At 47.4% G+C, this 57,671-nt stretch carries 52 protein-coding genes and 1 tRNA gene (1 of these 53 running past the window's edge); 14 read left to right on the plus strand and 39 right to left on the minus strand.

Translation table 11 applies throughout. From position 1 onward, the window contains the following. The 15 genes from MHM89_RS17935 to deoC form a co-directional block, all read right to left on the minus strand. A partial coding sequence (locus MHM89_RS17935) for a GTP-binding protein (protein ID WP_228553369.1) occupies positions 1-127 on the minus strand: 127 nt, incomplete at its 3' end. Between the two features lie 57 nt (positions 128-184). Further along, a complete protein-coding gene (fusA, locus tag MHM89_RS17940) occupies positions 185-2,302 on the minus strand; it encodes an elongation factor G (RefSeq protein WP_239409394.1) in 2,118 nt (705 codons plus the stop codon). A 27-nt stretch (positions 2,303-2,329) separates the two neighbouring features. Beyond that, complete coding sequence (gene rpsG / locus MHM89_RS17945; RefSeq protein ID WP_022944284.1) at positions 2,330-2,800, minus strand: 30S ribosomal protein S7; 471 nt, start codon at positions 2,798-2,800, stop codon at positions 2,330-2,332. Between the two features lie 97 nt (positions 2,801-2,897). Further along, the gene (rpsL, locus tag MHM89_RS17950; protein ID WP_022944285.1) at positions 2,898-3,272 is read right to left on the minus strand and encodes a 30S ribosomal protein S12; all 375 of its coding nucleotides are present in this window, start codon (positions 3,270-3,272) and stop codon (positions 2,898-2,900) included. Positions 3,273-3,465: 193 nt separating this feature from the next. After that, positions 3,466-7,644, minus strand: a complete 4,179-nt coding sequence (gene rpoC, locus MHM89_RS17955) for a DNA-directed RNA polymerase subunit beta' (protein ID WP_239409395.1) — start codon at positions 7,642-7,644, stop codon at positions 3,466-3,468. Positions 7,645-7,732: 88 nt separating this feature from the next. Beyond that, on the minus strand, positions 7,733-11,758 hold the full coding sequence (gene rpoB / locus MHM89_RS17960) for a DNA-directed RNA polymerase subunit beta (RefSeq protein WP_053911724.1): 4,026 nt from the start codon (positions 11,756-11,758) through the stop codon (positions 7,733-7,735). Between the two features lie 274 nt (positions 11,759-12,032). Beyond that, the gene (gene rplL / locus MHM89_RS17965) at positions 12,033-12,395 is read right to left on the minus strand and encodes a 50S ribosomal protein L7/L12 (RefSeq protein ID WP_022944288.1); all 363 of its coding nucleotides are present in this window, start codon (positions 12,393-12,395) and stop codon (positions 12,033-12,035) included. 81 nt (positions 12,396-12,476) lie between these two features. Further along, entirely contained in the window at positions 12,477-12,971 is a 495-nt protein-coding gene (rplJ, locus tag MHM89_RS17970; protein WP_022944289.1) for a 50S ribosomal protein L10, read from the minus strand. 284 nt (positions 12,972-13,255) lie between these two features. Then, the gene (rplA, locus tag MHM89_RS17975; protein ID WP_022944290.1) at positions 13,256-13,960 is read right to left on the minus strand and encodes a 50S ribosomal protein L1; all 705 of its coding nucleotides are present in this window, start codon (positions 13,958-13,960) and stop codon (positions 13,256-13,258) included. 4 nt (positions 13,961-13,964) lie between these two features. Next, a complete protein-coding gene (gene rplK, locus MHM89_RS17980) occupies positions 13,965-14,393 on the minus strand; it encodes a 50S ribosomal protein L11 (protein ID WP_022944291.1) in 429 nt (142 codons plus the stop codon). 179 nt (positions 14,394-14,572) lie between these two features. Beyond that, positions 14,573-15,130 carry a transcription termination/antitermination protein NusG gene (nusG, locus tag MHM89_RS17985; RefSeq protein ID WP_022944292.1) on the minus strand — a complete coding sequence of 186 codons (558 nt, stop codon included), beginning with the start codon at positions 15,128-15,130 and terminating at the stop codon, positions 14,573-14,575. A 4-nt stretch (positions 15,131-15,134) separates the two neighbouring features. Then, positions 15,135-15,512, minus strand: coding sequence for a preprotein translocase subunit SecE (secE, locus tag MHM89_RS17990; protein ID WP_022944293.1), 378 nt, complete (start codon positions 15,510-15,512; stop codon positions 15,135-15,137). A gap of 122 nt (positions 15,513-15,634) precedes the next feature. Next, positions 15,635-15,711 (minus strand) — tRNA-Trp (locus tag MHM89_RS17995). 92 nt (positions 15,712-15,803) lie between these two features. Next, positions 15,804-16,313, minus strand: coding sequence for a hypothetical protein (locus MHM89_RS18000; protein ID WP_022944294.1), 510 nt, complete (start codon positions 16,311-16,313; stop codon positions 15,804-15,806). Continuing rightward, complete coding sequence (gene deoC, locus MHM89_RS18005; RefSeq protein WP_239409396.1) at positions 16,310-17,041, minus strand: deoxyribose-phosphate aldolase; 732 nt, start codon at positions 17,039-17,041, stop codon at positions 16,310-16,312. The genes MHM89_RS18000 and deoC overlap by 4 nt, the downstream gene beginning before the upstream one ends. Before the next feature lie 255 nt (positions 17,042-17,296). Between deoC and cysG the strand changes: the two genes are divergently transcribed. Genes cysG through cysQ form a run of 6 tightly spaced genes read left to right on the plus strand, consistent with a single transcriptional unit; the run spans position 17,297 to position 24,193 of the window. Beyond that, the gene (gene cysG / locus MHM89_RS18010) at positions 17,297-18,718 is read left to right on the plus strand and encodes a siroheme synthase CysG (RefSeq protein ID WP_239409397.1); all 1,422 of its coding nucleotides are present in this window, start codon (positions 17,297-17,299) and stop codon (positions 18,716-18,718) included. Positions 18,719-18,764: 46 nt separating this feature from the next. After that, the gene (gene cysD, locus MHM89_RS18015) at positions 18,765-19,664 is read left to right on the plus strand and encodes a sulfate adenylyltransferase subunit CysD (protein WP_045979801.1); all 900 of its coding nucleotides are present in this window, start codon (positions 18,765-18,767) and stop codon (positions 19,662-19,664) included. Beyond that, entirely contained in the window at positions 19,664-21,085 is a 1,422-nt protein-coding gene (gene cysN, locus MHM89_RS18020) for a sulfate adenylyltransferase subunit CysN (RefSeq protein WP_151173562.1), read from the plus strand. The genes cysD and cysN overlap by 1 nt, the downstream gene beginning before the upstream one ends. 3 nt (positions 21,086-21,088) lie before the next feature. Then, on the plus strand, positions 21,089-22,807 hold the full coding sequence (locus MHM89_RS18025) for an SLC13 family permease (protein ID WP_151173563.1): 1,719 nt from the start codon (positions 21,089-21,091) through the stop codon (positions 22,805-22,807). A gap of 15 nt (positions 22,808-22,822) precedes the next feature. Then, on the plus strand, positions 22,823-23,419 hold the full coding sequence (cysC, locus tag MHM89_RS18030; RefSeq protein WP_022944300.1) for an adenylyl-sulfate kinase: 597 nt from the start codon (positions 22,823-22,825) through the stop codon (positions 23,417-23,419). Positions 23,420-23,422: 3 nt separating this feature from the next. Then, complete coding sequence (gene cysQ, locus MHM89_RS18035; protein ID WP_239409398.1) at positions 23,423-24,193, plus strand: 3'(2'),5'-bisphosphate nucleotidase CysQ; 771 nt, start codon at positions 23,423-23,425, stop codon at positions 24,191-24,193. An 8-nt stretch (positions 24,194-24,201) separates the two neighbouring features. Here cysQ and MHM89_RS18040 read toward each other — a convergent pair whose 3' ends face one another. Beyond that, positions 24,202-24,849, minus strand: a complete 648-nt coding sequence (locus MHM89_RS18040; RefSeq protein ID WP_022944302.1) for a hypothetical protein — start codon at positions 24,847-24,849, stop codon at positions 24,202-24,204. Positions 24,850-24,945: 96 nt separating this feature from the next. Continuing rightward, on the minus strand, positions 24,946-25,248 hold the full coding sequence (locus tag MHM89_RS18045; protein ID WP_022944303.1) for a hypothetical protein: 303 nt from the start codon (positions 25,246-25,248) through the stop codon (positions 24,946-24,948). Between the two features lie 243 nt (positions 25,249-25,491). Between MHM89_RS18045 and MHM89_RS18050 the strand changes: the two genes are divergently transcribed. Together MHM89_RS18050 and acnA are read left to right on the plus strand one after the other, a co-directional pair. Next, on the plus strand, positions 25,492-25,842 hold the full coding sequence (locus tag MHM89_RS18050; RefSeq protein ID WP_045979796.1) for an RNA-binding S4 domain-containing protein: 351 nt from the start codon (positions 25,492-25,494) through the stop codon (positions 25,840-25,842). Between the two features lie 142 nt (positions 25,843-25,984). Next, positions 25,985-28,723, plus strand: a complete 2,739-nt coding sequence (gene acnA, locus MHM89_RS18055; RefSeq protein WP_239409399.1) for an aconitate hydratase AcnA — start codon at positions 25,985-25,987, stop codon at positions 28,721-28,723. A gap of 17 nt (positions 28,724-28,740) precedes the next feature. Here acnA and MHM89_RS18060 read toward each other — a convergent pair whose 3' ends face one another. The 14 genes from MHM89_RS18060 to rpsJ all read right to left on the minus strand — a co-directional run bounded on the left by MHM89_RS18060 (position 28,741) and on the right by rpsJ (position 36,316). After that, entirely contained in the window at positions 28,741-29,568 is an 828-nt protein-coding gene (locus MHM89_RS18060) for an arylamine N-acetyltransferase (RefSeq protein WP_239409400.1), read from the minus strand. A 69-nt stretch (positions 29,569-29,637) separates the two neighbouring features. Then, entirely contained in the window at positions 29,638-30,519 is an 882-nt protein-coding gene (locus MHM89_RS18065) for a hypothetical protein (RefSeq protein WP_239409401.1), read from the minus strand. A gap of 101 nt (positions 30,520-30,620) precedes the next feature. After that, positions 30,621-31,214: a hypothetical protein gene (locus tag MHM89_RS18070; protein WP_239409402.1), complete on the minus strand. Its 594-nt coding sequence runs from the start codon at positions 31,212-31,214 to the stop codon at positions 30,621-30,623. Between the two features lie 137 nt (positions 31,215-31,351). Beyond that, positions 31,352-31,609 (minus strand): 30S ribosomal protein S17, encoded by a 258-nt coding sequence (gene rpsQ / locus MHM89_RS18075; protein WP_022944309.1) that lies wholly within the window; start codon positions 31,607-31,609, stop codon positions 31,352-31,354. Beyond that, positions 31,609-31,800, minus strand: a complete 192-nt coding sequence (rpmC, locus tag MHM89_RS18080; protein WP_022944310.1) for a 50S ribosomal protein L29 — start codon at positions 31,798-31,800, stop codon at positions 31,609-31,611. The genes rpsQ and rpmC overlap by 1 nt, the downstream gene beginning before the upstream one ends. Further along, positions 31,800-32,213, minus strand: a complete 414-nt coding sequence (rplP, locus tag MHM89_RS18085) for a 50S ribosomal protein L16 (protein WP_022944311.1) — start codon at positions 32,211-32,213, stop codon at positions 31,800-31,802. The genes rpmC and rplP overlap by 1 nt, the downstream gene beginning before the upstream one ends. A 12-nt stretch (positions 32,214-32,225) precedes the next feature. Continuing rightward, the gene (rpsC, locus tag MHM89_RS18090) at positions 32,226-32,927 is read right to left on the minus strand and encodes a 30S ribosomal protein S3 (protein ID WP_022944312.1); all 702 of its coding nucleotides are present in this window, start codon (positions 32,925-32,927) and stop codon (positions 32,226-32,228) included. A 12-nt stretch (positions 32,928-32,939) separates the two neighbouring features. Further along, positions 32,940-33,272, minus strand: a complete 333-nt coding sequence (gene rplV / locus MHM89_RS18095) for a 50S ribosomal protein L22 (RefSeq protein ID WP_022944313.1) — start codon at positions 33,270-33,272, stop codon at positions 32,940-32,942. A gap of 10 nt (positions 33,273-33,282) precedes the next feature. After that, positions 33,283-33,561: a 30S ribosomal protein S19 gene (gene rpsS, locus MHM89_RS18100; RefSeq protein ID WP_010367084.1), complete on the minus strand. Its 279-nt coding sequence runs from the start codon at positions 33,559-33,561 to the stop codon at positions 33,283-33,285. Between the two features lie 16 nt (positions 33,562-33,577). Next, complete coding sequence (gene rplB / locus MHM89_RS18105) at positions 33,578-34,402, minus strand: 50S ribosomal protein L2 (protein ID WP_022944314.1); 825 nt, start codon at positions 34,400-34,402, stop codon at positions 33,578-33,580. A gap of 17 nt (positions 34,403-34,419) precedes the next feature. Beyond that, entirely contained in the window at positions 34,420-34,722 is a 303-nt protein-coding gene (gene rplW / locus MHM89_RS18110; RefSeq protein WP_022944315.1) for a 50S ribosomal protein L23, read from the minus strand. Continuing rightward, entirely contained in the window at positions 34,719-35,324 is a 606-nt protein-coding gene (rplD, locus tag MHM89_RS18115; protein ID WP_022944316.1) for a 50S ribosomal protein L4, read from the minus strand. Before rplD ends, rplW begins: the two co-directional genes overlap by 4 nt. A 17-nt stretch (positions 35,325-35,341) precedes the next feature. Next, positions 35,342-35,977, minus strand: a complete 636-nt coding sequence (rplC, locus tag MHM89_RS18120; RefSeq protein WP_022944317.1) for a 50S ribosomal protein L3 — start codon at positions 35,975-35,977, stop codon at positions 35,342-35,344. Between the two features lie 27 nt (positions 35,978-36,004). Then, a complete protein-coding gene (gene rpsJ / locus MHM89_RS18125; protein ID WP_010376390.1) occupies positions 36,005-36,316 on the minus strand; it encodes a 30S ribosomal protein S10 in 312 nt (103 codons plus the stop codon). Between the two features lie 633 nt (positions 36,317-36,949). Here rpsJ and plsB point away from each other — a divergent pair. Beyond that, positions 36,950-39,388 (plus strand): glycerol-3-phosphate 1-O-acyltransferase PlsB, encoded by a 2,439-nt coding sequence (plsB, locus tag MHM89_RS18130; protein ID WP_022944319.1) that lies wholly within the window; start codon positions 36,950-36,952, stop codon positions 39,386-39,388. A gap of 513 nt (positions 39,389-39,901) precedes the next feature. Then, positions 39,902-41,311, plus strand: a complete 1,410-nt coding sequence (locus MHM89_RS18135) for a S41 family peptidase (RefSeq protein ID WP_239409403.1) — start codon at positions 39,902-39,904, stop codon at positions 41,309-41,311. A gap of 262 nt (positions 41,312-41,573) precedes the next feature. Here the strand turns inward: MHM89_RS18135 and tesB are convergent, their stop codons facing one another. Then, a complete protein-coding gene (tesB, locus tag MHM89_RS18140) occupies positions 41,574-42,431 on the minus strand; it encodes an acyl-CoA thioesterase II (RefSeq protein WP_022944321.1) in 858 nt (285 codons plus the stop codon). A gap of 84 nt (positions 42,432-42,515) precedes the next feature. On the opposite strand from tesB, the gene MHM89_RS18145 reads away from it, so the two are divergent. After that, a complete protein-coding gene (locus MHM89_RS18145) occupies positions 42,516-42,977 on the plus strand; it encodes an EVE domain-containing protein (protein WP_239409404.1) in 462 nt (153 codons plus the stop codon). 13 nt (positions 42,978-42,990) lie between these two features. Here MHM89_RS18145 and MHM89_RS18150 read toward each other — a convergent pair whose 3' ends face one another. From MHM89_RS18150 to MHM89_RS18175, 6 genes are all read right to left on the minus strand, one after another. Further along, the gene (locus MHM89_RS18150; protein WP_045979791.1) at positions 42,991-43,779 is read right to left on the minus strand and encodes a TIGR00266 family protein; all 789 of its coding nucleotides are present in this window, start codon (positions 43,777-43,779) and stop codon (positions 42,991-42,993) included. 79 nt (positions 43,780-43,858) lie between these two features. Then, the gene (locus tag MHM89_RS18155) at positions 43,859-44,518 is read right to left on the minus strand and encodes a CoA transferase subunit B (protein ID WP_151173573.1); all 660 of its coding nucleotides are present in this window, start codon (positions 44,516-44,518) and stop codon (positions 43,859-43,861) included. Between the two features lie 4 nt (positions 44,519-44,522). Beyond that, the gene (locus tag MHM89_RS18160) at positions 44,523-45,221 is read right to left on the minus strand and encodes a CoA transferase subunit A (RefSeq protein ID WP_022944325.1); all 699 of its coding nucleotides are present in this window, start codon (positions 45,219-45,221) and stop codon (positions 44,523-44,525) included. Positions 45,222-45,229: 8 nt separating this feature from the next. After that, on the minus strand, positions 45,230-45,988 hold the full coding sequence (locus MHM89_RS18165; RefSeq protein ID WP_045979789.1) for a 3-hydroxybutyrate dehydrogenase: 759 nt from the start codon (positions 45,986-45,988) through the stop codon (positions 45,230-45,232). A 2-nt stretch (positions 45,989-45,990) separates the two neighbouring features. Continuing rightward, on the minus strand, positions 45,991-47,169 hold the full coding sequence (locus tag MHM89_RS18170; protein WP_239409405.1) for a homoserine O-acetyltransferase: 1,179 nt from the start codon (positions 47,167-47,169) through the stop codon (positions 45,991-45,993). 12 nt (positions 47,170-47,181) lie between these two features. Further along, positions 47,182-48,486 (minus strand): SLC13 family permease, encoded by a 1,305-nt coding sequence (locus MHM89_RS18175; protein WP_045979788.1) that lies wholly within the window; start codon positions 48,484-48,486, stop codon positions 47,182-47,184. A 285-nt stretch (positions 48,487-48,771) separates the two neighbouring features. Here MHM89_RS18175 and MHM89_RS18180 point away from each other — a divergent pair, with 285 nt between their 5' ends. Together MHM89_RS18180 and MHM89_RS18185 are read left to right on the plus strand one after the other, a co-directional pair. Further along, on the plus strand, positions 48,772-51,051 hold the full coding sequence (locus MHM89_RS18180; protein WP_239409406.1) for a TonB-dependent receptor: 2,280 nt from the start codon (positions 48,772-48,774) through the stop codon (positions 51,049-51,051). 130 nt (positions 51,052-51,181) lie between these two features. After that, positions 51,182-51,838: a response regulator transcription factor gene (locus MHM89_RS18185; protein WP_138508894.1), complete on the plus strand. Its 657-nt coding sequence runs from the start codon at positions 51,182-51,184 to the stop codon at positions 51,836-51,838. Between the two features lie 193 nt (positions 51,839-52,031). Here MHM89_RS18185 and MHM89_RS18190 read toward each other — a convergent pair whose 3' ends face one another. Then, positions 52,032-55,478 carry a PAS domain-containing hybrid sensor histidine kinase/response regulator gene (locus tag MHM89_RS18190; RefSeq protein WP_239409407.1) on the minus strand — a complete coding sequence of 1,149 codons (3,447 nt, stop codon included), beginning with the start codon at positions 55,476-55,478 and terminating at the stop codon, positions 52,032-52,034. Positions 55,479-55,605: 127 nt separating this feature from the next. On the opposite strand from MHM89_RS18190, the gene MHM89_RS18195 reads away from it, so the two are divergent. After that, on the plus strand, positions 55,606-57,671 hold the 5' portion of the coding sequence (locus MHM89_RS18195) for a DUF3857 domain-containing transglutaminase family protein (RefSeq protein ID WP_239409408.1). 898 nt of this gene lie beyond the right edge of the window; 2,066 of the gene's 2,964 nt are visible here — the first part of the coding sequence; its start codon is at positions 55,606-55,608; the stop codon falls past the right edge of the window.

Consider the following 57,671-nt stretch of genomic DNA (forward strand, 5'->3'; position numbering starts at 1 on the left):
CACCACCGTATACTTTTGCTAGTACGTTAGTGATCGCTGCAGTTAGAGTTGTTTTACCGTGGTCAACGTGGCCGATTGTACCTACGTTTACGTGCGGTTTCGAACGTTCAAACTTTTCTTTTGCCATTTTCAAAATTCCTATAAAGAAATTAAAGTCCGACCCGAAGATCGGACCGAACTCAAATTACTTAACAGCGCGAGCTGCAATAATTCCATCAGCTACATTTTTAGCCGCTTCTGCGTACTTGAGGAATTCCATCGAGTACGAGGCACGACCTTGTGTAGCTGATCGTAAGTCAGTTGCATAACCGAACATTTCTGAAAGTGGTACTTCGGCGTTCACTTGTTTTAAGCCGCCTGGTGCCTCTTCCATTCCTTCGATCATACCGCGACGACGGTTTAGGTCGCCTACAACATCACCCATGTTTGCTTCAGGAGTGATCACTTCTACCTTCATGATAGGCTCTAACAACACGGGGTTCGCTTCAAGCGCGCCGTTACGCATTGCCATTGCACCTGCGATCTTAAAGGCCATTTCGTTGGAGTCGACATCGTGGAACGAGCCATCGAATAACGTCGCTTTAACGCCCAGAAGCGGATAACCAGCAAGAACACCTTGCTCCATCTGCTCGTGGAGACCTTTTTCTACCGCTGGAATATATTCCTTCGGTACAGTACCACCAACGATTTCGTTAACGAACTCGAATGTTGGTGCTTCTTCATCGCTAATATCAAGCGGTTCAAGTTTGACCCAAACATGACCATATTGGCCACGACCACCCGATTGACGAACAAACTTACCCTCAACCTTAACGGCTGAACGAATCGCCTCACGGTAGGCAACCTGAGGTTTACCAACGTTACATTCAACTTTGAATTCACGCTTCATACGGTCGACGATAATATCGAGGTGTAATTCACCCATACCAGAGATAATAGTCTGGCCAGATTCTTCGTCTGTTTGTACGCGGAAAGAAGGATCTTCTGCCGCTAGTTTACCTAGCGCGATACCCATCTTTTCCTGGTCTGCCTTGGTTTTTGGCTCTACCGCAACAGAGATCACCGGCTCTGGGAATTCCATACGCTCTAGCGTAATGATTGCATTCCCGTCACACAGGGTATCACCTGTTGTTACGTCTTTGAGACCAATCGCAGCGGCGATATCGCCGGCACGAACTTCTTTGATCTCTTCACGTGAGTTTGAGTGCATCTGGACGATACGACCGAAGCGCTCACGCTTTGATTTAACTGGGTTATATACCGTGTCACCCTGGGCAACTGTGCCTGAGTACACACGGAAGAAGGTTAGCGTGCCTACGAACGGGTCGGTAGCAATTTTAAAGGCCAATGCTGAGAAAGGCGCTTTGTCATCTGCTGGACGCGTGTCTTCAGTCTCGCCATCATCAAGAACACCTTGAATCGGTTTAACTTCGGTAGGTGAAGGCATGTATTCAATCACGGCATCAAGCATCGCTTGTACGCCTTTGTTCTTGAACGCACTGCCGCAGCTCATCAGCACAATTTCATTGCTTAGAGTACGGGCACGAAGGCCTTGCTTGACCTCAGCTTCGCTGAGCTCACCTTCTTCTAAATATTTGTCCATTAGCTCTTCATTGGCCTCAGCCGCCGCTTCAACGAGTAGTGAGCGGTATTCTTCGGCTTGGTCTTGAAGCTCTGCCGGGATCTCCTCAAACGTGAATGACATCCCCTGGTCTGCTTCGTTCCAGTTGATGGCTTTCATCTTGATAAGATCGATTACACCTTTAAAGTCTTCTTCAGCGCCAATAGGCAGCTGAATCGGAACAGGAGTTGCACCCAGACGGGTTTTCACCTGATCTACAACCGACAAAAAGTCGGCGCCAATACGGTCCATTTTATTTACGAAGATCATGCGTGGAACTTCGTATTTATTGGCCTGACGCCAGACTGTTTCTGTCTGTGGCTGTACACCTGATGAAGCACAAAGCACGACAACAGCACCATCAAGTACTCGTAGTGAGCGCTCAACTTCAATAGTGAAGTCTACGTGCCCTGGAGTATCGATGATATTGATGCGATGGTCGTCAAATTGCGCGTCCATCCCTTTCCAGAAACAAGTGGTCGCAGCAGACGTGATAGTAATACCACGCTCCTGCTCTTGCTCCATCCAGTCCATAGTTGCAGCACCATCGTGTACCTCACCAATTTTGTGAGATAGGCCCGTGTAAAAAAGTACACGTTCCGTCGTGGTGGTTTTACCTGCATCTACGTGAGCACAAATACCGATATTGCGGTAGCGCTCAATTGGAGTTGTACGTGCCATATAATCCTCTTAAAGGTTAAGGACAGATTACCAACGGTAATGAGCGAATGCTTTGTTCGCTTCAGCCATACGGTGAACGTCTTCACGTTTCTTAACCGCAGTGCCTTTGTTATCAGCTGCGTCGATCATCTCTTGAGCCAGACGAAGGCCCATAGATTTTTCACCACGCTTACGTGCAGCTTCAACCAACCAACGCATACCTAGTGCGTTGCGGCGAACTGGACGAACTTCAACCGGTACTTGGTACGTTGAACCACCTACACGGCGAGATTTAACCTCTACCTGTGGGCGAACGTTTTCAAGTGCAGATTCAAAGATTTCTAGGTGCGGTTTGCCTGATTTCTCAGCAGCCACGTCTAGCGCACCATATACAATGTTTTCAGCAGTAGACTTTTTGCCGTCAAGCATTACTACGTTGACGAACTTTGCAAGTAATTCTGATCCGAACTTAGGATCTGGAAGAATTTTACGTTGACCTATTACGCGTCTTCTAGGCATTTTATCTCTCCGATTTCTTCAGGTCTGTTTTTTGAACAGATTCCCAAAACTAATATTTATTAAAACTTAAGTGCTTGGCCTTACTAACGGAGAACCATTAGCCCTTAGGACGTTTTGCACCGTACTTAGAACGACCTTGTTTACGGTCATTTACGCCGGCACAGTCAAGTGCACCGCGAACAGTGTGGAAACGTACACCTGGTAAGTCTTTAACACGACCACCACGGATAAGGATTACACTGTGCTCTTGAAGGTTGTGGCCTTCACCACCGATGTAAGATGTTACTTCGAAACCGTTCGTTAGACGAACACGGGCTACTTTACGTAGAGCCGAGTTTGGTTTCTTAGGAGTAGTGGTATATACACGAGTACATACACCACGCTTTTGTGGACATGCCTTAAGCGCGGCTGAGTTACTAGTTGTAACCTTGCTGCGACGTGGCTTGCGCACTAGCTGGTTAATAGTTGCCATCAAATAGCTCCTGATGAAAAATTAAAGTTACTACTGAAATTAAAAATTCCGCCCAATTTACACACTGCGATAACACCAGCGAGTAAAAGGGTGGCGGAATTTTAATGAGCAAAGTTTAGCCTGTCAACCAAAACAACGCCGAGAGCGGTATTATACCGCCCTCAGCGTGACTTAATTATGAAATTAAGTAACCTTAGTCTTGGTCACCAGACAAATCTGCATTAAGCGCATCAGTCAGTGCTTGGGTTGCTTCCTCGGCACTTACTGTTGGCTCAAGCAGTTCCTCTGCATTCTGTTTGCGACGATTTTGACGATCTTGGTGATACGCAAAGCCAGTACCGGCTGGGATCAAACGACCCACAATTACGTTCTCTTTCAGACCGCGAAGTTCATCGCTCTTACCATTTACAGCGGCTTCAGTTAGGACACGTGTGGTCTCCTGGAACGAGGCTGCTGAAATGAATGATTCGGTTGCCAATGACGCTTTGGTAATACCCATTAGCTGAATTTCATACTTCGCTGGGATCTTACCTTCGGCCTCAAGTTCACGGTTTGCGATGCTTACGCGTGCAACTTCAACCTGTTCACCGGCTAGGAATTCAGTGTCGCCACCGTCAAGGATGATACATTTACGTAGCATCTGACGAATAACAGTTTCGATGTGCTTATCGTTAATCTTTACACCTTGCAGACGGTAAACGTCTTGCACTTCATTAACGATGTAGTTAGCAACATCGGTCACACCACGTAGACGAAGGATATCATGTGGAGACTCTGGACCATCGGCGATTACTTCACCTTTGCTCACTGTCTCACCTTCGAACACGTTAAGCTGGCGCCACTTTGGAATCATCTCTTCGTATGCATCACCTTCCGCTGGGGTGATTACAAGACGCTTCTTACCTTTGGTTTCTTTACCAAAGCTTACCGTACCTGAGATCTCCGCTAGGATAGCTGGGTCTTTCGGCTTACGCGCTTCGAATAGGTCAGCAACACGTGGTAGACCACCGGTAATATCACGAGTTTTCGAACCTTCTTGCGGGATACGTGCAAGCACATCACCTGGGTTCACCGTAGCGCCATCGCTCACCTCAATGGTGGTGAATGACGGTAGGCGAATCTCTTGCAGGCCGCGCTCTTCATTCTCAATGATAAGCTTAGGCTCTTTCGCATTCACCTTAGCGAGGTCTTTAACAACCACACGCGTTAGACCAGTCAACTCGTCGGTCTGAGCTTCGGTGTTAGAGTCATCGATATCGCTGAACGATACTTTTGACTCGTGCTCGATGATGATTGGGTGACTGTGCGGGTCCCACATCGCTACGATGTCGTTGCCTTTCACTTCGGCACCATCTTGTACCGTTAACACTGCACCGTAAGGTACTTTATAACGCTCTTTCTCACGACCATGCTCATCAATGATGGTGATCTCGGTAGAACGTGAAGTGATAACGATCTTGCCTTCTGAATTCAACACATATTTCGCATTGTGAAGTTTCAGACGACCGTTGTTTTTAACTTGTACGCTGTTTTCTGCAGATGCCCGCGATGCTGCACCACCGATGTGGAAGGTACGCATGGTAAGCTGTGTACCTGGCTCACCGATTGACTGTGCTGCAATAACACCGACCGCTTCACCTGGGTTGATGATATGGCCACGAGCCAAGTCACGACCGTAACATTTAGCACATACACCAAAGTCATTGTCACAGGTGATAACAGAACGAACACGTACTTCATCCACTGAGTGCTCTTCAAGTAGGTCACACAGCTTCTCGTCAAGCATGATGTTACGCTCAACCAACACTTCCTCAGTGCCTGGCTTAAGTACGTCTTCAGCAACTACACGGCCTAGTACACGCTCGCGTAGCGGCTCCACCACGTCACCACCTTCAATGAGTGGCTTCATAGTTAGACCATCTTCCGTGCCACAGTCGCTCTCATTGATTACCAAGTCTTGCGCTACGTCTACGAGACGACGCGTTAGGTAACCCGAGTTCGCTGTCTTCAATGCGGTATCGGCAAGACCTTTACGCGCACCGTGCGTTGAGATGAAGTACTGAAGTACGTTTAGACCTTCACGGAAGTTCGCGGTAATTGGCGTTTCGATGATTGAACCATCTGGACGAGCCATTAGACCACGCATACCCGCTAGCTGACGAATCTGAGCGGCACTACCCCGTGCGCCCGAGTCGGCCATCATAAACACTGAGTTGAATGAGTCTTGCTCTTCTTCGTTACCTTCAGCATTGACGACAGTGTCTTTCGATAAGTTCGCCATCATTTCGCGTGATAAGTTTTCGTTCACACGTGACCAAATATCGATAACTTTGTTGTACTTCTCACCCGCTGTTACAAGACCAGACTGGAACTGTTGGTTGATTTCGGCAACCTCAGCTTCCGCTGCATCGATGATCTCGGTTTTAACTGGTGGGATTTCCATGTCGTTGATGCCGATTGATACACCCGATTTCATCGCATAGTGGAAACCGGTGTACATCACTTGGTCAGCAAACACTACGGTGTCTTTCAAGCCTAGACGACGGTAACACTCATTAAGCATACCGGAGATTTGCTTCTTACCTAACGCACGGTTAACCAGTGAGAAAGGTAAGCCTTTAGGCATGATCAACGAGAAAATAGCACGACCGACAGTGGTATCGATAACGCCGGTCACTTCTTCAGTGCTGCCGTCTTCTTCGATTACTGTTTCTGTCATCCGTACTTTTACTCGGGCATGTAGCTCGGCAGTACCAGTACGATAGGCTTTTTCAGCTTCTTTCGCGTCTTTAAATACCAGGCCTTCACCTTTGGCATTAATGCGGTCACGGGTCATGTAGTAAAGACCCAAAACAACGTCCTGTGAAGGTACGATGATTGGCTCACCGTTCGCAGGCGAAAGAATGTTGTTGGTTGACATCATCAACGCGCGTGCTTCTAGCTGCGCTTCTAGCGTTAATGGTACGTGAACTGCCATTTGGTCACCGTCGAAGTCAGCATTATACGCCGCACACACCAATGGGTGCAGGTGAATCGCTTTACCTTCGATAAGTACCGGCTCAAACGCCTGGATACCCAAACGGTGAAGGGTTGGTGCACGGTTAAGTAGCACTGGGTGTTCACGAATAACTTCGTCTAGTACGTCCCAAACCTCTGGTACTTCGCGCTCAACCATCTTCTTCGCAGCTTTGATGGTTGTCGCCATACCACGGCGCTCAAGTTTGCCGTAGATGAAAGGCTTGAATAGCTCAAGAGCCATTTTCTTAGGCAGACCACACTGGTGTAGTTTCAGTGTAGGACCTACGGTAATTACAGAACGGCCTGAGTAGTCAACACGCTTACCAAGAAGGTTTTGGCGGAAACGACCTTGCTTACCTTTGATCATGTCTGCAAGCGACTTAAGTGGACGCTTGTTAGAACCGGTAATAGCACGACCACGACGACCGTTATCAAGGAGCGCATCGACCGCTTCTTGCAGCATACGCTTTTCGTTGCGTACGATGATGTCTGGCGCGGCTAAATCGAGAAGACGCTTCAAACGGTTGTTACGGTTGATCACACGACGATAAAGGTCGTTTAGATCTGACGTCGCAAAACGACCGCCGTCTAGTGGTACAAGTGGACGTAGATCAGGTGGCAGCACTGGAAGAACGCTCATTACCATCCACTCAGGGTTGTTACCTGACTGGTGGAATGATTCCATCAACTTCAAACGCTTGGTAATTTTCTTACGCTTAGTTTCAGAGTTGATAGTTGGTAGCTCTTCGCGCATTTCTGCAATCAGCTGACCTAGGTCGAGTTCTTTAAGAAGATCAAGTACAGCTTCTGCACCCATCTTCGCTTCAAATTCATCACCGTGCTCTTCAAGAGCATCAAGGTACTCTTCTTCACCTAAAAGCTGACCACGCTCAAGCGTCGTCATACCAGGTTCGGTTACCACGAATGATTCGAAGTACAGCACACGCTCGATGTCACGAAGCGTCATATCAAGCATTAGGCCGATACGCGATGGCAGTGATTTTAGGAACCAAATGTGTGCCACTGGGCTTGCCAGCTCAATGTGACCCATACGGTCACGACGCACTTTGGTTAGCGTTACTTCAACGCCACACTTTTCACAAATAACACCACGGTGCTTCAAGCGCTTGTATTTACCACACAAACACTCGTAATCTTTCACTGGGCCGAAAATACGGGCACAGAATAAGCCGTCACGCTCAGGCTTGAAAGTACGGTAGTTAATGGTCTCAGGTTTCTTTACTTCACCATATGACCATGAACGCACCATGTCCGGCGAAGCAAGACCAATGCGAATTGCATCGAATTCTTCGGTCTTATTTTGTTGCTTCAGAAACTTAAGTAAGTCTTTCACCTTAGCTCTCCTGTCGGAGGTTAATCTCGAGGGCGGCAAGCCGCCCATTTATTTGTTCGCAGGTTTGGGCGCCTTGCGCCCGACCGGCTTATTCTTCTTCCAGCTCGATGTTGATACCGAGTGAACGGATTTCTTTCAACAATACGTTGAATGATTCTGGCATACCCGGTTCCATCTTGTGGTTACCGTCAACGATGTTCTTATACATCTTAGTACGACCATTCACATCATCCGACTTCACAGTCAACATCTCTTGCAGGGTATAAGCCGCGCCGTACGCTTCTAGTGCCCAGACTTCCATCTCACCGAAGCGCTGACCACCGAACTGTGCTTTACCACCTAGCGGCTGCTGCGTTACTAGGCTGTATGAGCCAGTAGAACGCGCGTGCATCTTGTCATCAACAAGGTGGTTCAGTTTCAGCATGTACATGTAACCAACCGTTACTTGACGCTCAAACTGATCGCCAGTACGACCATCATACAGCGTTACCTGACCGCTTGATGGGTAACCACCGAGCTCCAACATTTCCTTGATTTCGCTTTCGCGAGCACCGTCAAATGCAGGAGTAGCAATCGGTAGACCGCCTTTTAGATTCTCTGCTAGGCGACGAACTTCGTCATCAGAGAAGCTAGCGATGTCTACTTGCTGGCGACATTCCCCCAGTTCGTAAGCTTTCTTGATGAATTCACGCAGTTCGTGAAGCTCACGCTGCTCTTTCATCATTTCTTCAATACGCTCACCGATACCGCGTGCCGCAAGACCCATGTGAGTCTCTAGGATCTGACCGATGTTCATACGCGATGGTACGCCCAGCGGGTTCAATACGATATCAACGGTACGGCCTTTCTCATCGTAAGGCATGTCTTCTACAGGTACGATAGTCGAGATAACACCTTTGTTACCGTGACGACCCGCCATCTTATCACCTGGCTGGATGCGACGTTTAACCGCGAGGTAAACCTTCACAATCTTCAATACGCCTGGCGCTAAGTCATCACCTTGAGTGATCTTGCGACGTTTCGTTTCAAACTTCTTATCGTACTCAGCTTTAAGCTCATCGTACTGCGCTGCTAGTTGCTCAAGTTCTGCTTGCTTGCCTTCATCAGCTAGGCTTTGTGTTAATAGCTTATCAGCAGCGAGGCCTTCTAGGCTGGCTGCATCCATGCCTGCGCCGGTCAATAGACCACGAGCACGGCTTAACACACCTTCTTCAAGGATCTTGAACTCTTCGTTGAAGTCTTTCTTCGCTTCACGAAGCTGCATTTCTTCGATTTCAAGCGCACGTTTGTCTTTTTCTACACCGTCACGGGTGAAGACTTGTACGTCGATCACGGTACCTGACACTGAGTTTGGTACACGTAGCGAGCTGTCTTTAACGTCAGACGCTTTCTCACCAAAGATGGCACGCAGTAGCTTCTCTTCTGGCGTAAGCTGAGTTTCACCTTTAGGTGTTACTTTACCTACTAAAATGTCGCCGCCTTTCACTTCTGCACCGATGTAAACAACGCCAGACTCATCTAGCTTGCCCAGTGCAGACTCACCCACGTTCGGGATATCAGCGGTGATTTCTTCCGGCCCAAGCTTAGTATCACGAGCAATACACTGAAGCTCTTGGATGTGGATAGTCGTTAGACGATCTTCTTTTACAACATTCTCTGAAAGGAGGATTGAATCCTCGAAGTTGTAACCATTCCAAGGCATGAATGCCACGCGTAAGTTTTGACCTAACGCCAAGTCGCCAAGGTCTGTTGACGGACCATCAGCAAGTACGTCACCACGTACAATTGGCTCACCAACCATACAAGTTGGCTTTTGGTTAATACAGGTGTTCTGGTTAGAACGGGTGTACTTAGTTAGGTTGTAGATGTCGATACCCGCTTCGCCAGGTACACGCTCATCTTCATTTACGTTGATAACGATACGGCTCGCATCAGCGTAATCAACCACACCACCACGCTTAGCAACGATAGTTACACCTGAGTCTTTCGCAAGTGTAAGTTCGATACCTGTACCTACTAGTGGCTTATCAGCACGTAGTGTCGGTACAGCCTGACGTTGCATGTTCGATCCCATCAATGCACGGTTCGCATCATCGTGCTCTAGGAATGGGATAAGCGCAGCAGCGACTGAAATAACCTGTTGTGGCGAAACGTCCATATACTGGATGTCATCGCGCGGCATCAAGGTCGACTCACCTTTGTGACGGCAAGTAATCAGTTCTTCTACAAATCCGTTGTCATCGTTTAAGTCAGCATTTGCCTGAGCAATAACGAACTGACCTTCTTCGATAGCAGAAAGGTAATCAACCTCGTCGGTAACCGCACCATCAACCACTTTACGGTAAGGTGTTTCTAGGAAACCAAAGTCATTGGTACGTGCATACGTAGACAACGAGTTAATTAGACCGATGTTTGGACCTTCAGGCGTTTCGATTGGACATACGCGACCGTAGTGCGTTACGTGTACGTCACGTACCTCGAAGCCTGCACGCTCACGCGTAAGACCACCCGGACCTAATGCAGAAATACGACGCTTGTGCGTAACTTCTGATAGCGGGTTGTTTTGGTCCATAAATTGAGAAAGCTGTGATGAACCAAAGAACTCTTTCACCGCTGCCGAAATTGGCTTGGCGTTGATAAGGTCTTGCGGCATGATGGCATCAAGGTCACCAAGGCTTAGACGCTCACGTACAGCACGCTCAACACGAACTAGACCGACACGGAATTGGTTTTCTGCCATTTCGCCTACAGAGCGGATACGACGGTTACCAAGGTGGTCGATGTCATCAACATCGCCTTTACCGTTACGGATATCGATAAGCACTTTCATCACGGCAACGATGTCTTCTTTAGACAAAGTACCTGGGCCTTCGTCGGTGTCATAACCAACGCGGCTGTTGAACTTCATACGACCTACGGTTGATAGATCATAGCGCTCATCGGTAAAGAATAAGTTTTCAAATAGCGCTTCTGCAGCTTCTTTTGTCGGCGGCTCACCTGGGCGCATCATGCGGTAGATTTCTACTAAGGCCTCAAGGCGATTTGTAGTTGAGTCGATACGAACGGTATCTGACATGTAAGAGCCACTGTCTACTTCATTGATATATAAAGTAGCAATTTCGGTGTGACCTGCTTTAACAAGCTCAGCCATTAGCTCAAGCGATAGTTCATCGTTGGCATTGGCGATTACTTCACCTGTTGACTCATCAACATAGTTTTTCGCTAATACTCGACCGATGACATACTCATGCGGTACTTCTAGCTGCTTGATGCCTTTTTTCTCGATGCTCTTGATGTGACGCGCAGTAATACGACGGCCTTGTTCTACCAAGACTTCGCCATCTTCGCCTTTAATGTCAAAGGCTGCGGTTTCACCACGTAGACGCGCAGGCACAAGCTCCATAAGAACTTTACCGTCACTCACCTCAAAGGTAGTGGTTTCAAAGAAGATATTAAGAATTTCTTCTGTTGAGTAATCAAGTGCGCGCAAAATGATCGACGACGGCAACTTACGGCGACGGTCGATACGTACGTAGAGATTATCTTTAGCGTCGAATTCAAAGTCGAGCCATGAACCACGGTAAGGAATAACGCGAGCGTTATAAAGCACCTTACCAGAGGAGTGCGTTTTACCGCGGTCGTTATCAAAGAATACACCAGGTGAACGGTGTAGCTGAGAAACGATAACACGCTCAGTACCATTGATAACAAAGGTACCTGTGTCAGTCATGAGCGGAATTTCGCCCATGTAAACTTCTTGCTCTTTGATGTCTTTAACTGTGCCGGGTGCTTCTTTGTCCATAAGCACAAGACGAAGTTTTACGCGAAGTGGAGCAGAATAAGTCACACCGCGGATTTGACATTCTTTAACATCGAACACTGGCTCACCAATACGATAACTTACGTATTGAAGCTCAGAGTTGCCCGAATAGCTTTTAATCGGGAAAACGGAGCGGAAGGCAGCTTCCAAACCGAAATCGCCGTCAGCGTCCGGAGTTAAGAATTTTTTAAACGATTCTAACTGCATTTGCAGTAAGAAAGGTACGTCCAAAACCTGTGGACGTTTACCAAAATCCTTACGGATACGTTTCTTTTCAGAATAAGAGTAAGCCATGGGGTTCCTCAGCTTGCTGATCTTTGACCCTACCTGTTCTTGTAAGAACAGACATAACTGGCATCTATGCCAATATTTACAACATTTAGAATTGTTGTTCCTAAATGTCACTGCTATTGCCAATGAAGTTGCATAACCAATTGAAAATAAAAGTGAAATTTAGGTTTAGAGCACCCTGGAGCAAATTTTCGCTCTATAGCGCAAAAGGGCCGGTGATTAAATAATCACCAGCCCTTGCCTGATTACTCAGGCAGCGAACCTAGCATACGCTAGATTACTTGATCTCAACTTCAGCACCAGCTTCTTCAAGATCTTTCTTAAGTGCTTCAGCTTCTTCCTTAGAAACACCTTCTTTGATAGGTGCAGGAGCTGATTCAACAAGTGCTTTAGCTTCTTTAAGGCCAAGACCTGTTGCGCCACGTACCGCTTTGATAGCAGCAACTTTGTTACCGCCAGCGCCAGCTAGGATTACGTCGAACTCAGTCTTCTCTTCAGCAGCTTCAGCAGGACCCGCAGCAACAACAGCAGCAGCTGCAGTTACGCCGAATTTTTCTTCCATTGCTTCAACTAGTTCAACAACTTCCATTACTGACATTTCAGCAATAGCGTCAAGGATTTGGTCTTTAGTTACAGACATTATAAATTTCCTAATATTCTCGAACCCGAGGGTTCATTAAATTCATTACACCGATAAAGAACAATAGCTTATAAATAAAAATTAAGCAGCTTGTTCTTGTTTCTGGTCGCGAACTGCAGCAAGAGTTTTTGCCAACTTGCCTGCAGAAGCTTCTTTCATAGCGCTCATTAGACGTGCAACTGCTTCGTCGTATGTAGGTAGCTTAGCTAGCATATCTACATCTACGATTTCACCGTCAAATACAGCCGTTTTAAGCTCAAATGCTTCGTTACTCTTTGCGAAATCTGTGAAGATACGCGCTGCAGCACCTGGGTGCTCAGAAGAGAAAGCGATTAGGCTAGGGCCTACTAGTGAATCGTTAAGACACTCGTAATCAGTCCCTTCGATAGCGCGTTTAGCTAGAGTGTTACGAACGACTTTCATCCATACACCTGCTTCACGAGCTTCTTTACGAAGTGAAGTGATAGCGTCAACAGTTACACCACGAGAATCTGCAACTACTGCAGATAGAGCACCTTTGGCAGCTTCGTTGACTTCAGCAACAATTGCTTTTTTGTCTTGAAGATTTAAAGCCATGGGTGTTACTCCTGGTTCAGTGAGATACCGAAATACCTCAGTTTTACTCTACTCCATCATCATGACGGAGCTGCTTGTTACGGCGAGAGCCAGAAGATTAGGAAAAATCTAGCTGGGATTCACACCGTCTACGTAGGAAATTAAGCAATACGTGACTGCACCTACGGTCTTGGACGGAAGCCAACAACGTTGGCTTCAACCCGAATTCGTTGATTGTTGAGTTCAATACTCAACAAAATGGCGCGAAATTATAGTATAAAAATCGCGCCACGTAAACTCCTAAATTACGCTACTTGCGTGCTTAGTGAGTTTTGGTCAACAGCAACACCTGCGCCCATAGTAGTCGAGATGCTTACTTTCTTGATGTAAGTACCTTTTGCTTGTGAAGGCTTAGCCTTCTTAAGCGCTACGATAAGAGACTCAAGGTTTTGTTGTAGCTGTTCAGCAGTGAAGTCAACTTTACCAATGGTAGAGTGAACGATACCGTTCTTGTCGTTGCGGTAACGAACCTGACCCGCTTTCGCGTTTTTAACTGCTTCAGCAACATTAGGTGTTACAGTACCAGTTTTAGGGTTAGGCATAAGACCACGTGGACCTAGGATTTGACCTAGTTGACCAACAACGCGCATTGCATCTGGAGAAGCAACAACAACGTCAAAGTCCATCTCGCCAGCTTTTACTTTGTCAGCAAGATCTTCCATACCTACGATATCCGCGCCAGCTTCTTTAGCTGCGTCTGCATTAGCACCTGAAGTGAATACAGCAACGCGAACGTCACGACCAGTACCATTTGGAAGTACAGTCGCACCACGTACGTTTTGGTCAGATTTACGTGCATCGATACCAAGGTTAACAGCAACGTCAACACTTTCAACGAACTTAGCAGTTGCTAGCTCTTTTAGAAGTGCAACAGCTTCGTTGATTTCGTAATCTTTAGTGACATCCACTTTTTCGCGGATAGTACGCATACGTTTAGTTAATTTTGCCATTATCTTAGTCCTCTACGTTCAAGCCCATTGCACGCGCAGAACCTGCGATAGTGCGTACCGCAGCGTCCATATCAGCCGCTGTAAGGTCAGGTTTCTTCATCTCAACGATCTCTTCAAGTTGAGCACGAGTAACTGTACCCACTTTTTCAGTGTTAGGACGGCCTGAACCAGACTTAATGCCTGCAGCTTTCTTAAGTAGGTAAGCAGCAGGTGGCGTTTTCATGTCAAACGTGAAAGAACGGTCATTGTAAACAGAGATGATTACAGGAACCGGAGCGCCTTTCTCTAGAGACTCTGTACGAGCGTTGAACGCTTTACAGAATTCCATGATGTTTACACCGTGTTGACCTAGAGCAGGACCTACTGGTGGACTAGGGTTAGCCATACCAGCAGCAACTTGTAGCTTGATTAAAGCTTCAACTTTTTTAGCCATGATTATACCTCGTTAGGTGGGTCTTAGCCTCGTGCGCGCGAGGACGCGTACTCAAACGGCTTCCCAATTAATAAAAAACCTATTTTGCAGCCAGCATTTTCAGCTGCTACAAAAAGGCCGCTGATTATAAGTTAGTCAGCGGCCTTTTTCAACATTAGTTTGCGTGTTTTACGAGCAACTTACTTGTCTTGTTCAACCTGACCAAATTCAAGTTCAACAGGGGTAGAACGACCGAAGATAAGTACTGATACTTTCAAGCGGCTTTTCTCGTAATCCACTTCTTCAACCACACCGTTGAAATCAGCAAATGGGCCATCAATAACACGAACCACTTCACCTGCTTCAAACAAGGTGGCTGGCTTCGGCGCTTCAGCATTTTCTTCGAGACGATTAAGAATGCGGTCGGCTTCGCGCTTGCTGATTGGTGCTGGACGATCAGAAGTACCACCAATGAAACCCATCACGCGAGGGGTGCTGTTCACTAGGTGCCAGCTCTCATCATTCATGTCCATTTCTACCAGTACGTAACCTGGGAAAAATTTACGTTCTGATTTGCGCTTTTGACCGGCGCGCATTTCCACTACTTCTTCAGTTGGCACCAACACCTCTCCAAAGCTATCTTCAAGGCCTTGGATTTTGATGTGCTCTTTGATGGTTTGCGCAACACGCTTCTCAAAACCTGAGAAAGCCTGGATTACATACCAACGTAATTTCTTTTCTTTGTTCTCATCCGTCATGGGATTAGATCTCCAATCCAGTTAAAAAGCCCACTAGGCGGAATAAAATTCCGTCCAATCCCCACAAGATAAGCGCCATAATCACTGTCGCGATCATCACGATAAATGTTGTGTGTGTGGTTTCTTGGCGTGTTGGCCAAACAACTTTGCGTACTTCGATGCGAGCTTCTTTCGCAAACGAGATGAAGGAGCGACCTTTGCCTGTCGTTGCCGCAATACCCAGGGCAACGGCGATTGCAGCAACCACGCCAATAGCTCGAATTAACGCAGACTCTTCACCATACATGGTGTTGCCTACTACTGCTGCTGCCAGCAACGCAATGGCGATAAGCCATTTTACCAAGTCCATCGGGCTTGACGAGTTTTCTACATTTGCACTCATAATCCTAATACCTTAAATACAGACACAACAACCCCGTCACACGACAGGGTAAATCTATCCAAATCTAACCTTAAAAACATGCTTTAAAACAGATTTTTAGACTTAGACTTGTCTGTGAAAAGTGGCAGGGGCGGAGAGATTCGAACTCCCAACCGTCGGTTTTGGAGACCGCTGTTCTACCAATTGGAACTACGCCCCTGCAAAGTGGATGCCCATTATACTGACCAGTGACGCTAAAACAAGAGCAAAACAAAGGCCACCGAAAATTAATTTAGAGGTAGTGGCTGTGATTTATTTAGCGCTGTAAAGCTGTAATGGCTCATGCGTGCCTTGCCAGTCGGTTAATAGCCAAATTTGTTCGAATGGATGACCAGGGGCAAGGACCAACTGCGGCTTTACTTCAAGAAAGTCTTGATGATGCCAAAGCGTGCTAGCATTACGAATTAGCAGCCATACGCGCTTGCTGTCATAACGTTTGGCGGCCTTGGCACTGAGTAGTTTAGAGAGTGCATAGCGCAGCTGCTCTGTATCTGGGTTTAGTGCCAACTGCGCCAGTTGGCGTTGTATATCAAGGCTCAAAGGTCGACCAAGCACGGCCATCGCTTCATGCTCGTTGGCATACAAATGCGCAATCTCTATATCTAAGCGCTCACTTTCCATGTAGCAACTGACATCGGGCTTCGCTGGTTGATTGTGCCAAATATGGCGCATCGGAATATGATAATAGCGCTCATAGGCGCGCAGAAAGCGTCGCGCAGCATCATGCTCTAGCGCTATTTTTTCCGCTTCACTGTCACTCATAACACTTTGTACAACTCACCCAGTAATGATGATGCCCCGAAACGAAAGTTAAAAGGCGTCAACCATGCTCCACCCATAGTGTTTACCGCCATATCCAGATATAACTGCGCTTGGCTTAGGTTTTTTACGCCACCAGAGACTTTAACACCCACTGCTCGTTCACTGTTCGCAACTTCGTCAAAAATCACCGCGACGGCCTCTGGCGTCGCGTTGATCGCCACTTTCCCGGTGCTGGTTTTAATAAAGTCGGCGCCGCCGGCTATGGCAATGCGACTGGCAATACGTACTTGCGACAAGCTCAATTCGCCACTTTCAATAATCACCTTTAGCTTCGCTTTATTGGCACAGAGTTCACGGCTTTGACGTACATAATCCAAAGCTTTTTGCTCGTCGCCCTGCTGCAACGCTCGATAAGGTAGCACCAAGTCAATTTCATTGGTGCCTAATTGCAGCGCTTCGCGCGTCTGCGCCAAAACAGTGGTCAAATCCTCGTCACCAGTTGGAAAGTTGGTCACTGTGGCCAACGGAAGTTGTTGTAAGTTGCGATTATCGAGCTCGCGACGGGTTAGCTGCAACCATTGTGGGTAGACGCACAGCGCTGCAGGCAGTGCATAAGCGGTATTAATTTGCGCCACGAATTGACACATTGCATCCTCACTGTCGTGCTCTTGCAGTCGGGTGTAATCTAAACAAGCGAGCGCTAACTGCGCATCGTGAACGTCACTCATGGTCATCTCCTGGTCCTGCGCTTAGTGATTATATCGCCGTTATCGCTTTCAATTTTATCACTTTAATCTACTTAAAATAGCGCCTTAATATTGATTTTCATTGCCTTAAGCCATTTCACAAGTCGGCATATAACTTTTAGATATATAAGCTTGGAACAAATTATTTTTTAACCGTTAATGCTGCCTATATCCTTGCATTCTCCAAGCTCAATAAAACATTGTCGCTTTCGGTGTTAACAAATTAGGTGGTGCGCGGTGCAATATTTACCCATTTTTACAAAACTTGATGACAAGCCGGTACTCGTGATCGGCGGCGGCGAGGTCGCACTGCGTAAGTCACAAGCTTTCCTCAAAGCACGCGCTAAAGTTACGGTTATTGCACCTGAGTTTTGCGCTGAACTTGAAGCCCTTGCAAAGCAGCAAAAATTAACGTTGCAACGAGCTTATTTTCAGCCAGAGCAAGTGCTTGGCTATATGTTGATTATTGCTGCTACTGATAACGATACCGTAAATACCCAAGTATTCGAAGCCGCTGAACAGCATAATATTTTCGTCAATGTTGTCGACGATCAACCTAAATGCCGGTTTATTTTCCCCTCTATCGTGGATAGAGATCCAATCACCATCGCTATTTCCAGTGCAGGAACTGCGCCGGTATTGGCTCGCCGACTACGGGAAAAGTTGGAAACGTTAATTCCTCAGCATATAGGCGCATTGGCCAAATTGGTAGGTAGTTTCCGAAAACAAGTAAAGCAACGTTTTACAAGCTTTGATGATCGCCGTCAATTTTGGGAACGGGTGTTTGATTCCAATGTCGTAAGCACCGTGCAAAAAGGCAACATCGAACAAGCCAGTGACGAGCTCACGACTATGCTTGATGACAACCTACCACCTCAAGGCGAAGTGTATGTGGTTGGCGCAGGCCCTGGCGACCCTGAGTTATTGACCCTCAAAGCTCTGCAATTGATGCAGCAAGCCGATGTGGTGGTATATGACTACTTAGTATCAGATGAAATTATGGAGCTGGTGCGTCGTGATGCCGAACTCATCTGTGTCGGCAAACGCGCAGGCGATCACAGCGTACCTCAAGAGCGCACCAACGAATTGTTGGTTGAATTAGCACAACAAGGCAAGAAGGTCTGCCGCATTAAGGGCGGTGACCCCTTTATTTATGGTCGTGGTGGTGAGGAAGTACAGGTGCTGGCCAGTCACGGTGTAAGCTATCAAATTGTACCAGGCATCACTGCAGCAGCAGGGTGCAGCGCCTATGCGGGTATCCCGCTGACACATCGCGACCATGCTCAGGCCATCCAATTTGTCACCGGGCACTGCAAAAAAGATGGTCAAGAACTGGATTGGCCCTCTTTGGCTAAACCCAATCAAACTTTGGCTATCTATATGGGTGTGATTAAGTCACCGCATATTCAAAGCCAGCTGCTGGCTCATGGGCGCAGTGCTACTACTCCTGTGGCGATAGTAGAAAATGGCACGCGCAAAGAGCAGCGTGTAATCACCGGGCAGCTGGCGCAGCTCAGCGAACTGATTGAAACACATGCGGTTCAATCCCCAGCGTTATTAATAATTGGCGAGGTCGCTTCGCTACATCAGCAACTTGCGTGGTTCGGTAAAACAACGCAAACTAGCAGTTTTGCTCAGCCTCTCACTGATGTGGCCTAACCCTTGGTATTAACAGGTTTATCTAGAAATTAGTAGGACGGAAGCTATGGCTTTAACCCATCTTCAGCAACTTGAGGCTGAAAGTATCAAAATCATCCGCGAGGTTGCGGCTGAGTTTGACAACCCGGTGATGCTTTACTCCATTGGTAAAGACTCATCGGTGTTACTCCATTTAGCACGTAAGGCGTTTTATCCAGCCAAGATCCCCTTCCCTTTGCTGCATGTAGACACCAACTGGAAGTTTCGGGAAATGATTGCCTTTCGCGATCGCATGGCCAAAGAATATGGCTTTGACTTGCTAGTGCATAAAAACCCTGAGGGCTTGGCAATGAATATCAGCCCCTTTGAGCACGGTTCGGCCAAGCACACTGACATAATGAAGACTCAAGGTTTGAAACAAGCTTTGAATCAATACGGGTTCGACGCCGCCTTCGGTGGCGCTCGCCGTGATGAAGAGAAATCGCGTGCCAAAGAGCGAGTTTATTCATTCCGTGACAAGCATCACAGATGGGACCCAAAAAACCAGCGTCCAGAACTATGGAGCACTTTCAATGGTGAAGTAAACCAAGGTGAAAGTATTCGTGTATTCCCACTTTCAAATTGGACTGAGCTGGATATTTGGCAATATATCTACCAAGAAAACATCGAGATTGTGCCACTGTACCTAGCAAAAGAGCGTCCGGTGGTCGAACGTGACGGCACCCTAATCATGGTGGACGATGAACGTATGCCTCTTAATGAAGGTGAACAGCCACAAATGAAGTCGGTCCGTTTCCGTACCTTAGGCTGCTACCCTCTGACTGGAGCAGTCGAGTCGACGGCTGACTCACTAACGGGGATCATCGAGGAGATGCTGCTATCAACCTCATCAGAGCGTGAGGGTCGGGTCATTGACCATGATTCAGCAGGGTCTATGGAGAAGAAAAAGCGTGAGGGGTATTTCTAATGTCAGCAACTGCTAATGAAGTCAAAGAGCTAGGCATCGAAGCCTATCTAGCACGTCAACAAGACAAAAGTTTATTGCGTTTATTAACCTGTGGCAGTGTCGATGACGGTAAATCAACCTTAATTGGTCGTTTGCTACATGATAGTCACCAAATCTATGAAGATCAGTTAGCCGCACTGCATAAAGACAATGAGAAAGTCGGGAATGCGGGTGAAGAGCTTGATTTAGCGCTGTTAGTCGATGGCTTGCAAGCTGAGCGTGAGCAAGGTATTACCATTGACGTGGCCTATCGTTACTTCTCTACCGCCAAGCGTAAGTTCATCATTGCCGACACTCCAGGGCATGAACAGTACACCCGCAACATGGTAACGGGTGCATCAACCAGCGATCTTGCTGTCATTCTGGTTGATGCTCGCTATGGCGTGCAAGTGCAAACCAAACGCCACAGCTTTATCTGTGACTCACTAGGCATTGAACAGTTCGTAGTCGCGATTAACAAAATGGATATTGTCGACTTTGATGAAACTGTTTATGAAAAAATTAAGGCGGACTATTTAAAATTTGCTGAGCAACTTAATGTTAAAGACATTAAGTTCGTACCAATGTCGGCGCTTAAAGGCGATAACGTGGTTACCCGCTCAGAGCATACTCCTTACTACACCGACAAACCGCTACTAGAGCTGTTAGAAGACTCGCCTGCAGCAGCGACCGATAACGGCTTTGAGCCACGGTTACCGGTGCAATATGTAGTACGTCCGAACCTTGACTTTAGGGGCTTCCAAGGAACCATTACGTCAGGACAATTTAAAGTTGGTGATGCCGTAAAAGTGTTGCCTTCAGGTAAAATATCCAGCGTCAAGGAGCTGGTCACTTTCAATGGTCACCTTGATCATGCTGAGGCAGGTCAAGCTATCACTATGACTTTGAACGATGAAATTGACGTAAGCCGTGGGGATGTCATTGTGCCTGCGCACTCAAGTGCGCAAGCAACCAACCAATTGCAAGCAAAATTGGTATGGATGCACGAGCAACCCTTAGAGCTGGGTAAAACCTATAATTTCAAGCTAGGTACTAAAAAAACCGCAGCGGTGGTGTCACGCATTGACCACACCATTGACGTCAACACGCTAGAAAAGGGTCAAGCTGAGAGCTTACAGCTCAACGAAATTGCCATCGTCACGTTGGAGTTGACCGAGCCGATGATGGCCGATATTTATCGTGATAACCGCGAAACCGGCGCCTTTATTCTTATTGATCGTCTCAGTAACCTGACCGTGGGAGCGGGAATGGTCGAGCAAGTGCTAGCGGCTCAAACGTCTCAGCATAACGCTCAGTACAGCGATTTTGAAATCGAGTTCAATGCCTTAGTACGTAAGCACTTCCCGCATTGGCAAGCGATCGATATTAGCAAGTTGAAATAAACGATGGATGTGGTCTTTTATGCAGCGATTATAGTCGCGTTGTTTGCCGGGTTGGTACTGACTCATGTACGCCCAGCAACACTCTTTTTCGCTGCATTATTAGGCTGCTATGTGTTGGGGTATATTGATACCCCAACATTACTTGGCAACTTTACTAATACTGGTTTAGTCACTCTGGTGTTGTTGATGTTGGTGTCTATCGCCTTGGAACGCACGTCGCTGTTACAGCACGTTGCTAAAGGTATAGTGAGCCCATCATTGCGAGCCAGTATTGTTAAAGTAAGCACCGTGACCGCTGCCGCCTCGGCTTTTTTGAATAACACCGCCGTAGTCGCTTCATTGGTGGGGCCCCTTACTCGCAATAAGTATCACGCACCTTCTAAGCTACTTATCCCGCTATCCTATGCAGCCATTTTAGGAGGGACGACCACGCTTATTGGTACCTCAACAAACCTCATTGTGAATAGCTTTACGCAACAGTATGACGGCTTCAACCTCGCCATGTTTAGCTTTTTACCCATAGGTATCGCAGTCACCTTAAGTGGAATAGCCGTGCTGATTTTGTGTCGGCGACTACTGCCAAACTACCCAAGGGTAGAAGGTGAGCACAAAGAGTATCTCCTTGAAGCAAAGGTCAATGCAGACTCACCACTCATTGGTAAAACCATAGAAAAAAATGGCTTACGTGATCTTGATGGCCTGTTTCTGGTTGAGATTGTCCGCGAGCGACGGTTGATAAGCCCCGTACGGCCAGAGAATAAAGTGCGGGCTGGCGATAAGCTTATTTTTACCGGTCATGTGCACAGCGTCGCCGCCTTACAGCGCATCCCAGGCTTAACTTTATTTGCCGACAGCAATGGACTATTGAGCTCGAACCTACAAGAAGTGATTGTCACACACACCTCAACACTTGTGGGACGAACCTTAAAGGCAACGGGCTTTCGTGCGAAGTTCGACGCCGCTGTTGTGGCTATTCACCGCAATGGTGAGCGCCTCTCCGGTAAGCTTGGCGAAGTGACAATCCGCCCGGGCGACCGCTTTATGCTCGCAGTCGGTCATGATTTTCATAATCGCTCTAACCTAGATAAAAACTTTTACTTCGTCAGTGAACATGAGGTTGATAAAACCTATGGCCGTAAAAGTGAAGCCACTTTATTGGCAGGGTTTGCCGCTGTTATCGCCCTGGCGGCGACGGGGACGATTGCCTTAGTGCAAGGGCTATTGCTGTTTATTGCCTTGCTGTTAGCCGCTAAGGTGCTTGATGGTCAAGAGCTCAAAAGGCGCTTTCCTTTTGAGTTAGTCATTATTATTGCCTCAGCACTGGGCTTAGCTCACGCTTTCAGTGGCTCCGGAGCAGAGCAAGCCTTACAACAATGGTTGGCTGGCTACAGCGCACTCACACCGTTTGTCGCGCTTATAGTGGTGTATGTGATCACCGTGGTGATGACTGAGCTCATCACCAATAATGCCGCTGCGGCGCTGATGTTTCCATTGGCCTATGGCTTAGCCAGCTCCTTGGAGGTGAATTTGATGCCCTTTGCCATGGCTGTTGCTTATGGCGCTAGTGCCGCATTTATAAGCCCTTATAGTTATCAAACTAATATGATTGTAATGAATGCGGGGCAGTATCGCTTTGCCGATTTTGCCCGCATAGGCGTGATCATGTCTATCGCCTATGCGGTGGTAGTGCTCAGCCTCATTACTTATGTCTTTCCGTTTTAATATCGAGACCGAGAAATGGACGAAAACATTGTGTGGCACCACCATGGTGTCGATAAAGCCAAGCGCCAACAGCTTAACAAGCATAAAAGTTGCATTATTTGGTTTACTGGCTTTTCAGGCTCAGGAAAAAGCACCATTGCCGGAGCCTTAGAGTCAGCGCTTTATCATTTAGGCCATCATACTTACTTACTGGATGGTGATAATGTTCGCCATGGTTTGTGTGGTGATTTAGGATTTAGCGATGCTGATCGTAAGGAAAATATCCGCCGTGTCGGCGAAAGTGCCAAACTCATGGTAGATGCGGGTTTGTTGGTACTGACCGCCTTTATTTCTCCCTTTCAAGCTGAGCGTGATATGGTTCGTAACCTAGTGCAAGAGCATGAGTTTATTGAGGTATACCTTGATACGCCATTGGCAACCTGCGAACAGCGCGATCCAAAAGGCTTATATAAAAAGGCCCGTGCTGGAGAAATTGCCCACTTTACAGGCATTGACTCCGATTATGAAATTCCGCAGCATCCAGAGCTCACACTAAATACCGCTGAGTTGGATGTACAAGCATGTGTCGCCCAGCTCATTGCCCATTTACGTACCCGAAATATCATAGGCTAGAGTATGAACCCTCCAGAGTTGCTAGAAAATATCCTCGACCTTGCTCGTGACGCAGGCCAAGCTGCGATGACAATCTATAACAAAGATTTCGCCGTGGAGTATAAGGATGATAAAAGCCCGGTCACTGATGCCGATTTAGCGGCTCACAAGGTGATCGTCGCAGGGCTTCAAGCACTGACTCCGGAGCTTCCCATTCTCAGTGAAGAAAGCGCGGGTATTTCATGGCAACAGCGCCAGCAGTGGCAACGTTACTGGCTCGTTGATCCTATCGACGGGACCAAAGAATTTATAAAGAAAAATGGTGAGTTTACAGTCAATATTGCGCTGATTGACAAGGGTGAGCCGGTACTGGGTGTCGTTGATGCACCCGCTCTGGGAGTCAGCTATCTTGCTGCAAAAGAGATTGGCGCCTTTAAACAACAAGGCGAAGAGCGCATTGAGCTTAAAGTGACAGCAAAGCAAAACCAAGGGTTAATAAGGGTGGTCGGCAGTCGCTCGCACCCATCTGAGGAGTTAGCGCAATACCTTACTCAGTTCGAGGAGGTGGATATGGTCGCTAAAGGCAGTTCGCTCAAGCTATGCCTAGTCGCCGAAGGAGAAGCTGACATATATCCACGTTTAGGGCCGACATCGGAGTGGGATACCGGCGCCGGGCACGCGGTTGCCGCAATTGCCGGAGCCCGGGTCACAACGATTGAAGGTGAGCCACTGCGCTACAACCAAAAAGACAGCTACCTTAATCCGTACTTCATCGTTAGCGCATTAAACGACTAATATCGTCTTTAATTCATATTAATAGCAACAAAGGTGCACTTGAATGCACCTTGTGTGCCTGGCAACGCTTTAAGTACATGCGCCGGGCGCTCACCCCGGTAGGTTATCCGCGTGGTACGCTCATAATGAAGGTGGGTATCAACGCCGCTATCGCTAGTTAACACCACACGGTCACCTTGGCGACGCCAAGTACCAGCGAGAGGTTTTGAGACAAAATCATCAAGCTGCCATCGACCCTCTGGCGTTAGCATTAACGTGCGATAAGGGGTGCAATCCTCGCTCTCCACATATAAAGGCAACCTTTGCTCTTTAGGTAACAATAAATAGACACCGATGTGCCCTTCATAATAAAACTGTTGCTGCTGAGCAAAACGCAGTTCGTCCACCTTGTAATAACCTGCGCTGCGCAGTGCATCCTTTACTAAGCCCAATAACTTGAAGTCAGCAAATGTTGGGCTCATGGTGATGCTTGCCTCATTGAACTCGCTCGGGGCAAGCACTCCTTGAGCAAAGTTAACCTTCAAGTTTTGATCAGCAAAATGCTGTGCTAGCTGCTGCTTTTGCTGCTTATCAAAACTCGGCGCGACTATATGAATGCGAGCACTTTGGCAGCCTGCCAAAACGAAAATACCGATAAATAGTAATAATTCCTTCATTACTCACCAATTGATTACACTTGTAATCAATTAATTTACAGCAATTAAAAAAGCAGCACAAGGTGCTGCTCGTATATAAACTCATTATTGTAGTGGCTAAAGGTTTACTGTGTTTACACCGTGATTCGCCAACCACTTATTGATGCTGTCTTTGTGATAAGTCACTTCTTTGAACAACTTATGGTGGCAATAAGTAAGCTCAGCTTCGCCACTGTGCCCTTGGTACAGAATGCGGTTATGATTGTCATTAAAACGAGATAACAAAGTGAAGAGCAACTCACGTTGTGGCGAATTAGCCTTAATAGCACGTGTTAACGATGTACGGACTTGCTCTGCACTGCAATGGTCTGCAAATTTACTACTTAAAAGCTCTTCGAATACAGCTTGTCTTGCGCCCATTTTCTTAGCTCCATTTGTTAAAGTTGGTGGGCCATTACACCTACCTGAAATATTTGGCTGGCACTTACCAGCAAATACTGCGCCAAAATCTCAAAGCGCTATTTTAATAGGCCTCAATGGCACTTTCATGAAGGTCACAGCAATTAGAGTGGTAAATTTTGCATGAGTTCAGTGCAAATTTTCTCATTGTGGTGCAGCCTATCGGGTATACTGTACGTAATAACGATTCGCTTTGGTTCAACTATGAATGACGACATGATTGAAGTGCAATTAGAGGAAGAGCCTATTGAGCTATGTAAGCTCTTAAAAGTGCTCGACTTAGCCGAAGGTGGAGGCCATGCTAAACTACTTATCGCCGACGGCTACGTAGGTGTTAACGGAGAGGTCTGCACACAAAAGCGCAAAAAAATGCGTGCAGGAGACACCTTATATTTCAATGGCGAGCTATTTGCGTTAAGCGCGGCAGAGAATATGGTGCAACGACAACCTAAGCCCCATCCAGAGGCTAAAACTCACACTCCTGCAAAAAAACAAAAAGCCAAAAAGCCACAACGAGATGAGCGCACCGGACGCAAGCCTATTTCTTTTGGATAACCCAAAGACCCCTTGAAAACATCCTTTTCTACCCCACTTCTAATTTATGACTAAAATTTAGTCATAATCAAGGGCATTATTCATGTTGGATCGCATCTTGCGTTACCCATGAAGGAATAATGGAAAAATAAAAGGGGTCACAATGAACAACAGCTTCAAAACGCTTGAACAGCTTACTGTTAATGCTGAGCAATATCATATCCACTCTCTTCGTCCGCTCGGTAATGCTGCGAAACGTTTACCATTTTCGTTGAAAATTTTACTCGAAAACCTCCTGCGCCATGAAGATGGCGAAAACATTACCAAAGACGACATTCAAGCTCTGCTTGATTGGGACCCTAGTGCCAAGCCAAGTAAAGAAGTCGCGTTCACACCCGCTCGGGTAGTGATGCAAGACTTCACTGGTGTACCGGCTATCGTCGACTTAGCGGCCATGCGCGATGCCATGGAGCAACTAGGTGGCGACCCCAGCAAGATTAACCCGTTATCGCCGGCTGAGTTAGTCATTGACCACTCGGTCCAAGTTGATAGCTATGGTAAAGACGGTGCCTTTGATCTGAATGCTAAACTTGAATACGAGCGCAATAAAGAGCGCTATGAATTTTTACGTTGGGGACAAACTGCTTTTGATAACTTGAAAGTTGTGCCACCGGCAACCGGTATTGTTCACCAAGTTAACCTCGAATATTTAGCACGTGTGGTATTTACCAAAGAGGATAATGGCCAGCGCGTAGCGTACCCCGATAGCCTCGTGGGCACCGATTCACACACCACCATGATTAATGGCCTAGGTGTATTAGGTTGGGGTGTGGGCGGTATCGAAGCCGAAGCTGCGATGTTAGGCCAACCAATAAGTCTGCTGATCCCACAAGTAATTGGCTTCAAACTCAAAGGCGCTCTGCCCGAGGGCACCACCGCAACCGATTTAGTACTCACAGTGACGCAGATGCTCAGAGAGAAAGGCGTCGTAGGTAAATTTGTGGAGTTCTACGGTGACGGCCTAGCAGATTTACCGCTCGCTGACCGCGCGACTATCGCTAATATGGCACCAGAATATGGTGCCACCTGCGGTATCTTCCCGATTGACCAAGAAACACTAGAGTACCTTAAGCTCACAAATCGCAGCGATGAGCAAATCGAACTCATTGAGTCTTACGCCAAACATCAAGGCATGTGGCGAGAGCCAGGCGACGAACCTATGTACACCGACACCTTGGAGCTCGACTTAGGTGACGTTGTACCCAGCTTAGCAGGGCCAAAACGCCCACAAGACCGCATTCCGCTCAATGAGGCGGGTGACACCATCACCAAACACCTGCGCGGCTTTCAAGATGAACGCGCAGAGAAGAAAGCATTGGAAGTTGAAGACGAAGCTCGCATCGTTTCCGAAGGCGGCCAGCCGAAGCAGTCTAAAACTGAACCTGAGGTCACCGGTGTTGCCAAAGTAAACTACAAGGGTGAAGAATTCGAGTTAAACGATGGTGCCTGCGTCATCGCCGCGATCACTAGTTGTACTAATACCTCCAACCCCAGTGTCATTCTTGCTGCGGGCTTGGTAGCGAAAAAAGCCAAAGAGATGGGGCTAAACGTTAAGCCTTGGGTGAAGACGTCTTTAGCGCCAGGCTCTCAGGTGGTCACTGATTACCTGAAAAAGGCTGAATTAATGGACGACTTGGAAGCCCTTGGCTTTAACCTAGTAGGCTACGGGTGTACAACCTGCATCGGTAATTCTGGCCCGCTACCTGATGAAATTCAGGAAGCCGTTTCTCAGCACAAACTCGTGGTAAGCTCGATTCTTTCCGGTAACCGTAATTTCGAGGGTCGTATTCACCAAGATGTGAAGATGAACTTTTTGGCCTCGCCGCCCTTAGTCGTCGCTTATGCTATTGCCGGGCGCACCGATATAGATGTATACAACGAGCCACTGACGCAAGATAGCAATGGCGAAGATGTCTATCTAAAAGATATTTGGCCATCGGTTAGCGAGGTGGCTGATTTGGTGAAATCGACTGTCACCAAAGAAATGTTTGCTAAGAGCTACGCCGACGTTTACAAAGGCGACGAACGCTGGCGCAATATTAAGGTGCCAGAGGCAAAGCGTTACGAGTGGAGCGACGACTCAACCTATATTCGTAAAGCGCCTTTCTTTGACAACATGAGTAAGGAAGCCCCAGGTATTCCTACTATTGAAGGCGCGCGATGTCTTGCCAAGTTAGGCGATTCAGTAACGACCGACCACATCTCACCAGCAGGTGCCATCAAAGCCGATGCTCCCGCAGGTCAGTATTTACTTAAAAATGGCGTAGCTAAAGGCGACTTTAACTCCTACGGCTCACGTCGCGGTAACCACGAAGTAATGATGCGTGGCACCTTCGCTAATGTCCGTCTGCGCAATCAGCTTGCCCCCGGCACCGAGGGCGGTATTACTCGCACTCAACCCGAGGATGATATTGCCAGTATTTACGATGCCGCGATGCAGTACCAAGAGCAAGGCACGCCATTGGTCGTGCTTGCTGGCGCGGAGTACGGCACAGGTTCTTCGCGTGACTGGGCTGCAAAGGGCTCTTTATTGCTAGGCATAAAAGCCGTGATTGCAAAAAGCTACGAGCGTATACACCGTTCGAACCTAATCGGCATGGGCGTGCTACCCCTGCAATTTAAAGAAGGCGAAGGGCACGAAGAGCTGGGGCTTACTGGCAAAGAAACCTTCGATATTAATGGCCTATTCGATAAAGCCGATGAACTTGAGATTATAGCCACCGACGAGGATGGCAATAAAACCGAGTTTAAAGCCGATGTAAGAATAGACACGCCCAAAGAGTGGGATTACTACAAGCACGGTGGAATCTTGCAGTACGTGCTGCGACAGATGGTTGCTTAAATGTATCAAGCCGCGCATTATGCGCGGCTTTTTATTGCCTCAACTTTATTCACAAAGCGCTGAAAAAGCAGCTGCGAATCTGCCAAGCTAATATTGACCTGCAGTTGATTGCTCAGCAAACAGTGCAAATGATCAACACTGCGTATAGCCTGCTGGTGTTGTTGCCATCGTCCTTGTTGTAGCTCAAAGTGAGTAAAGCTGTCATTGCACAACAACCACCGTTGCTCAGCAGTAATACGAGACACCACCAGGTTATTGACGAACGCCGCCTTATCATGCCGGTGGCTATAAAAGTGAGCGACTTCACAATCCTGTTCGTAAAATCTCGCCAAAGAAACCTGATATAAGCACACTTGCTCGGGAGCAACCTGCCATACTAAATATTCACCATCTCGCACCTCTACACGATACTGCCGCCCAAAGGCCGACTGTATAGCAGTGTTATCGAGCTCTATTGCTACAGCCGGCGTCAATACGCCAAAGCCGACATCAACTAGAAAGGTTTTTTGCTGCCACCGTAATACGGTTAAGCGATGGGAGCGGGGGTTGTCATTGCGACCATTAACCATGACCCTTGCAATCACTGGACGAACGTCATAACCCAAGATCTGTAGCAATGTGTACATCAGCTTATTGTGCTCGAAGCAGTAGCCTCCTTGGCGCTTGATAACCACTCTTTCGGTTAAATCATCAGGCGCTAAACTCAGCGTTCGACCGAGTAGCGAATTGATACTGCTAAAGGCAAATTGCTGCAAATGAGAGCGGATCAACTGGTTAACTTGCGCGAATGAATTCTCGTAGTTGCGAACACTTAGCGCCTGTAGATATTGGTTCATAGGGGTCATGCTTAAGTTCCTTTACTATCAGTGTGATAGCAAAACTGTAAAACCTGAACCTAGCTTAAGGTCAAGCGCTTAATACACTAATTCAGATAATTCTTGTGGCGTGAGCCAATATTTCGGATCCAGCGTGGGTGTACTATCGGGAAGGAGCGGATTATCCAAGCGAATAAACTCGCGATCAGAGAAGTTAAGCATACGCAACGCATTAATATGGTGTGGATTATTGAGAATCATAGCTTTTAGCTCGCCGCTTTGCAGCATGGCCACCAGACCATACTCTAAGCGCTGCGCTAATGAGGCATCTTCATGACGCACAAAAAAATAGCTTGCGGCGGGGTAATGAAGCACCCATTTGGAGTCTATACTCAGCGCATAGGCCGCTAACCCTTCCCCCTCAGCGCCAATTTCAAGGACGCCCCGAGGAAAATAATCAAACTTATCTTCGGCCAGTAATTTATACATACTTTGATGCCAACTTACGCCACGTACTTTAAAACCATTACTACTCATAATTTCCGTATCCGGCCAATCATGGCCTTGCAACGCAAGTAGTTGTTGTAGTTGTGCTTTGCTAGTTAATGTGGCAAAGCGATGGCGATCTCGCTGCTTAATAACAAAGACGCGATAGCCAATGAGCCCCATAGTAAGTGGTACACGAATAGGTCGGGCTTCAAGCTCACGGGCACGGGACGTCATCGACCATAATACGTCAATATCGGCGCGCGCCAATGCGCGAAATTGCCTTCCTTGCAACATAGGTGTATCTATTGCTTGCGTAGAAATTGCACCAAACTTGGCCTCTGACAAACTCAATGCACGTTTGAGAACTTGGATATGAAAACTGTTATCACTGGTCGCATCGCCAAAAAAGGGCTCGATATATCGCACCGCCTTGGCACTGGCGCTGCCACAGAGCAAAAACAGGATTAATAAAATAGGTACTGCACTTTTCATCTACACGACACAGCTGTGATTGATAAACTCAGTTTAGAAGTACCATGGCATAATGCCAAGTTAAGCTATATCTGAGGCTATGTCGTCTCGACGCTTTGTGTTCAGGTTAACCACTGTAACTTGCCAGTATCGACAAGTTCGGCAACATAACGCTGCTCTAAGTCCCAAGGATGTCGCTTCCAACCCTGAAAACCAAACCCGGTGATAGTAACGCGGTGGCCTTGCTGTAAGAAGTGGTCAATCGCTAAGGTACCAGAGCTCGGACAAACTGGCTTATATTGCGGTTTACCATAAGTATGCAAACGCTTTAGTAACTGCTTGCGAGTCTCTTTGCTAACACGCCAACCAGACTGGCTTGATGCAAATTTAGCCAGCAGTGCCGCACCATGATCATACTTTCCTTGACGACGGATCAGTCGAAATAGTGATTGCACAACAGGCTGTGCAGGCGGGTCAGTGATCACCACATTTTGTAATCGCTCAGGGTCTACAGCGATAGGCTGTTGCAACAGTTTTGCAGCCTGACGTCCGCGTCCAGTTAACCATAAGTCAGTGCACTTGCTACCCAAATTTACGGGCATTCCGGCACAAAAGTTAAAACGTACTACGCGCTCAAATGCATCGACCTGCGCAGCTAAATTGTCTTTGATTGGCGCATTGCCAAGGATTAATACGTCTTGTAGTGAGGTGCTCATTGAGGCCCCTTTTTCGAGCTGGGCTAGAGAAAGCTAGGTAAGTGAACCCATTATGACACCAAGGTTTAAGGTCGCCAACAACAAAAAGCCCCAGCATATGCCGGGGCTTTTCAGTCGTCTAATCAAACTTAATAAAATTAAGCTTTCTTAGGACGCTCAACAACGTCTACCAAAGTCCAAGACTTAGTCTTAGAGATAGGCGCACATTCACGAATAGTAACTGTATCGCCTGTTTGAGCAGTGTTGTTCTCGTCATGCACGTGCAACTTGGTTGTACGCTTCATGAATTTACCGTATACCGGGTGCTTCACGTAACGTGCCACAGCAACAGTGAAAGACTTGTCCATCTTGTCGCTAATTACACGGCCTTGTAGAGTACGGATCTTCTCGCTCATTATGCACCTGCCTTCTGGTTGATAACCGTTTTAACACGCGCGATATCGCGACGTACTTTACGTAGCATATGAGATTGAGCTAGCTGACCAGTGCTTGCTTGCATGCGCAGGTTGAACTGCTCACGAAGAAGCTCGATAAGTTCAGCGTTAAGCTCTTCTACGCTTTTGTCTTTAAGTTCGCTAGCTTTCATTACATCACCGTCCGAGTTACAAAAGTGGTTTTGAAAGGTAATTTACGAGCAGCTAGGTTAAATGCTTCGCGAGCAAGCTCTTCTGAAACACCTTCCATCTCGTAAAGTACTTTACCAGGCTGAATTTCAGCAACCCAGTATTCAACAGAACCTTTACCTTTACCCATACGAACTTCAAGCGGCTTTTCAGTGATTGGCTTGTCTGGGAATACACGGATCCAGATTTTACCTTGACGCTTGATGTGACGTGTCATAGCTCGACGAGCTGCTTCGATTTGACGTGCAGTCATACGACCACGGCCAGTGGCTTTAAGACCGAAAGTACCGAAGCTTACTTTGTTACCGTTTTGTGCAAGACCACGGTTGCGGCCTTTGTGCACCTTACGGAATTTTGTACGTTTTGGCTGTAACATTACTCGCTACTCCTACTTAGCACTTTTCTTGGCTTTCTTCGGTCCGCGTTTAGCAGGCTTCTCTTGCTCAGCGTTTAGTGGAAGACCACCAATTACTTCGCCTTTGAAGATCCATACTTTAACACCGATGATGCCGTAAGTGGTTGAAGCTTCAGAAGTTGCGTAATCGATATCAGCACGTAGAGTGTGTAGAGGTACACGACCTTCACGGTACCACTCAGCACGTGCGATTTCTGCGCCGCCTAGACGACCGCTTACTTCAACTTTGATACCTTTTGCACCTAAGCGCATTGCATTTTGTACCGAACGCTTCATTGCGCGACGGAACATAACACGACGCTCTAGCTGTGAGGCAATGCCGTCAGCAACTAGTTGTGCATCAAGTTCTGGTTTACGTACTTCCGCAATATTGATTTGCGCAGGTACACCAGCGATTTTAGTTACAGCTTGACGTAGCTTTTCAACGTCTTCGCCTTTTTTACCGATAACAACACCAGGACGAGCTGTGTGAATTGTTACACGGATTGATTTAGCTGGACGCTCGATAACGATTTTAGCCACAGAAGCGTTCTTAAGTTCCTTAGTAAGGAAAGAACGTACTTTGTGATCGCCAAAAAGCTGTTCAGAGAAATCTTTTGTATTCGCGTACCAGGTAGAAACCCAAGGTTTAGAGATACCTAGGCGAATACCAGTAGGATGAACTTTTTGTCCCATTACTTATATCTCCTAGCTATCCGAAACCACAACAGTGATGTGGCTTGTACGCTTAAGGATGCGGTCTGCGCGTCCTTTAGCACGAGGCATAATGCGTTTCATTGTAGGACCTTCGTCTACAAATACTTTCGCTACTACAAGCTCATCAATGTCAGCACCTTCGTTGTGCTCCGCGTTCGCGATAGCAGACTCAAGTACTTTTTTAACTAACACAGCCGCTTTTTTAGGGCTGTACGCCAGGATTTCTAGCGCGCGATCGACCGGTAGTCCACGGATCTGATCAGCAACTAGACGTGCTTTTTGCGCCGAACCAGAGGCGAATTTGTGTTTAGCTAATGCTTCCATCTTCAACCCCTTAACGTTTCTTCGCTTTCTTATCAGCAGCATGGCCGCGATAAGTACGTGTAGGTGCAAACTCACCTAGTTTGTGACCGATCATTTCGTCTGTGACAAACACAGGAACGTGCTGACGACCATTATGGACAGCGATGGTCAATCCGATCATGTTAGGTATGATCATTGAACGACGGCTCCAAGTTTTAATTGGCTTCTTGTCACCGCTTTCCAACGCTTTCTCTACCTTCTTCAGCAAGTGCAGGTCAATAAAAGGACCTTTCTTGAGAGAACGTGGCATGGCTATTCCTCAACTATTATTTAGTACGACGACGTACGATGAACTTATCAGTACGCTTGTTCTTACGGGTCTTGTAACCTTTAGTAGGCGTGCCCCATGGAGATACAGGGTGACGACCACCAGAAGTACGACCTTCACCACCACCGTGTGGGTGATCTACCGGGTTCATGGCAACACCACGAACGGTCGGACGAACACCGCGCCAGCGGTTAGCACCAGCTTTACCTAGTGAACGTAGCATGTGCTCAGCATTACCTACTTCACCTAGTGTAGCGCGACAGTCTGACTCAACTTTACGAACTTCGCCTGAACGAAGACGTAGAGTCACGTATTGACCTTCACGTGCTAGGATTTGTACGTATGCACCTGCTGAACGTGCCATCTGGGCACCTTTACCAGGCTTAAGCTCTACGTTGTGTACAGTCGAACCAACCGGCATATTGCGCATAGGCAATGTATTACCAACCTTGATTGGTGCATCCACACCAGATTGGATTGAATCACCGGCCTTAAGACCTTTTGGAGCGATGATGTAACGACGCTCACCGTCTGCATAACAAACCAACGCGATGTTCGCGCTACGGTTTGGATCATACTCTAGACGCTCTACTTTAGCTGGGATGCCATCTTTAGTGCGTTTAAAGTCAATTACACGATAGTGATGCTTGTGACCACCACCGATATGACGAACCGTGATACGACCTTTGTTGTTACGACCACCAGATTTAGAGTTTTTCTCTAGAAGCGGAGCGTATGGCTTACCCTTATGTAGATCAGGGTTTACCACTTTAACGACGTGACGACGACCCGCAGAAGTTGGTTTACACTTTTGAAGTGCCATAATTCTAACTCCCCTTATTACTCGGCGCCGCCGACAAAGTCTAGCTCGCTACCTTCTTTAAGAGTAACGTAGGCTTTCTTCCAGTCGCTGCGGCGGCCGAAACGCATACCAGTACGCTTTGATTTACCCTTAACATTCAGTGTGCGAACACCAGTTACTTCTACTTCGAAAAGCTTCTCTACAGCTGCTTTAACTTCAGCTTTAGTTGCATCTTTTGCTACTTTGAAAACAATGGTGTTGTTTTCTTCAGCAGATACAGTGCTCTTCTCAGAGATGTGTGGAGCAAGGATTACTTTTAAAAGACGTTCTTCACGGATCATGCTAGCGCCTCCTCAAGTTGCTTAACAGCACCCTTAGTAATAAGAACCTTATCGAATGCGATTAGGCTTACAGGGTCAATGCCAGCTACATCACGGACGTCAACCTTATAAAGGTTACGTGCAGCAAGGAATAGATTTTCTTCTACTTCCTCAGTCACGATAAGCACGTCTTTAAGCTCAAGCTCTTTAAGCTTAGCTACAAGCTCTTTTGTCTTAGGAGCTTCAACAGCGAAGTTCTCAACGACAACTAAACGCTCTTGACGAACAAGCTCAGACAAGATGCTCTTAATCGCACCGCGATACATCTTACGGTTAACTTTTTGGCTGTGATCTTGCGGCTTAGCTGCAAAAGTCACACCACCGCTGCGCCAGATTGGGCTGCGGATTGTACCAGCACGAGCACGGCCAGTACCTTTTTGACGCCATGGCTTCTTACCGCCACCGCTTACTTCAGAACGTGTCTTCTGAGCTTTAGTACCTTGACGAGCACCTGCTGCATAAGCAACAACTACTTGGTGTACTAAGGCTTCGTTAAACTCACGTCCAAAAGTAGCTTCGGAAACTTCAAGAGCGCCTGACGCGTCTTTAATTGCTAATTCCATCACTAAATCTCCAGGACTTATGCTTTAACAGCAGGTTTAACGATAACGTCACCGCCGATAGCGCCAGGTACTGCACCTTTAACTAGAAGCAGATTACGCTCAGCGTCAACACGTACTAGCTCAAGGTTCTGAGTTGTGGATTGCACATTACCCATTTGACCAGCCATTTTCTTACCTTTAAACACCTTACCAGGTGATTGGTTTTGACCGATTGAACCAGGAGCACGGTGAGAAATTGAGTTACCGTGAGTCGCGTCTTGCATGGAGAAGTTCCAGCGCTTAACACCACCTTGGAAACCTTTACCTTTTGAAGTACCAGTAACGTCTACTTTTTTCACTTCGTTGAATACATCAACAGTGATTTCGCTACCTACTTCAAAGTCGCCTTCACCGCCATTAAGACGGAATTCCCACAGACCGCGACCCGCTTCAACACCAGCTTTAGCGAAGTGACCCGCTGCTGGTTTGTTTACACGGCTAGCTTTTTTCTCGCCTGCGGTTACTTGAAGCGCGTTATAACCGTCTGTTTCGTCAGATTTAATCTGCGTAACACGGTTAGGAGTCGCTTCGATAACTGTCACAGGGATAGATACGCCATCTTCAGTGAAGATGCGAGTCATACCCACTTTACGACCGACTAGACCTAATGCCATTTTCCTAAAACCTCTCTAATCTTCCGATTAACCCAGGCTGATTTGAACATCAACACCAGCAGCAAGGTCTAGGCGCATAAGTGCGTCTACAGTCTTGTCAGTTGGCTCTACGATGTCGATCAGACGTTTGTGGGTGCGGATCTCGTACTGATCACGCGCGTCTTTGTTAACGTGCGGAGAGATCAATACAGTGAAACGTTCTTTGCGTGTAGGAAGTGGGATTGGACCACGTACCTGAGCACCTGTGCGTTTCGCAGTTTCCACAATTTCCGCCGTTGATTGGTCAATCAAACGGTGGTCAAAAGCTTTTAGGCGAATGCGAATGCGTTGATTTGACATTCTAAAACCTCAATTAAAAGAGCATTTAAAAAGAGCATAAAAAAACCGCCGAAGCATCCCTAATATTTTAAGGAGTCGGTTGTTCTCTTATATCTACGTTGAGTTCCAAATCGGAACTCCTGTTTATTGCTTGAAATCCAAGCCTATATTTAACTTCCTTCTACCTAGGCGAGCCTATGGCAAAGAAAGTCTGCGTATTATAGAGAGATTGGTGATAAATGCAACAACTATTTGCATAATAAAAGAAGTACGTTAGACAAGAAGAAGTACGCCTACAGAGCAAGGGTGCTGCTGCTATGCAAACGCCCTCTTCATGTCCTTCGTAACGAGGTAATCAGTCCCAGGGATACGACTTATTACCTAGCCTGATGCTTGATGTAAGCGCCATTGTTCGTATTATCCGTTTTGGGAACTGACAACAAGCTTAAAGCCAGGTTATTTTATAACCAACGTATTAGTAACCCCTTATTAGAAAAGCTAACGTGAAGATTTCTAATATGAATAGCCTTCAGCCTCTTGCCCAAAAATGGTCAGTCCAGTGATAACTTGGTATCCTATCGCACTATTTTGTGTTTTCTTATCCATTGCCAATGGTGGCAAAGTGATAAAGTGCTTTAGTGAGTGACCCATTCCATGAAAGTGTTAAGCCGTGGTATAGATTTCTTAGCGCGCATCCTCAACGCCTTGAGCGTGAACTCCAAGGTGCTCCCCAAGGAGCCTGTGACAGAGTACGAGCTTGATGTGAACGTACCGACCTTTTATATTGGTCGACTCAATTCGCGCACCGATATCGCCGCTTTAGCCAAGGTATGTCGACGCCTAAACCTCCCGGATCCAACCAAAGAACAATTGTTGGCTTCAAAGTCGTTACCACGCTTTATTGGTATCCAAAACCCGCCGCCATTGTTCGGCTCAACGAGTAAACCCAGTGACGCCACCGAACAAGGCAAGCGTATTTTCGCCGCGTTAGAGCAAGCTCCAGAGCAGAAAATCCAAATAATACCGGTGACCATTTTATGGGGTCGTAATCCAGGAAAAGAAAAGCCTGGTTTAGGAACGTTAATTTCTCACTCGCTCACACCGAGCTGGTTTCGCAAAATATTTGTGGTGCTTTTTTCCGGGCGCGACAACTTTATTCGCTTTAGCCAACCGCTGGATTTAACCCAACTAGTGCATGAAAAAGGGGATAAAGACGAGCTACCTCACAAACTTATTCGCGTGGCGCGGGTGCACTTTCGCCGTCAAAAGTTGGCCGCTACGGGGCCTAAACTCCCCTCGAGAGAACAGCTTTTTAACTCACTGTTGGCCTCACCGACGATCAAAAAGGCCATTGCTGATGAAGCCAAAGCGAAAGGCTTAAGTCATGAAGAAGCACGACAAAACGCCTTACGTTTACTCGATGAAGTCGCTGCCAATTATTCTGACGCCATGGTTCGTGTTGCCGATAGAATCTTAACTTGGCTTTGGAACAAGCTGTATAACGGTATTGATGTACGTTACGCCGAACAAGTGCGTGAGCTCACCGACAAAGGCCACGAAGTCATTTATGTCCCCTGTCATCGCAGCCATATGGATTATCTACTGCTCACGTATGTAATTTATCACCAAGGCTTAGTACCGCCGCATATTGCCGCCGGCATTAATCTGGATTTTTTCCCTGCAGGGCCGATATTCCGTCGCAGTGGTGCGTTCTTTATTCGTCGCTCGTTTAGCGGTAATAAACTCTACTCAGCGGTATTCAAAGAGTACCTCAGTCAACTCTTTATTAAAGGCTACTCGGTGAAGTTTTATACCGAGGGTGGACGCAGCCGTACTGGCCGTTTACTTCCCCCAAAAACCGGAATGCTGGCAATGACATTGCAAGCGATGCTAAGGGGGATTGACCGCCCAATTTCTATTGTACCGGTGTACATTGGTTACGAGCACGTCATGGAAATTAACACCTACCTAAAAGAATTGGCGGGTAATAATAAAAAGAACGAATCGGTCTTTGGGGTGTTTAAAGCCATCAAGAACCTGAAGAACTATGGCCGTGGTAATGTGAATTTTGGCGCCCCCATTAACGTTAATCAATTCCTTAATGAGCAACAGCCTGATTGGCGCGACGCCATTCACCCTACCGATGTACAAAAACCAGCATGGCTAGGCTCTCAGGTAAGCAAGCTAGCCGATGAAATTATGGTCAATATTAATAGTGCTGCCGCCATCAACTCGGTCAACCTATTAGCCACCATTTTACTGACTAACGACCAGTTTGCACTCAGTAAAGTGCAGCTAATTGAGCAAATGAACTTCTATCTGCGCATGCTCAGCGATGCGCCATTAAGCGAACAAATAACCCTGCCCGAACAAAACGCCGAGCAATTACTGGAACATGCACTGACACTCAACAAGTTTGATGTGCTTAAAGATCAATTCGGCGACATTATTGCCATAACCGAAAAAGAGCGCACCTTATTTAATTACTACCGTAACAATGTGCTGCACTTATTTGCTGTGCCTAGCGTTATTGCACAACAACTGTTTAACAACCATCGAATTACCCGCAGTGAATGCAAAGCCCAAGTTAAACGTCTATACCCGCTGTTTGCCAAAGAATGGTTCTTACTGGAGCTAAAAGATGAGTATATCGACAATATTCTTAGTAGCTTTGTTGACCAAGGGCTGATCCGCGAACAGGGCGACCAGCTTGAAGTACTTAAAGACGGCGATAACCCTGCAACGCTTGAAATGCTGGGTAAAGTGGTACATCACACCTTGATGCGCTACGCCTTAGTCATTGGCTTACTCAGCGAAGACAAAAGCTTGAGTCCAGCAGAACTGGAAAAAGAAAGCACCGCCGTGGCGCAACGTTTAGGCACTTTGCATGGCATTAAGAGCCCCGAGTTCTTTGACAAAAAAGTGCTTTCCAGCTTTATTGCCAACCTCAGCGAGCAACAATTAATCAGCAAACAAGATGACAATAAACTAATACACAGTGATGCTCTGCTTATTCTCAATGAGGATTTACACCAGCTGTTACCCGCACGGATTTGGCAATCGATTAGTGATACGGTGGCAGCAACACGCTAACGAAGAGTCAGGTGCAAGCCTGACCGACAGCCTCGCTTGAATTAGTTATCTGTGGGTCAGGCTTTAGCCTGACAACGCAGGATCTGTTACCTAGTAGCCTGCCCTGAGTTAGTTATCTGTGGGTCAGGTTTTAACCTGACAACTCAGTGAAATAGTTTAGATACTGTTGGCGACCTGACAATCTCGAGATTAACTTACACAGTTATCAGGCTAAAGCCTGACTTACAACTAATCACACCCTATGTGGACGTGCCCTTCCCTATAAAGAATAACTGCAATCATAGACATCGTAGTATCAAAAGGCGCCGGCGTAGAGCTTCACCTATAATAATCTAAACTCCCGCATAAAAATAACGCCCTAAAGCTGCTGATTGTACATATAGCACTTAATCCGCCGGGAAATAGCCCTGCTACCAACGCAAATAAGATATAAAAGATAGCTCTAGGTTGAGTATTTATTAGGGTATAGTACTGATATACCCCCTACTTATATATGAAAGGACTTCGCCACCTATGAAAAAGTTAGCATTTTTACTGTTATTTTTTCCATTGATATCTACCGCCAGTGACTATAGCTGTGAACAGGAATTTAATTGGCTAAAGAAAACTTTTGAGAACAATGATGCGGGCTTTCAGTATGCGCTATCTCAAAAAGGCGAAAAAAACTACCTCGAACATAATAAAGCATCTCTTAAGGCTATAAAAAATGCTGACGACATAAGTGACTGCCACCAAAAGCTTCAACAATGGTTGTTATTCTTTCGTGAAGGCCATATAGGACTCAGCCTCAATGTAAAAAAAGAGAATAACGCTTCTGTGCACAACTTTAATAAAACAGAGTTCCAACAGCATTTAAATAATAAAACCAAAGACGATATAGAAGGCATATGGCGCTTGCCGAGCTATACAGTTGGACTAAAAAAAGAAGGCAGTAATTATAATGGCTATGTGATTGAGTCGACAAATTCAAAGTGGCAACCTGGCCAACTGAAACTCATCCTCAATGAGGAGAATGATGGTACTTATAAAGCCACCTATTATATGGCTGACCATTCTATACGCCATGTAGATTCAGTAGACTTTATAGATCAAAACCACCTTAGCTTAGGAAATAATTGGCTAACCTTATCAAGACAGAACCCCAAAGAAGAGAGCAAAGCTGAAGTTCTTCAATATGTTCAACTTATGGAGTCTAAAACACCATCGGTTCAACAATTAAGTAAGGAAACAGCCTTACTTAGAATTCCATCATTCTCATATACCGAGAAAAAACATATTGATACCGTCATTCGAGACAACCTAGAAACCATTCTAAGTACCGAAAATCTTATCATAGATATACGCGGCAACGGCGGTGGTAGTGATATCAGTTATGAAGAAATATTGCCTATCATCTACACCAACCCTATACGCAATGTAGGAGTTGAGTTCTTATCAACACCGCTGAATAATTCAAGAATGCTAAAGTTTATCGACGATGAGAATTTCAGTGACGACGATAAAAAATGGGCCAAAGAGGGTTACAAGACGCTGCAACAACGCTTAGGTCAATTTGTTAATTTGGATGCACAATCAGTTAGCGTAAAGAAATTAGAAAACGTTAATCCTTTACCAAAGAAGGTGGGTATTTTAATCGATGAGCGTAATGGCAGCACAGCAGAGCAGTTTTTACTTGCCGCAAAACAAAGCTATAAAGTGAAGCTATTAGGCGCTCCAACGCGTGGTGTTTTGGATATCTCTAATATGCACCAAGTCGATTCCCCAAGTAAGAATCTAACGCTGCACTACAGCCTTAGTAAAAGCCTGCGAATTCCAGAAATGACAATTGATGGTGAAGGCATTCAACCTGATTTCTATCTTGATTCAAGTATTCCCGCTTACCAATGGGTTTCTTACACGCGTGGCATGTTAGAAGAGATGTGATCTTTCCCGTTTTGATTCGCGCCCAGGTAACTGCTCCTGCGTTACCCGAGTACCGCCGTCCTTGGCGCGAAGGCCGACCTATGGGTAACCTGTTCGAATAGATTGTCAGGCTAAAGCCTGATCTACAACGAGTGCCTCCGACAAGAGGCCATCAATGTCGACGGCCCAACAATCATTGTCAGGTTGAAACCTGACCTACAGGCGCGCCGTGGGCTTTGAAGCGATTTATAACGCCGTGCTGATGAGCGCAGCAGTTTGATGCCTAGCGCTCGCGCATCACCCCTTCTTGAATGGTCGAGGCTACGAGTTCGCCGGCACGATTAAAGAACTGCCCACGCACAAGGCCGCGTCCGCCGCTGGCACTGGGGCTGTCGACGCTATACAGCATCCACTCGTCCATACGAAATGGGCGGTGGAACCACATGGCGTGATCGATGGTCGCCACTTGCATGCTCGGGTGCATAAATGATTTACCATGGGGCTGGAGCGCCGTAGGTAGAAACTCGAAGTCAGAAGCGTAGGCTAGCAGGTAATTGTGAATACGCTGGTCATCTGGCATCTCGCCATTGGCTTTAAACCAAATGTGCTTCACTGGCTCAGAAACTTCTGGCTTAAAGGGGTTTTGGAAGTTCACCGGGCGCATTTCAATAGGCTTTTCACTGATAAATTTATTGCGGATTGGCTCAGGGATCTGATGAGCGTGCTCCTGATAAAATTCAAGTGCTGGGCGCAGCCCCTCAGGTGCTGGCACATCCGGCATGGCGCTTTGGTGTTCAAGCCCTTGAGATTCACCAGAGAATGACGCCGTCATGTAGAAAATGGGCTTACCATACTGAATAGCGCTGACGCGGCGCGTACTTAGACTTCGACCATCGCGAATATTTTCGACATCGTAAACAATAGGGCGAGAGGCATCGCCAGGGCGCAGGAAGTACGAGTGCAATGAGTGAACAACGCGCCCCTCTGGCAAAGTTTCCTTCGCAGCCGACAGCGCTTGGCCCATTACTTGGCCACCAAATACCGCTTTAAAGCCAAGGTCTTGGCTGGCACCACGATAAAGACCGAGTTCGATTTCTTCTAACTTGAGTAAGGAAAGTAATTTATCTAATGCTTGGCTCATTGCGTCCTCATTACCACATTGCAGCTAATACAATGATAATACTATACAATGAACCTGATTACCTAGTTCAGCACAGGATAGAGCATGGCTTACTGGTTATTAAAAACGGAGCCCGACGCGTTTTCGTTGGCAGACTTACAAGCCGCCGAAAACGGCACTACGGTATGGGACGGGGTACGCAATTACCAAGCCCGTAATTTTATCCGCGATGGCATGCAAGTGGGTGATAAGGTCTTTATCTATCACTCTAGTTGCAAGGTGCCCGCGATTGTCGGCATCGGTGAAGTGACACGAGGTCCCTATGCAGACCCCACGCAGTTCGATGCCAGTAGTGATTATTATGACCCTAAGGCCACATCAGAGTCACCACGCTGGTTTAGTGTCGATGTGCAATACCGGCAAAGCTTTCAGCAGCCGATAACCTTAAAAGCAATTAAGGCAGACCCCGCCATCGCAGAGCTGGCTTTAAAAAAGTCAGGGCGTTTATCGGTCATGCCGGTGAGCGAACAAGAATGGCAATACCTATGCGGCATTGCCAAACCGTAATCCAGCTGAGCCCTTAGTCACCGTCAATAAGATCGCCAAGGCCACCTAAGATAGAGCCTTCACCTTGGCGCGAACCGCCCGCTCTCGGGGCATGCTCTAGCACGCGGTCGGCAAGTCGGGAGAATGGTAAGCTTTGCACCCACACCGTGCCATGGCCTCGCAACGTGGCTAAAAATAGCCCCTCGCCGCCGAAGAACATTGACCTAAGTCCTTTCACGCGCTCAATATCAAAGTCGATATCGCCGCTAAAGCCGACTACACAACCGGTGTCTAAGCGCAGGGTTTCGCCATTTAGACGCTTCTCAACTACCGTACCCCCGGCATGGGCAAAGGCCATACCATCACCTTTGAGGTGCTGTAAGATAAACCCTTCACCACCAAAAAAGCCCGCTCCTAGGCGGCGCTGAAAGGCGATATTCACCTCGGTGCCCATCGCCGCACACAGGAATGAATCCTTTTGCAAGTACACTTGCTCGCCTAATTCGGCCATATTTAAAGGGATAATCGAGCCAGGGAAAGGCGCCGCGAAAGCCACACGTTTTTTGCCCTCTCCTTGGTTGGTAAAATGGGTCATAAACAAGGACTCACCACTGATCATGCGCTTACCCGCACTGAACAGCTTACTCATAAAGCCCTGGTTTACCTGCGAGCCATCGCCCATTTTCGCCTCGTAGCTGATCCCTTCTTCGAGGTAGTTCATGGCGCCCGCTTCGGCGATAACTGTTTCACTGGGATCCAGTTCGACCTCCACCATTTGCATCGATTCGCCGATAATTTCGTAATCAATTTCATGACATTGCATTGCACTTTCTCCTTTGCATTAACTGCTTTAGCATGCCGCAAAATACCGCCTTATGCAGCCATGAAAATGTAAGTAAGTTTTACGCCAAGGTCATCTCTGGCACTTCATCGGGACAGACTAACTGACCTTGAGTTTTGGCTTTGATTTCTTCCACGCTCACACCCGGTGCGCGCTCTAGCAGATGAAAAGCTCCATCTTTTATTTCTAGTAACGCTAAATCGGTGATCACCTTGTTTATACAACCTACACCGGTCAGGGGAAGCGCGCATTGCTTTAGCAATTTCGATTCACCATGCTTGCTGGCATGGGTCATAGTACAAATAATGTTTTTAGCACCGGCAACTAAGTCCATGGCACCCCCCATGCCCTTAACCAACTTCTTGGGGATCATCCAGCTAGCAATATTGCCATTTTGGTCCACTTCAAAGGCTCCGAGCACGGTTAAATCGACATGGCCACCTCGGATCATGGCAAAACTTTCAGCGGAATTAAAAATAGCCGCGCCGGTGCGCGCAGTCACCGTTTCTTTACCCGCGTTTATCATATCGGCATCGACCGTCTCTTCTGTTGGGTACTCACCCATTCCCAGTAAGCCATTTTCCGATTGCAGCATCACATCAATGCCTTGTGGCACATAGTTGGCAACCAAGGTAGGAATACCTATGCCTAAGTTTACATAGTAGCCATCGCGTAATTCCTGAGCCACACGCTGCGCCATTTGTTCTCGCGTTAATGCCATGCTGTTATCCTCTTACCGTGCGTTTTTCAATGCGCTTTTCAAATTGCCCTTTGATCACCCGCTGCACATAAATACCTGGAGTGTGAATCTCACTGGGCTGCAGCTCACCCGGCTCAACAATTTCTTCCGCTTCAACCACGGTGATTTTACCTGCCGTTGCCGCCATAGGGTTGAAGTTCATCGCCGTATGGCGGTACACACAATTGCCATAGCGGTCTGCCTTCCACGCTTTAACAATGGCAAAATCACCGACAATACTCGGTTCAAGCACATAGTCACGGCCATTAAATTGCTTAATCTCTTTCCCTTCGGCCACTACAGTGCCCACCCCTGTAGCGGTGAAAAAGGCGGGAATGCCGGCGCCACCGGCGCGCATCTTCTCCGCTAGGGTGCCCTGCGGCGTTAATTCCACAGCCAATTCACCGCTGAGCAATTGCTGCTCGAACAGTGCATTCTCCCCTACATAGGAGGCCACCATTTTTTTAATTTGTCGGTCTTCTAGCAAAATACCCAAGCCAAAACCATCGATGCCACAGTTATTGGAAACCACAGTGAGTCCAGTTGTGCCTCTTTCTTTAATTGCTTTTATCAGGCCCTCGGGAATTCCACATAAACCAAAACCACCAGCAATCACGGTCATGTCATTTTCTAACCCTGCCATTGCTTCTTGGTAGCTGCTTACAACTTTATTAAAACCTGCCATGTGCTCTCCTATTGCGCGGTCCAACCGCCATCAAGGGCGATGGCTTGAGCGGTGATATTGCGCGCCGCGTCGGCCATTAAAAAATCAACGGTATGAGCTATTTCATCTAAACCAATAAAGGCCTTTTTCGGCATCGGCGCGAGCATAATGGTATCGATCACTTGCTGCTCGGAAATGCCATGCTGCTTAGCTTGGCTAGCGATTTGCGCCTCCACCAGCGGTGTTTTCACATAGGCAGGACAAATGGTGTTTACGGTAATATCCACATCTCCTGTTTCCAACGCCAACACTTTGCCGAGGCCAATCAAACCATGCTTGGCAGCGACATACGCCGACTTATACTTGGACGCCACTTGAGCGTGAATAGAGCCAATATTAATGATGCGGCCAAAATTTTGTTCGCGCATTGCCGGCAACACCGCTTTGGTGAGCATCGCTGGGCCATTAAGCAACACATCTTGCAGGAGCTGCCATTTATCTAAAGGGTAATCCTCTAAGCGCTCCACATGCTGAATGCCCGCATTATTAATTAGCACATCAATTGTTGGCTGACTGGCGATAAAGTGCTCTAACGCTGGCAAGTCTGCAACATTTAAAGCAAGTCCTTGGGCTCGAATGCCCTGCTCTTTGAGTCGATTAGCCTCAGTCTTTGCGCGTTCACCGTCCAAGTCGGTAAGTAATATTTCATGCCCTTGGTTGCCGAGGTGTTCGGCTACGTAGCGACCAATGCCACTGGCCGCGCCGGTAATTAAAATTCGCTTATTCATGGTTACTCCGCTAAAAACTCGGCAATGACAGGTGCTTTTGTTTGAATCGAGAAAATACCGTCAAGGTGCCCCCAAATACCGTCTATTTCTTCTATTTTTACGTTTTTCCCTTGTGCTTTTAGCAGCTGCGCAAACGCCCGTACTGGGCCTGGGCGCAGCAGTAAGTCATTGCTCGCCGGCATCAATAAGATATCTGCTTTGATTTTCTGTGCAGCGGCGCTTAAGTCTTCTTGCATACCGGCACTGTAGAGCTGAGAGGCGCGAACTAAGTACAAAATATGGTTTGCATCTTGGGTCTGAGCGCGGGCAGCGGCACGTTGATGTAAGGTTTGGCTAATGGCCGGTAAAGTACGAATATCTTGCTTGGCACCTTCATCCTGCACTGTAAAATTAGGGAAGCTCGCTTGGTAAATTTTTGGATGCATGGCATCTTGGGTGATATTCAACATGGTGGCCGTCACCCCAGCCAGTGGGCGTTCTCCGTCGTAGTAATTGCCGTTGTTCCAATTGGCGTCAAGACGAATAGGCAATGCCCACTTCTCTAATGCAGGGACCGTCCAAGCATCCATTTTCGCAGCGCCAATGACATGCACCAACCGCTCGACCATATCGGGGTAGCGCACCGACCACTCTAAGGCTTGAAATGAGCCCATTGATGCACCTATAACGGCGTGTAATTTGTCGATCCCCAAGCTATCCAGCAGGCGCTTTTGTACTTCCACAAAATCGCCAATGGTTACCACCGGGAAGTCTAAACCATAGGGCTTTCCGGTTTTAGGGTTGATAGACGCCGGACCGGTGGTGATCACCTGTTCGTTATGCCAATTGGCGTTTACCAAGGTGTCAGAGCTGATCACATAATATTTGTTGGTATCAATGGCCTTCCCTGGGCCGATAATCGCATCCCAATACCCGGGCTGGGCATCATCAACACTGTATTTACCCGCAGCATGAGACGTCCCCGAGAAAAAGTGGGTGATGAGAATAACGTTGTCTTTGGCTTCGTTAAGGGTGCCGTAGCTTTCCCAACCGACCTGCACCTCGGGCAGGGTCTCGCCCGATTCAGTGGTGTAGTTTGTAAAGGCAAAGCGTTGCTTTTCCACTAGCATAGGGTCGCTTTGCGCACTCGCCCAATGACTAGCAATAATTAAAACAACGCCAATGACTTTTAGCATAGACATGGTGTTCACTCCTTAAAACAAGATAAATAAGGCCAGCGCTAGCGCCACGCCAATTAATGGGATCACCGCTGTCAGTGCCGCCATTGACCAGTACGCGCGTTGATGGGTTTCTTTACAAATTGCGCGGATGGTGGTGACCACATAGCCATTATGCGGCAGGGTATCGAGCGCCCCTGAACTGATTGCCACGACACGGTGTAATTGTTCAGGATTGACGCCAGCATCAAGGTAATGAGGCGCGACTAAAGGTAAGGCGATGGCCTGCCCACCGGAGGCGGAACCGGTCAGCCCAGCAATCACGCTCACTGCCACAGCTGCACCTAGTAACTCATTACCTGGCATATTAGTCATAACTTCGACCGCCAATTGGAAGGCCTCGGTGTTTTTCGCCACCGCACCAAAACCAACCACAGCACTGGTATTACCGATAGCCACCAGCGCGCCGGTCGTGCCTAAGTTGATAGCACCGCTGAGATTGTGAAAGTGTTTAAAGTTGATAATCAGCAGTGCGAGTACACCGCCGAGTAATGCCACTATCAAAGCACTTTGCTGTAGGACATCGTGCAAGCTGAAAGACAGCGCGAGCACCACTAGCAAGGGAATAACACCGGTAATGGGGTGCGGATAGTCACGCTCTGGTATTTCCGGGTCATCATCACGACTTTCAAAGCGCTCGCCATTATTTACCGCTTTGGTGATCATCCGTTTCAGCCACCAGTAGCCAGTAATGGCCATAAACACGGCAATCACTAAACTGACTTCCCAAGCGGCGTAGGGTGAGGTGCCGAGGTACTTAATGGGGATCCAGTTTTGGATCTCTGGTGAACCCGCCGAGGTCATGGTAAAGGTCACCGAGCCAAACGCGAGCGTAGCGGGAATAAAGCGTCGTGGTAAGTCGGCATCCTTAAACAAGCTAAGGGCCATTGGATAAACCGAAAAGGCGACGATAAATACACTGACGCCACCATAGGTTAACACCGCACAGGCTATAACCACGGCCAAGACCGCGTGCTTCATACCCAGTTTATTCACTATGGCACGGGCAACGCTGTCGGCGGCACCGCTGTCTTCCATAAACTTACCGAATAACGAGCCCAGTAAGAACATGAAAAACCAGGCGCTTAAAAACCCTGCGAAGCCACCCATGTAGGTGCTGACAAAATCCAGCTCAACACCACTGCTTGGAAACAACGCCATATTGCCACTTAGAGCAACAAGCAGCGCACACAAAGGCGCGGCGATAAACAAGTTCATGCCACGCAAAGTCAGAATTATAAGTAAAACTAAGCCACCGATTAGGCCAACCATACTGAGCATAAATGCGCTCCTTCGTTATTATTTTTCTATTAACTGCATCCAGCATAGCACCTAGATGTGTTAACAAAGCTAGTCCCAGTCTGGCTAGAGTGTGCCATAAAATACATAGTACTAAGGTTATAGAAAGACGCCAGGCCTTGTTCTATAAGGGCTAGAAGCGCATTAGTACTAAGGTACTAACCCCAAGGAGATGTTTTTCCCCTACATTCACAGTTAATTGACATTTTGCCAACAACCCATAGGGTGAGCACAGCCACCCATAACGACAACAACAGGGGACACAGGATGAACACACTAACTTTAAGGCATTCAAGCATCGCCTTAGCCATTAGTACCGCACTCACGAGCACCGCAGCACTGGCTGGCGGTGGTGGCGAAAAAGCGGAGTTGGAACGGATTGAGGTGACTGCGCGTAAATCGGTGGAAAACTTACAAGAGGTGCCGGTGGCGGTTACCTCCATCGGTGAGACCGAGTTATTAGAAAACGGCATTTCGGTAATGACAGAAGTGCAACAATTCTCACCCAATACCACCTTACAAGCGAGTCGCGGCACTAACTCAACGATTACCGCATTTATTCGTGGCGTCGGCCAGCAAGACCCGCTATGGGGTTATGAGCCTGGGGTCGGTATTTATATCGATGATGTATACGTGGCCCGCCCACAAGGCGCCGTTTTAGATCTCCTTGATGTACAACAAATTGAGGTGTTACGCGGCCCCCAAGGCACACTTTACGGTAAAAATACCATAGGCGGAGCGATAAAATACGTTACCAAAGAAATGACTGGCGATATGACCTTTGATGTTGAAGGTACGGTAGGCAGCTATAATCAGCGTGATTTGAAGATCACCGGGCAACTGCCTTTAGTGGATGACACGCTTTATCTCGGCTATGGCTTTGCCACCTTAAACCGCGATGGTTTCGGGGAGTTCTTAACCTCAGCGCAGCCCGACCAAGACCGTGAGAACTACAACAAAGACCTAACTGCAGCTCGGGTGACCTTAGAGTATCGCCCTAGCGACGATTTGTTCTTCCGCCTCGCTTGGGATAAAACCGACGATGAGTCGAACTCCAAAGGGGGCTACCGCTTACTGCCCAGCCTGCTCACCGATGCTCCCGTGCCAGATAGCGTTTATGATTCTTACACCAGCTTACCAACATGGAATAAGGTTGAGTTAGAAGGTTACAGCCTTACCGCGCGCTGGTATCTCAATAACAGCACTTCATTAAAGTATATTGGCGCGCAGCGCGATAGCTACTCGCCGACCAATATCGACTTTGATAATACCTCAGTGCGCATTTTTGACGTGCCGGCCATCTATGATGACGAGCAAACTACCCATGAATTGCAGCTCAATCACGAAGGCGACAATTACAAGCTTGTTTCCGGTCTCTATTACTTCGATGGTGAGTCTTGCGGGCAATTCCAGGCCATTTTGGAGGTACTTGGACAAAGCTTAGGAGCACCGGGGCTCACTCGTGAGGTGAGTGGTTGCAACAACTCCACCAGCAAAGCGGCTTATATTCAAGGCAGTGTGGATTTAAGTGAGCAGTGGTCGATGACCCTCGGAGCGCGCTACACCCGCGACAGCAAAGAAGCCATTGTTAACAACGGCCTGGTGTTCGACACTGTGTACCCTGAGTCTGGCTGGATCCCAGGCTATGTGCGCCCAGAAGGGCAGCTGGTGCCGACAGTGCTCGATGATGACAAAGATTGGTCACGGTTTACTCCTCGGGTAGGCGTAGAGTATCAATACAATAACGATATTATGTTCTTTGCCAGCTATGCGCAGGGCTTTAAATCGGGCACCTTTAACCCGCGAGCCAGCACCGCCGAGCCTGCCGCCAACCCGGAGATTGTTGACTCCTTTGAGCTCGGTATGAAAAGCGAATGGAACAATAACCTGCGTGCCAATGTCACCTTATTCACCTTAGACCATGAAGATCGCCAATACATTTCGGTACTCCCAGGAGACACCTCTGCCGATTTAAATCAGCGCTTAGGAAATATTGGTAAATCGTCTGCAAACGGTGTGGAGCTCGAGCTTAACTATGTAGCCACCGATGCACTGAGTTTTGATGCCTCACTGGGCTATATTGATGCTGACTTTGAAGAAGTACTCGACACGAATCCAGAGACCGGTGAAGTGTTTGATAAGTCAGACCGCTTTAGTATTTCTAACACCCCAGACTTAACCTTTAATTTGGGCGCGACTTACCGCCTTTACAGCGAACATGGCGACTGGGTCATTAACGGTAACTACTACCATCGTGGTGATTACGTGCTATTCGAAGAGGACAGCCTGCTAAGCCAAGACAGCTATGGCTTGCTCAACCTAAGCGTTAATTGGTATAGCCCAGACGGCCAGTGGCGAGTGGGTCTGCATGCTAAGAACTTAACTGACGAAGAGTACATGATTGGCGGCTATCAATTTGTTACGCCTGATCCCACTGACCCCAGTGATGTGAGCAAATACACGCCAGGCTTAGGCGGTGATAATACACTGATCGGTTACTATGGTGATCCTCGCACTGTATCGTTAACCGTTGGCTATCGCTTCTAATGTTCAGCTAGTACAGGTGGCCGGCCTTCCCCCGGTCATGTGGCCACCTTTTTATTCTTAGTCACTCACCGTATGCTCTTGCTGCGGAAGGAAAAATCCCCTATAACGAGGAACACGGAGTTTATATAGGATGTCCAGTGTGCAAGCAATTATTGCCGATGACCACCCGTTATTTCGCAGCGCCTTAAAGCAAGCCGCAGCGCAAGCCATGGCTGATGAGCCCATTTTAGAGGCCAGCGACCTTGATGCACTGTTTCGCGCTTTAGCAGAGCACCCAGAAATAGAATTGGTGTTTCTGGATTTAACGATTCCCGGAGCCCAGGGGCTGGAGGGTCTTGCCCGGCTGCGTAATCAATACCCAGATATTTTGGTGATTATGGTTTCTGCCAACGAGCAAGCACAGATTATTGAACAAGCCATGGCAATTGGTGCCAGTGCTTATATTCCCAAGTCATCGTCTTTGGATGTGATCAGTGAAGCTATTGCCCAAGTAATTGAGGGTGAAAACTGGCTGCCACCACAAGCCGACATTTGCACCGACAGTAATACCGAACAGGCCCAGTTTGCTCGTAACTTAGAGAAGCTAACCCCGCAACAGTATCGAGTATTGAGTATGATTGCCGATGGCATGCTGAATAAACAAATCGCCTATGCGATGTCGATTCAAGAAACCACCATCAAGCAACATGTCTCAGCAATCCTAAAAAAGCTTAACGTGTACAATCGCACTCAAGCGGGTATCTTATTTAAGCAAATGGCCACAGTGGCAGATAATATGGAGAACTAATCATAGTGTAATCGTCAGCTTCCATACTCTTTAAGCTGACGCACAGTTTCTTTAGTCATAACCTAAATGCGAGCTAATAAAGCATGAACAAATGACGCGAAATTATCCTCTATAGCCATATCAAAATCCATTAGGCCCCCTTTTCCAATACAACCTTAACTCCCTTTGAAGGTACGTTATTGTTCAAGCAGAGCTATTTCGGCTTTAAGCGTTTCAGCATCCGTTTAAGCGCGGGCGTTTTCAGTGGTTTGTAAAGCAGTGGATAACCGCAGTCGCTCACTTGCTCACGAATATTCTCATCGTGATTAGCGGTGTTAATCACAATAGCCATAGTCGTTAAATTCAGCGCACTGATCACCTCTAAGCCGGTGACACCATCGTCAAGTTGATAGTCAGCAATTAAAATATCGGCTTCGCTATGAGCTTGCACATCACGCAGCTGCGCTTGATTACGCGCCACTTGTACTTTGCAGCCCCAGTTCTCTAGCACTTGCGAGAGCGCACTGAGTACATTGTCATCATTATCTAATAGCCAAATACGCAGCCCTTCAAGCTGGTTATCGACATGCCGCGTCTCCACCGGGGAGGAGGTCTCTAAGCCAGTCAGCTCAAAACAAGGTAAGGTAAGAGTAAATTGCGTGCCCTTACCAAGTTGCGAGCCGAGTGTGAGGTTAATGGCTAATACCGAGCAAATGCGCTTACTAATAGCAAGGCCCAAGCCTAACCCCTGCGCCTGCTCTTTGCCTTGCAGTTGTTTAAATTCCTCAAAAATAAGTTCTTGATCTTGCTGAGCAATACCGGAGCCAGTATCTTCCACCATAATCGATAGCTGGCCTTGATGACTTTCGCACAGTAACCGTATTTCACCCTGCTCAGTGTAACGAATGGCATTGCTAAGCAAATTACCCAATACCCGTTTAAGCAAGGCTTTATCAGTCTTGAGCATTACTTCAGCGCCTTGCACTTGAAAGGCGAGCCCTTTGTCTCGGGCTAGAGCACCGTATTCATTGGCCAAAGGTTGCAGCAAGCTCGAAAGAGAGAAATCACTACTATTAACCTTAAAAGAGCCGGACTCTAGCTTGGTTAGCTGCAATATGCTTGATAACAGGTCTTCCGCACTTGCCAATGAGCTGCGTATATTATTGGCTAGCTCGCTCAGCTCTGTATTGCTGGCTTTTTCACTCATCAACGAGCAGAACAAACTTGCGGCATTGAACGGTTGCAGCAAGTCATGGCTGGCGGCAGCAAAGAAACGCGTTTTGCTCTCGGTGGCTTGCTCGGCCTCGCGTTTTGCCTCTGCTAGGGCATGATTAGTCGCCACCAGTTGCTGGGTGCGCGCTGCAATTTTTTCTTCTAGATTTAAGTTGGCTTGCTCAAGCTCACGCTGCTGGTTTATAAAATCGGTAATATCGGTGTACGTGGTCACAAAGCCGCCACCGGGTAATGGATTACCCTGCATTTCAAATACCCGTCCATCATTGTGCTGACGTCGATACTTGTAGGCGCTGCCGCGACGCAAGTGGGCTATGCGCTTCTCAACCTCAGTATCAATATCTTGATAGGCGAATAGTCCACGCTCGGCATTAAAACGGATCAACTCGGCAACCGGGCGACCAACGACCAGTGAGTCGTCAGGATACGAAAACATACTTTGATAACCTTGGTTCCATGCAACCAACTTAAGGTCACTATCAACCACACTGATCCCCTGCTCGATGTTTTCGATAGTCGCTTGCAGTAAATCACGGTTAAATCGCAGTACTTGGGAGGCTTCGTCAACGAAATCGGCGACTTGCTCAAAAGGCTGACGTTTCTCATCCTTGGCCACATCGAGTATAAGCCGTGCTGATGCGCCTCCAACTAACGCCGACATTTCGCGTTCAACTCGTTGCTCAATATGTTCTGGGGCTTGTTCTTTCCAGCGACCGGAGCTTGCAGGAAAATAATGACTCACCAGTGCTTTAGCTCGTTCTGGCTCACTAAAGCGCTGCAACAGTAGCGCCAAGTCTTGATAACTTAGGGCAATATGCCCGCTACGCTGTGGGCTTGCTGTGATGATAAATTTATTACTTTGTAAACGCTCGGCAAGCTGCGCTGAACTCAGTAAAGGCACACTAATGTATACCAGCGTATTCACTCCTAGAGATAACAATACCGCCTGGCTAAGCTCATCGAGCCCCAATGCAAATAAATCTCGCGGAGCCAACCACTCTATGCCCCAGGGCCCAGTTGATAGCCACAACGCCTCGCCAAACAATGCGGCGTACAAATTGGGTAACAGCAAGGTGTAAAACCAAATTGCAAAACCCGCGATAATCCCCCACTGCGCTCCACGACATGACGCTTTAGACCACCACAGACCGATAATCATCGCTGGCGCAAACTGCGCAACGAGCGTGAATGACATCAGGCCCATATTGGCTAGAGTATTGCCCTCCGCCAATACTCGGTGACTGGCGTAGCTTAGTAATAACACCGCAACAATCACGGCCCGCCGTGCTTGCAGTAGCTTAAACTTCGAGAGACCGCGATGAGATGAACTTAGTTGTGAGCGCCGTAATAAGAATTGGTTGATGAAGTCATTGGTGATCATAATCGACAAAACAATGGTAGAGACAATCACCATACTGGTCGCAGCAGAAAACCCACCTAGAAAGGCCAGCAATGAGAAACTTGGCGACTGCACTGCAATAGGCAGTGCTAACACAAAGGTGTCATAGCCCACACTCTGGTCTTGAAAATAAACTAAGCCAGCGTAGGCGATGGGCAGAATAAACAGATTAATCAACAACAAATAAATCGGAAATAACCAGCGAGCGGTAACGAGTTGATGTTCGTTGTCGTGCTCAATAAAGGCGGTATGAAACTGACGAGGTAAGCACAGGGTTGCTAAAAAACCCAGACCTACATGTACCCAATATACGTAGGTAGGGCTTGCTGTCGCCGCAACCTGGGCTGAAATGTTTTGCTGCTGAGCGGCCGAATACAGGGCATGTGGTGAATCGAAAATCTCAAAACAAATAAACAGCCCCACCCCTAAAAAAGCCAACAGTTTAACCACCGACTCAAAAGCAATAGAGGCCATCAACCCGGGGTTATGCTCACTGGGGCGTACCCGGCGAGCACCGAATAAGATGGCAAAAAGCGCCAACAAGGCGGTAATAAAGAAGGTGCTATCTTGCCAAAAATAGCCGCCTTGTACCGGCCTATCGGTGAGCATAGCGATACTGGCACTGGTTGCGTTAAGTTGCAGCGCAATATAAGGCACGATGGCTATTACCGAGATCAATGACACTAACCCGGAGAGCTGCGACGACTGACCATAACGGGTGGCAAGAAAATCGGCCAAGGAAGTCAGCTGTTGCTGCCGACAAACATGAGCAATACGGCGGTAGATGGCCCAACCAAAGGTGAACAACAAAATGGTACCGGCGTAGGTTGGTGCTAACCACCAACCATTGTTAGCGGCCTGAGCAGTGGTGCCATAAAAAGCCCAAGAGGTACAATACACCCCCAACGAAAGGCCATAAATCCAACCACTCGAGTGATTCTTTGTGTGCTTATCGGCATACCAAGCAACGGCAAAAAGCACGCCTAGGTAAGCCAAAGCAATCAGGCTAATAACACCAATCGAAAACATCAGAGATCATTTTTTATTATTTTCTGATAGCATAACGATATCTGCTTATAAAAACATCACTGACTTTAGTGCTACCCCTGCAGGCTACCCACCTAGCATCATGGATGTATGCAACTGAGAAATTATAATGATAAGAATACTGCTTTTATGCTGGCTACTAGCCTGCACTCTTACCCCTAGTACGGCCTTAGCCAACTATCAGATAACGCCTGCAGCTGATTGGGTTGCCCCAGCTAAACTGCCCCCTTTGGTTGCAGAAACAATTCCCACAGAACAACTCTCTGATGGTACTTACTATCGCCTGTTGGAAGATCAGATTCAGGTCCCAGGCGATAACCCCAATGCCGTCAGCCACTACATCCGCTATGTTATGCACGCCACCAACCAAAGCGGTGTCGAGAACATCTCCCAGCTGAACTTAGATTATGATCCCAGCTACCAGCGCATTGAGCTCAACCACCTTCGAGTGATACGCGATGGGCAAGTAATAGATAAAATCCCTACAGCTCAATTAAAAGTGTTGCAGCGAGAAACTGAAGCGGAGCAACTAATTTATGATGGTACGCAAACACTGAATATTATTGTTGATGATGTGCGCCCAGGTGACTCTTTGGATTATGCTTTCACGCGCATTGGTCGTAATCCTATCTACCAAGGCCGCTTTAGCTATTCAGCGCAATTAGACTGGAGTGTGCCGGTCGCCGAGCAATATATCCGTATCGATTGGCAAAAACCGCAACCATTACATATTCAACAAAACAATGGCGATGCCCAGATAAACGTAACAGATACGGCGAACGGCAAAGAGTATAATCTGTATATCGCTTCTCCAGACATGCAGCGCTATGACTCGCAAACACCGTTATGGCACGACCCTTATCATATGGTATTTTTTAGCGAGTTTAATCGTTGGCAAGAGGTCGTAGACTGGGCGTTGCCAATGTATCAGCAGGCGCTCTCCACAGGCGATGATATCACTGCCATTGCTGAACAAATACGCCAACAGCACCCTACTTTGCCAGCGCAGATTGGTGCAGCATTAAAGTATACACAAGATGAAATTCGCTATTTAGGCTTGGAAATGGGCAGCAACTCTCACCTGCCAACTCCTGCCCAAGAAACTCTGCAAAACCGCTATGGCGATTGCAAAGACAAAACCGTACTATTAATAAGTATACTGCGCGCACTGGGAGTGAAGTCTCACCCTGCGCTTGTAAACACGCAATTAGATAAAGGCTTAGCCGAGACATCCCCCTCATCGGCACGCTTCAACCACGTTTTGGTTACGCTGGAGCACGATGATGAGCGCTACTGGCTTGACCCGACCACCAGTTATCAAACTGGCTCACTGTTAGCATTGAGTGAGCCCGACTTTGGTTATGCGTTAATCGTCAAACCCTCGCAAAATACTCTCACTAGCATGCACAAACCGGTAGAGCGTATTCACCGAGACATCACCGAGCGCTATGAGCTTCCTAATGCCAAAGAACCATTGGCACTATTCAGTGTGCAAAGCATATTCAGCGACGCCGATGCCATCAGTAAACGCCAAGAGCTGGCAACCACGGCATTGCAAACACTCCAAGAAAACTATACCAATTACTACCAAGACTACTTTGCTGGCACCCAGCACACCCGGCTACCGCAAGTTCGCGAGCACCCGCAAAAGGGAGCAATAGAAGTCACTGAATTTTATCAAATTGACGACTTTTGGAGTGATGAGGAGAATGGCCAGACAGCTTACTTTTACGCTGATGATATTCAAAATGCAATCTATCAACCCGATACTAAAACCCGTATCAGCCCGCTCTATCTGCAGCACCCTTATAACGTTAATTACACCATAGAGGTAAAGTTAAATGAGCGTGACTGGTACTTTAATAATAGTAAGAGCTCTATTGATAACCCTTATTTTTCATTGGCTTCGCAAGTGCGCTTTAGCTCAAATACACTGACTCTTACATATCAGTTCCGCAGCAAAACAGACCATGTGCCAGTTGCAGAAATGCCGGCCTACCTTGACGCACGAGAGCAACTTCTCGATGCCACCCAATATGGTATCCGCCAAGCTTACAGCCATGTAAATGAAGCCGAGCAGGATAATTTCCTATTACTCGGCTACGCCGTTATAGGCTATTGCATTCTTGCTTTAGTTGTTATCACCGCCTTTGTAACCCTGTGGCGCGTTGAAGC

The sequence above is a fragment of the Pseudoalteromonas sp. CNC9-20 genome (genome assembly GCF_022347875.1).
GTDB lineage: Bacteria > Pseudomonadota > Gammaproteobacteria > Enterobacterales > Alteromonadaceae > Pseudoalteromonas > Pseudoalteromonas ruthenica.

What these genes read in the sequence shown, in the direction of transcription:
- cysQ (WP_239409398.1), top strand. Translation starts at nt 23,423, where the DNA reads ATGAACCCTCCAGAGTTGCTAGAAAATATCCTCGACCTTGCTCGTGAC.
- secE (WP_022944293.1), bottom strand. Translation starts at nt 15,512, where the DNA reads ATGAGTGCAAATGTAGAAAACTCGTCAAGCCCGATGGACTTGGTAAAA.
- MHM89_RS18190 (WP_239409407.1), bottom strand. Translation starts at nt 55,478, where the DNA reads ATGTTTTCGATTGGTGTTATTAGCCTGATTGCTTTGGCTTACCTAGGC.
- rplJ (WP_022944289.1), bottom strand. Translation starts at nt 12,971, where the DNA reads ATGGCTTTAAATCTTCAAGACAAAAAAGCAATTGTTGCTGAAGTCAAC.
- MHM89_RS18145 (WP_239409404.1), top strand. Translation starts at nt 42,516, where the DNA reads ATGGCTTACTGGTTATTAAAAACGGAGCCCGACGCGTTTTCGTTGGCA.
- rplC (WP_022944317.1), bottom strand. Translation starts at nt 35,977, where the DNA reads ATGGCATTAGGTCTAGTCGGTCGTAAAGTGGGTATGACTCGCATCTTC.
- cysN (WP_151173562.1), top strand. Translation starts at nt 19,664, where the DNA reads ATGTCAGCAACTGCTAATGAAGTCAAAGAGCTAGGCATCGAAGCCTAT.
- deoC (WP_239409396.1), bottom strand. Translation starts at nt 17,041, where the DNA reads ATGAGTGACGTTCACGATGCGCAGTTAGCGCTCGCTTGTTTAGATTAC.
- cysC (WP_022944300.1), top strand. Translation starts at nt 22,823, where the DNA reads ATGGACGAAAACATTGTGTGGCACCACCATGGTGTCGATAAAGCCAAG.
- MHM89_RS18025 (WP_151173563.1), top strand. Translation starts at nt 21,089, where the DNA reads ATGGATGTGGTCTTTTATGCAGCGATTATAGTCGCGTTGTTTGCCGGG.
- rpsJ (WP_010376390.1), bottom strand. Translation starts at nt 36,316, where the DNA reads ATGTCAAATCAACGCATTCGCATTCGCCTAAAAGCTTTTGACCACCGT.
- rplB (WP_022944314.1), bottom strand. Translation starts at nt 34,402, where the DNA reads ATGGCACTTCAAAAGTGTAAACCAACTTCTGCGGGTCGTCGTCACGTC.
- MHM89_RS18185 (WP_138508894.1), top strand. Translation starts at nt 51,182, where the DNA reads ATGTCCAGTGTGCAAGCAATTATTGCCGATGACCACCCGTTATTTCGC.
- MHM89_RS18170 (WP_239409405.1), bottom strand. Translation starts at nt 47,169, where the DNA reads ATGTCTATGCTAAAAGTCATTGGCGTTGTTTTAATTATTGCTAGTCAT.
- rpmC (WP_022944310.1), bottom strand. Translation starts at nt 31,800, where the DNA reads ATGAAAGCTAGCGAACTTAAAGACAAAAGCGTAGAAGAGCTTAACGCT.
- rplD (WP_022944316.1), bottom strand. Translation starts at nt 35,324, where the DNA reads ATGGAATTAGCAATTAAAGACGCGTCAGGCGCTCTTGAAGTTTCCGAA.
- MHM89_RS18000 (WP_022944294.1), bottom strand. Translation starts at nt 16,313, where the DNA reads ATGAGTGACAGTGAAGCGGAAAAAATAGCGCTAGAGCATGATGCTGCG.
- cysD (WP_045979801.1), top strand. Translation starts at nt 18,765, where the DNA reads ATGGCTTTAACCCATCTTCAGCAACTTGAGGCTGAAAGTATCAAAATC.
- MHM89_RS18155 (WP_151173573.1), bottom strand. Translation starts at nt 44,518, where the DNA reads ATGGCATTAACGCGAGAACAAATGGCGCAGCGTGTGGCTCAGGAATTA.
- rplK (WP_022944291.1), bottom strand. Translation starts at nt 14,393, where the DNA reads ATGGCTAAAAAAGTTGAAGCTTTAATCAAGCTACAAGTTGCTGCTGGT.
- plsB (WP_022944319.1), top strand. Translation starts at nt 36,950, where the DNA reads ATGAAAGTGTTAAGCCGTGGTATAGATTTCTTAGCGCGCATCCTCAAC.
- MHM89_RS18150 (WP_045979791.1), bottom strand. Translation starts at nt 43,779, where the DNA reads ATGCAATGTCATGAAATTGATTACGAAATTATCGGCGAATCGATGCAA.
- rpsL (WP_022944285.1), bottom strand. Translation starts at nt 3,272, where the DNA reads ATGGCAACTATTAACCAGCTAGTGCGCAAGCCACGTCGCAGCAAGGTT.
- MHM89_RS18175 (WP_045979788.1), bottom strand. Translation starts at nt 48,486, where the DNA reads ATGCTCAGTATGGTTGGCCTAATCGGTGGCTTAGTTTTACTTATAATT.
- rpsQ (WP_022944309.1), bottom strand. Translation starts at nt 31,609, where the DNA reads ATGAGCGAGAAGATCCGTACTCTACAAGGCCGTGTAATTAGCGACAAG.
- rpoB (WP_053911724.1), bottom strand. Translation starts at nt 11,758, where the DNA reads ATGGCTTACTCTTATTCTGAAAAGAAACGTATCCGTAAGGATTTTGGT.
- acnA (WP_239409399.1), top strand. Translation starts at nt 25,985, where the DNA reads ATGAACAACAGCTTCAAAACGCTTGAACAGCTTACTGTTAATGCTGAG.
- rplW (WP_022944315.1), bottom strand. Translation starts at nt 34,722, where the DNA reads ATGATCCGTGAAGAACGTCTTTTAAAAGTAATCCTTGCTCCACACATC.
- rplL (WP_022944288.1), bottom strand. Translation starts at nt 12,395, where the DNA reads ATGTCTGTAACTAAAGACCAAATCCTTGACGCTATTGCTGAAATGTCA.
- rpsG (WP_022944284.1), bottom strand. Translation starts at nt 2,800, where the DNA reads ATGCCTAGAAGACGCGTAATAGGTCAACGTAAAATTCTTCCAGATCCT.
- nusG (WP_022944292.1), bottom strand. Translation starts at nt 15,130, where the DNA reads ATGACGGATGAGAACAAAGAAAAGAAATTACGTTGGTATGTAATCCAG.
- MHM89_RS18060 (WP_239409400.1), bottom strand. Translation starts at nt 29,568, where the DNA reads ATGACCCCTATGAACCAATATCTACAGGCGCTAAGTGTTCGCAACTAC.
- MHM89_RS18065 (WP_239409401.1), bottom strand. Translation starts at nt 30,519, where the DNA reads ATGAAAAGTGCAGTACCTATTTTATTAATCCTGTTTTTGCTCTGTGGC.
- rplA (WP_022944290.1), bottom strand. Translation starts at nt 13,960, where the DNA reads ATGGCAAAATTAACTAAACGTATGCGTACTATCCGCGAAAAAGTGGAT.
- rplV (WP_022944313.1), bottom strand. Translation starts at nt 33,272, where the DNA reads ATGGAAGCATTAGCTAAACACAAATTCGCCTCTGGTTCGGCGCAAAAA.
- fusA (WP_239409394.1), bottom strand. Translation starts at nt 2,302, where the DNA reads ATGGCACGTACAACTCCAATTGAGCGCTACCGCAATATCGGTATTTGT.
- tesB (WP_022944321.1), bottom strand. Translation starts at nt 42,431, where the DNA reads ATGAGCCAAGCATTAGATAAATTACTTTCCTTACTCAAGTTAGAAGAA.
- MHM89_RS18180 (WP_239409406.1), top strand. Translation starts at nt 48,772, where the DNA reads ATGAACACACTAACTTTAAGGCATTCAAGCATCGCCTTAGCCATTAGT.
- MHM89_RS18160 (WP_022944325.1), bottom strand. Translation starts at nt 45,221, where the DNA reads ATGGCAGGTTTTAATAAAGTTGTAAGCAGCTACCAAGAAGCAATGGCA.
- rpsS (WP_010367084.1), bottom strand. Translation starts at nt 33,561, where the DNA reads ATGCCACGTTCTCTCAAGAAAGGTCCTTTTATTGACCTGCACTTGCTG.
- MHM89_RS18070 (WP_239409402.1), bottom strand. Translation starts at nt 31,214, where the DNA reads ATGAGCACCTCACTACAAGACGTATTAATCCTTGGCAATGCGCCAATC.
- MHM89_RS18040 (WP_022944302.1), bottom strand. Translation starts at nt 24,849, where the DNA reads ATGAAGGAATTATTACTATTTATCGGTATTTTCGTTTTGGCAGGCTGC.
- MHM89_RS18050 (WP_045979796.1), top strand. Translation starts at nt 25,492, where the DNA reads ATGAATGACGACATGATTGAAGTGCAATTAGAGGAAGAGCCTATTGAG.
- MHM89_RS18165 (WP_045979789.1), bottom strand. Translation starts at nt 45,988, where the DNA reads ATGAATAAGCGAATTTTAATTACCGGCGCGGCCAGTGGCATTGGTCGC.
- MHM89_RS18135 (WP_239409403.1), top strand. Translation starts at nt 39,902, where the DNA reads ATGAAAAAGTTAGCATTTTTACTGTTATTTTTTCCATTGATATCTACC.
- rplP (WP_022944311.1), bottom strand. Translation starts at nt 32,213, where the DNA reads ATGTTACAGCCAAAACGTACAAAATTCCGTAAGGTGCACAAAGGCCGC.
- rpsC (WP_022944312.1), bottom strand. Translation starts at nt 32,927, where the DNA reads ATGGGACAAAAAGTTCATCCTACTGGTATTCGCCTAGGTATCTCTAAA.
- MHM89_RS18045 (WP_022944303.1), bottom strand. Translation starts at nt 25,248, where the DNA reads ATGGGCGCAAGACAAGCTGTATTCGAAGAGCTTTTAAGTAGTAAATTT.